We start from the raw sequence: 56403 nt of genomic DNA, 5'->3' as shown, positions 1-56403 counted from the left end.
GGCCAAGGTCCATGCCCGCGGCGGAACCCGCCGAGGTCAGGATCTGGCCTTCGTCGATATAGAGCACCTCGGGGCGCAGATCGACATTCGGGTAGCGGCGGGTGAAAGCCTCGGCGTAGCGCCAATGGGTGGTGGCGGCGCGGCGGTCCAGTAGCCCCGTGGCGGCCAGAACGAAGGCGCCTGAGCATATCGAAGCGAGGCGGGCGCCGCGGGTATGGGCGGCGCGCAGGGCCTGGATGAGTTCGGGCGGGACGGGCGCATCAGCGCCTTTCCAGCCGGGGACGACGATCAGCCCTGCCTCGGCCAGCAGTTCCATTCCGCCGCTGGAGGTGACGCTGAGACCTCCTTGGGCGCGCAGAGGCCCCGGCTCAATCGCGGCCGTGGCGAAGCGATACCAGTTCGGCCCCATCTCAGGGCGCGAAAGCCCGAAGATTTCCGCGACGATGCCAAATTCGAAGGTGCAAAGCCCGTCATAGGCCAGCGCCACGACCCGATTGTTGGGAATAGGTGGCAGGTCGAGGAATGGCAGAATGTATTCGTTCGTTGTCATTCTGCCAGCTTACGCGGTTTGCGGCCCTGCGGCAAGATGGGGTCATCGAAGCAATGGAGATGCCGATGAACGCCGTCCTGAAACGCCCTGCGCCCGCCGCCGAAGCGATTGTCGCGCCGCTTGAGGTGCAATGCGCGCTGCATACCGATTGCTCGGATGTCCATGCTGTATTCGCGGCGGGGGGCGATCCGGGGTTCGTGTTGCTGCACACGATGGGCACGCCCGAGACCTATGCTCGCCGCCACGTGCCCCGGTCGGTCTTCCTGCCGCATCGCTTTATCACCGAAGAGCGGATGGCCGAGTGGCCCGCCGAGACGCTGTTCGTCGTCTATTGCTCGGGGCCGCATTGCAACGCGGCCGAGCAGGCGGCGCTGGCGCTGGCCAAGTTGGGGCGGCCGGTGAAGATCATGCTGGGCGGCATCTTGGGCTGGGAATTCGAGGGCTACGGCTTCGACCACGGCGCCTGAAGCGCGAGACGCAAAAGAAAAACGCCGGGCCAAGGCCCGGCGTTTCGCATTCCGAGGAGTAACGAATTACTCTTCCGCAGCGGCTTCTTCGTTGTCCGACGAACGCAGGCCCGAGGGTGCAGCGATGTTGGCGATGACGAAGTTGCGGTCGATGGTCGGCTTGCAGCCTTCCGGCAGGGCGATGTCGTTGATGTGGATGACGTCGCCGATCTGCTTGCCGGTCAGGTCCACGGTGATGTGGTCCGGAATGTCACCGGCCTGAACTTCCAGTTCGACTTCCGGACGAACCACGGTCAGGGTGCCGCCGCGTTTGAGGCCGGGCGCCGCTTCGTGGTTCTCGAAGGTCACGTGGATGAACAGGTTGATGCGCGAGGCGCGGTGGGTACGCATGAAGTCGATATGCGTCGGCAGATCCTTGACCACGTCTTTCTGCACACCGCGGCAGATCACGCGCACGTCGTCCTGACCGGCAACCTGAAGGTTGAACAGGGTCGACATGAAGCGGCCCTTGCGCAGGCGGGTCAGCAGCTTGTTGTAGTCGAGGTTGATGGCGAGCGGGTCTTTACCGTCACCATAGACGATGCCGGGCACATAGCCCTCACGACGTGCTGCGCGAGCGGCCCCCTTGCCCGTCCCCGTGCGCACGACGGCTTCGATCGTTTCGATCTCTTTAGCCATTTTGCAATTCTCCAATTGGCGTTTCGGGCCCCCTCCAAGGGTGTGGGCCCATGAGCGTGCGCGCATACGCGCAAATGGCCTGAATGGCAAGAGGGCGCGGCGCATTTGTTGCGCGGGGCCAGGTTTCATCACGCTTTGGTAACAGCTTGCGCGGGGCTTTGCCAATCGGGCTGGGGGCGGGGCTTTCGGGGGCGTTGCGCGCGTGGTAGCGCAATCGCGAGTGAGAAGGGGAAGCGGATGAGCTTTGCGGCCGAAATACGCGCGAGCCGGGCGACCGGAGCGGCGCTGGCGATGCTGGGGGCGTATTGGGGCGGGTTCGTGCCTTGGCTGCCGGAGTACAAGGCGCGCATGGGCGTCAGTGACGCCGTTCTGGGGCAGATCCTGCTGGCCTCGGCGGCGGGCGGGATGCTGGCGATGGCGCTTGCGCCGCGTGTGGGGCGCTGGCTCGAGGCGCGACTTGGCGGGCGGGCGATGCTGCCGCTGGGGCTTCTTTTGGCACTGGCGTATCTGCTGCCGCTGACGGTTGGCGGGCCTTGGGGGATGGTCGTGGCGCTCTTGGGGATGGGGGCGGCGATGTCCTCGCTCGACATCGCGGCGAATGTGCATATCTCCGAGGCGGAGGAGCGCGAGGGGCTGCACCTGATGAACCTCAACCATGCGCTGTTCTCGCTGGCCTTCGCGGTTTCGGCGGTGGCCAACGGGCTCGCGCGCCGCGCCGGAGTGCCGCCCGAGCAGGCGCTGCCGGTCGTTGCACTTGTGCTGGCGGCGATGGCGCTCATTTTCCTCGGCCCGCGCGACGCGGTGCATCAGGCGTCTGTGGGAGAGGAGGCGCGGCCGCGCGGCGGGGCCGTGCCGCTGGCGCTGGTCATCGCGGGCGGCTCGGTGCTGTTTGCGGCCTTCGTGGCCGAGAACTCGGTCGAGACCTGGGCGACGTTTCATTTCGAGCGCAATCTGGGCGCGGCACCGGGCGAGGGCGCCTTTGGCCCGGCGATGTTTGCCTTCATGATGGGGGTGGGGCGGCTGTTCGGACAGGCGCTGGCAAGGGTGCTCGGCTCGGTGCGGCTTCTGGTTCTGTCGGCGGGTCTGGGGGTCTTCGGCGCGCTGGTCGTGGCGCTGAGCGGGATCTTATGGCTCTCGATCCTTGGGGTCGCGCTGATCGGGCTGGGGGCGGCGGTGGTCGTGCCCTCGGCCTCGTCACTGATCGGGCACGCGGCGCCGGTACAGGCACGGGCGCGCGCGATCTCGCTGACCTGGATGGTCGGCTTCACCGGTTTCTTCATCGGCCCGGTGGTCATGGGGCTGATTGCCCAGACCGTGGGGCTGTTCTGGGGCTTTGGCCTGATCGCGGTGCTGATGGGTAGCATCGTGCTGGCGCTCGGGCCGCTGCGGCAGCCCGAGGCCCGCGCCGCTCAGCTATAGGCGTTCAGGAACCCTTGCGGGATCAGCAGGTTCTCGCGCTTGAGGTCATGCACGTTGCGCTCGCCACACAGCGCCATCGAGATGTCGAGTTCCTTCTGGATCACCTCGAGCGCCTTGGTCACGCCGGGCTCCCCCATGGCGCCAAGACCATAGACGAAGGCGCGGCCGATCATCGTGCCCTTCGCGCCAAGTGCCAGCGCCTTGAGCACGTCCTGACCCGAGCGGATGCCGCTGTCGAGCCAGACCTCGGTCTTGTTGCCGACCGCCGAGACGATCTCGGGTAGCACCCGGATCGAGGACAGCGCGCCATCCAGCTGCCGCCCGCCGTGGTTCGACACCACGATCGCATCGGCGCCAACAGAGGCCGCCATCTCGGCATCCTCGACGTCAAGGATACCCTTCAGGATCACCTTGCCGCCCCACATATCCATCAGTTTCTTGATCTTGTCCCAGTTCAGGGTCGGATCGAATTTCTCGGCCGTCCAGGTGGACAGAGAGGAAGGGTCCGATACGCCCTCGACATGACCCACGATATTGCCGAAAAAGCGCCGCTTGGTGCCCAGCATCTCAAGGCCCCATTGCCACTTGGTGGCTAGGTCCATCAGCACCGGCAGGGTGAATTTCGGCGGCGCGGTCAGGCCGTTCTTGAGGTCTTTGTGGCGCTGCCCGAGGATTTGCAGATCGACCGTGATCACCAGCGCCGAGCAGCCCGCCGCCCGGGCGCGGTTGAGCACGTCGCGGTTAAACTTGTCGTCGTTGAGCGTGTAGATCTGGAACCAGAAGGGAGCCTGCGTCGCCTCGGCCACGTCTTCGATCGAGCAGATCGACATGGTCGAGAGCGTGAACGGAACCCCGAACTTGGCTGCGGCGCGCGCGGCCTTGATCTCGCCATCGGCGCGCTGCATCCCCGTCAGCCCGACCGGCGCCAGCGCCACCGGCATCGCTACCTTCTGCCCCACCATCGTGCTTTCGGTCGAGCGCCCCGACATATCCACGGCCACTTTCTGGCGCAGGCGGATCTGTGCAAAATCGGACGTATTCTCGCGGAAGGTCTGTTCGGAATACGAGCCGCTCTCGGCGTAATCGTAGAACATCTTGGGGGTGCGGCGCTTGTGCAGGCGCTTCAGATCGTCGATGCAGGTGATGACGGGCATGGTCCCTCCGCTGATTGGTTAGTTGACTTTACCAATTTTGCACGTTTTAGGCAATCCTGAACTTTAGCATCTTGCACTTTGTCAGCGGCTCGGGTGCATTGCGGCCGAAGGGAGCGCGTGATGGACAGTGTTCTTTACGGGTTGATGGGCGGCCTTGTTGCGGCTGCGGCAACCACGGCAGGGGCAATTCCGGCGCTGATCGGTAAGTCGATGTCGCAGCGCACAGCGGACACGATGCTGGGTTTCGCGGCGGGAGTGATGCTGTCGGCCTCCTATTTCTCGCTGATCCTGCCCGGAATCGCGGTGGCCGAAGAGATGTTCGGCGTGGTCTGGATCGCGGCCGGTGTCGCGGCGGTGGGGATCGCGCTTGGCGCGGGGTTCGTGGCCTGGCTCAACCGTATTCTGCCGCATGAGCATTTCACCTCGGGGCGCGAGGGGGCGGATGCGGCGCGACTGGCACGGATCTGGCTCTTCGTGCTGGCGATCACCATCCATAACTTCCCCGAGGGCCTGTCGATCGGCGTGGCCTTCGGTGCAGATCGCGCCAAGGGCCTTTCGGTGATGACCGGGATCTCGCTACAAGATATCCCCGAGGGGCTGGCTGTCGCGGTTGCGCTGGTGGGGCAGGGCTACACCCGCACGCGCGCCTTCTTCGTCACCATGCTGACAGGGTTGGTCGAACCGGTCGGCTCGGTGATCGGGGCGACAGCGGTGTCGATCTCGGGGACGTTGCTGCCTTGGGGGCTGACCTTCGCGGCAGGTGCGATGCTCTACATCATCAGTCACGAGATCCTGCCAGAAACGCACCGCAACGGCCATCAGAACCGCGCGACGGCGGGGTTGCTGTTCGGCCTGATCCTGATGATGTTCCTGGATGTGACACTGGGCTGAGGCCCGGCGGCAATGAAAAAGGGCGCCGCGCGGCGCCCTTTCCTTTGGCTCAGAGGCCGAGTTTCTTTGCGACGATCTCGTTCACCGCCGCCGGGTTGGCCTTGCCACCCGAGGCCTTGATGACCTGCCCGGTGAACCAGCCCGCAAGCTTCGGGTTCTGCTTGGCCTTCTCGACCTGCGCCGGGTTGGCGGCGATGATCTCGTCCACCGCGGTCTCGATCGCGCCGAGGTCGGTGACCTGCTTCATGCCGCGCGCCTCGACGATCTGGGCCGGGTCGCCGCCTTCGGTGTAGACGATCTCGAACACATCCTTGGCGATCTTGCCCGAGATGTCGCCCGCCTTGATCAGCTTGATGATGCCGCCAAGCTGCACTGGGTTGACCGGGCTGTCGGTGATCTCATGGCCTTCCTTCTTGAGGCGACCGAAAAGCTCGTTGATGACCCAGTTGGCCGCGAGCTTGCCGTCGCCGGCCTCGGCCACCACGGCCTCGAAGTAATCCGCGTTCTCGACCTCGGCGGTCAGCACCGAGGCGTCGTATTCCGACAGGCCCAGATCGGTGACGAAGCGCGCCTTCTTCTCGTCGGGCAATTCCGGCATGGTTGCGGCGATGTCGTCTACCCAGCCCTGCTCGATTTCCAGCGGCAGCAGGTCGGGGCAGGGGAAGTAGCGATAGTCATGCGCCTCTTCCTTCGAGCGCATCGAGCGCGTCTCGCCCTTGTCCGGGTCATACAGGCGGGTTTCCTGCACGATCTTGCCGCCATCCTCGATGATCGCGATCTGGCGGCGCGCCTCGAATTCGATGGCCTGCTGAATGAAGCGCATCGAGTTCATGTTCTTGATCTCGCAGCGGGTGCCGAGATGCGAGAAATCGCCGCTTTCCTGGAATTTCTCATAGGCGCCCGGCTTGCAGACCGAGACGTTCACGTCGCAGCGCAGGTTGCCGTTTTGCATGTTGCCGTCGCAGGTGCCCAGGTAGCGCAGGATCTGGCGCAGCTTGCCGACATAAGCGGCAGCCTCCTCGGGGCCGCGAATGTCGGGGCGCGAGACGATCTCCATCAGCGCGACGCCGGTGCGGTTGAGATCGACGAAGGACATGTTCGGATCCATGTCGTGGATCGACTTGCCCGCGTCCTGCTCAAGGTGAATACGCTCGATGCGTACACGGCGGGCGACGCCCGGCCCCATGTCGACGATGATCTCGCCCTCGCCCACGATCGGGTGGTAAAGCTGGCTGATCTGGTAGCCTTGCGGCAGGTCCGGGTAGAAGTAGTTCTTGCGGTCGAAGGCCGAGCGCAGGTTGATCTCTGCCTTCAGGCCAAGCCCGGTGCGCACGGCCTGAGCCACGCAGAACTCGTTGATCACCGGAAGCATCCCCGGCATGGCCGCGTCCACGAAGGCCACGTTCGAGTTGGGCTCCGCCCCGAAGGTGGTCGAGGCGCCCGAGAAGAGCTTGGCGTTCGAGCTGACCTGGGCGTGAACCTCAAGGCCGATCACCAGCTCCCAGTCAGATTTCGCGCCGGCAATGACTTTGGGTTCGGGGGCTTTAAAGGAAAGGTGGTCGAGCATGGTCCGCTTCCGTCATCCGTAGGTTACCTGCCTTCTAGGACAGGGGCGCGCGAGGGGCAAGCCTTGCTGCGCTGGCGAGAGGTGTAGAAGGGGGCGCTGCCCCCTCTTTCGGGCGAGCGCCCGAAATTCACCCCCGAGGTACTTGGGCCAAGAAGAATACCCATTTCTCCTTGTGCAAATACCTCAGGGGTGAGGCCCGGAGGGCCGAGGGGGCTGCGCCCCCTTCTTGTCCCTTATCCCAACAGACGTGCGGTCATTTCGGACAGGTCTCGGCTGAGGCCGTCGGTCGCGGCGATGCGTTCGAGCTCGGTGCGGACCAGGGCTTGGCGCGTCTTGTCATAGCGCGGCCAGGTTTCGAAGGCCGTCGACATGCGCGCCGCCGTTTGCGGGTTGAGCGGATCGAGGCGGATCAACCAGTCGGCATAGAACCGGTAGCCCGCGCCGTCTGCCCGATGGAAGCCCGCGTGGTTGGCGGAGAAGCCGCCGAGCAGGCTGCGGAAGCGGTTGGGGTTTTTCCACTCGAAGGCCGGATCGGTGGCGAGGGTGGTCACCCGTTCGGCCGCGGTTTGGGGGGGGCAGAGCGAGGCTTGGACTAGGAACCATTTGTCCATCACCAAGCGCACGTCTTTCCAGCGGCTGCGGAACTGCGCGAGCGCGCCTTCGGCCTTGCCTGCGGTAATCAGGTTGGACAGGGCACCCAGGCTTTCGGTCATGTTGTCGGCCGAGGCAAAGAGGGCCTCTGCCCGTCTGGCGCCGTCGATTTGTGACAGGAGCGCGAGAGCCGCGAGGCGCAGGGAGCGGCAACCTGCGGGGGCGGCGTCGGGCGTATAGGCGCCGGGGACGGCCATGGACTCATAGGTTGCACTCAGCGCGACCTCATGGCGTTGGGCGAGGGTCGTCATCAACGCGCCTCGGGCGGTGTGGATCGCCTCGGGGTCGGGGGTGGTGCCGCTGGCGTGGAGGGCCTGAGCGATCTCATCCTCGCCGGGTAGGCGCAGGATCAACGCGCGGAAGGCCGGATCGGCGGTGTCGTCGGCGAGCAGGCGGCCGATGGCGTCGAGATATTCGGCAGCGGGCGGGGCGCCCTTGGTCATATCCATAAGGGTCTGGCGGGCAAGACTACGGGCAGCCTCCCACCGATTGAACGGATCGGTGTCATGCGCGAGAAGGAAGGCTTGTTCGGCGGCGCTTGTGGCGCGCTCGAGCACGGCGGGGGCCGAGAAGTTGCGCAGGATCGAGGGCACCGGGCGCGTGGAAAGACCCGTAAATGTGAAGCTCTGCCGCGCCTCGGTCATCTCGAGGACGGTCGTCGGCACCACCTCGTTACCGTTGGGCGACAGCAGCCCCACGGCGATCGGCATGTGGCGGGGCGTTTTGTGCGGCTGGCCGGGGGTTGGGGGCGTCTGCTGCTCGAAGGTCAGCGTGTAGGTATCATCGGCGTAATCGTCGGTCACGCGCAGGCGCGGAGTGCCCGCATCGGTGTACCAGCGCTTGAACTGGCCCAGATCGCGGCCCGAGCTATCCTCGAATACCTTGATCCAGTCTTCTATGGTGCAGGCCTGCCCGTCGTGGCGTTCGAAATAGAGGTCGAGCGCCTTGCGGTAGCCTTCATCGCCCACAAGCGTGCGCAGCATTCCTACAACCTCTGCGCCCTTTTCGTAGACGGTGGCGGTGTAGAAGTTGTTGATCTCTCGGTAATGATCGGGGCGCGGGGGATGGGCGAGGGGGCCCTGATCCTCGCGGAACTGGCGGGCGCGCAGGGCGATTACATCCTCGATCCGCTTGACCGGGCCAAGGCGCATGTCGGCGGTGAAGGACTGGTCGCGGAACACGGTCAGCCCCTCTTTCAGGCAGAGCTGGAACCAGTCGCGGCAGGTGATGCGGTTGCCGGTCCAGTTGTGGAAATACTCATGCGCGATGACCGCCTCGATGCGCTCGTAATCGGTGTCGGTCGCGGTCTCGGGCGAGGCGAGCACGAGCTTGGAGTTGAAGATGTTCAGCCCCTTGTTCTCCATCGCGCCCATGTTGAAGTCATCGACAGCGACGATGTTGAAGATGTCGAGGTCGTATTCGCGCCCGTAGGCCTCTTCGTCCCATTTCATAGAGCGTTGCAGCGCGCCAAGGGCGAAGGCGCAGTGGTCCTCGTCCCCCGGACGGACATAGATGTTCAGCGCGACCTCGCGGCCCGAGGCGGTGGTGAAGCTGCCAGAATGTGCCACCAGATCGCCCGCGACGAGCGCGAAGAGATAGGTGGGCTTGGGCCAGGGGTCGTCCCATTCGGCCCAACCGGGACCGGATGCGACCGGGTTGCCGTTCGACAGAAGGACGGGCAGATCGCCTTCGATCCGCACGCGGAAGGGGGCCATTACGTCGGGGCGGTCGGGGTAGTAGGTGATCTTGCGGAAGCCCTCGGCCTCGCATTGGGTGCAATACATGCCGTTGGACATGTAGAGGCCCTCGAGTGCGGTGTTACCCTCGGGGGCGATCTCGACTTCGGTTTCCAGGGTAAAGGGCGCCTCGGGCAGGGCCGCGGGGTGGACCGTCATGCCGCTGGGGGTGATCAGGTAGTCCGAGGGTGTCAGCGCCACGCCGTCGATCGCTGCCGAGATCAGGCGCAGTTGCTCGCCATCAAGGCGCAGCGCGGCGCCGGGCGAGAGCGGAGTCATGGCAATGTGCGCCTGAACGCGGGTCGCATGGGGCGCCAGCCGAAAACGCAGCGAGACCTTGTCGATGTTGAACGGGTAGGGGGTGTAATCGGCCAGATAGGTCGTGCCGTCCATGACTGCTCCTGCGAAACTGTTTTCGGGCGGAGCCTAGGGCGCGGCTCTGCGGGGTTCAAGCCAATGGCGGATCACAGCTTGCGGCGTGCGCGGGAAGGCAAGCGCGTGCCAGTTCCTCGGGACGTGTTGGGCCGAAAATCGCTCAAATCGCCTGAATTGGTTAGGGCAGTTCACCAAAATGGGGTCTAGATAATGGAAATCTCTGGACAGCGCCCGGTCGCTGCACAAGATTAGGTCCGCATGTCAGGGGAGGCAGAAGATGGAACGAGTGGAGCGCGAAGGTCTTGAGGTTGCAGCCGAACTGGCGGCCTTCATCGAAGAGCGGGCGCTGCCGGGCACCGGTGTCGATCCCGCGAAGTTCTGGAGAGGGCTCTCGGGCCTGCTGCACGATCTGGGGCCGAAGAACCGGGCGCTGCTGGACAAGCGCGAGGCTATTCAGGCGCGGATCGACGACTGGCATCTGCATAACCGTGGCAAGGGCCATGACCCGGTCGCCTACAAGGAATTCCTGGTCGAAATCGGCTATCTGCTGCCCGAGGGGCCGGATTTCGACATCGAGACCCCCGCCACTGACCCCGAATTCGCCGAGGTCTGCGGGCCGCAGCTGGTCGTGCCGATCACCAATGCGCGCTATGCGCTGAACGCTGCCAATGCCCGTTGGGGCAGCCTCTATGATGCGCTTTACGGAACCGATGCACTGGGTGACCGCGCTGAGGGGGCGGGGTTCGACGCGGCGCGCGGGGCGCGGGTGATCGCGCGGGCGAAGGCGTTTCTGGACGAGGCCGCGCCGCTGGTGGGTGGTAGCTGGGCCTCGGTCACGCGGCTTTGGGTGCAGGATGGCGGGCTGTTCGCGGATGGCGACGAGGAAACCGGGCTGCGCGATCCCGCGCAATTCGTGGGCTATGCGGGCGCGGCGGGCGCGCCGACCTCTGTCGTGCTGACAAACAACGGGCTGCATGTGATCGTCGATATTGACCCCGAGCACCCGATTGGCTGCGGCGATCCGGCGGGGATCAGCGATGTGCGGCTCGAATCCGCGCTCTCGTCGATCATGGATTGCGAGGATTCTGTCGCCTGCGTCGATGCGGCTGACAAGGTGCAGGCCTATTCAAACTGGCTTGGTCTGATGCGTGGCGATCTGACCGAGGTGGTCAGCAAGGGCGAGCGCAGCTTTGTCCGCGCGCTGAACCCGGACCTGAACTTCACCGCGCCCGAGGGCGGCGAGGTCACGCTCAAGGGCCGCGCGCTGATGCTGGTGCGCAATGTGGGCCATCTGATGACCAACCCCGCGATCCTGACGCGCGACGGCGACGAGGTCTTCGAGGGGCTGATGGATGCGATGATCACCACGCTCTGCGCGCTGCACGATCTGCAAAAGGACGCCGGCGCACGGAACTCGGTCACCGGCTCGGTCTATGTTGTGAAGCCCAAGATGCATGGTCCCGAAGAGGTCGCCTTTGCCTGCGAGATCTTCGACCGGGTCGAGCACTGCCTCGGTCTGCCGCGCCATACCGTGAAGCTGGGCATCATGGATGAAGAGCGCCGGACCTCGGTCAACCTCAAGGAATGCATCCGCGCGGCCAAGCACCGCGTGGCCTTCATCAACACGGGCTTCCTCGACCGGACGGGCGACGAGATCCACAGCTCGATGGAGGCCGGGCCGATGCTGCGCAAGGGCGAGATGAAATCTCAGCCCTGGATCCAGGCCTATGAGGATCGCAACGTCGATATCGGCCTGAAATGCGGGCTGGCGGGCAAGGCGCAGATCGGCAAGGGGATGTGGGCGATGCCTGATCGCATGGCCGACATGCTGGAGCAGAAGCTTACGCATCCGATGGCCGGGGCGAACTGCGCCTGGGTGCCTTCGCCCACGGCGGCCACGCTTCACGCCACGCATTACCATCAGGTCGACGTCAAGGCCCGCCAACGCGAGATCGCAGCGATGAAGCGCCCCTCGCGCCTCGATGATCTGCTGACGATCCCGCTGGCTTCGGGGCGCAACTATTCGGATGCCGACATCACCGCCGAGATCGAGAACAACGCGCAGGGCATTCTTGGGTATGTTGTGCGGTGGGTCGATCAGGGTGTCGGGTGCTCGACCGTGCCCGATATTCATGACGTGGGCCTCATGGAGGACCGCGCGACCTGCCGTATCAGCTCGCAGGCGCTGGCGAACTGGCTGCATCACGGCGTGGTCAGCGAAGGCCGCGTGATGGAGGCGCTGCGCAAGATGGCCAAGGTGGTGGATCGCCAGAACGCGGGCGATCCAAATTACACACCGATGGCGCCGGGCTATGACGGGCTTGCCTTCCAGGCCGCCTGCGATCTGGTGTTTTTGGGCCGGGTGCAACCCTCGGGTTACACCGAGCCGGTTCTGCATCAGCGGCGGGCACAGGTGAAGGCGCTGGCTCGCTAAGCGCCCAACGCGCGGGAAGGCGCAGCCCTGCACAGGGGCTGCGCATTCTTCGAGCTTTTCAACACGATGGCAGAGGGTTAGCTTGATCCGAAAGGAGCGCGCAATGACCAGACCCGTCGTAGGTATCATCGGCAACCGCGGATTGGTGAACGACCGCTATCCCGTCCATGAGGGCGGGCAGATGAACTCCTGCGCGGTCAGCCATGTCGCGGGCTGCATTCCCCTGCTGATCCCCGCCGACCCGGACTTTCTGTCGATCGAGGAGTTGATGGAGGTTTGCGACGGTTTCCTGCTGACCGGCGGGCGCCCGAACGTGCATCCCGAGGAATACGGTGAGATCGAGACCGACAAGCACGGCACCTTTGATCGGGCGCGCGACGCGATCACCCTGCCGCTGGTGCGGGCCTGCGTCGAGCGTGGCCAGCCCTTCTTCGGGATCTGCCGCGGCTTTCAGGAGGTCAACGTCGCCATGGGCGGTACGCTGCACCCCGAGATCCGCGAATTGCCCGGTCGCATGAATCACCGCATGCCCCCCGAAGGCACGCTGGAAGAGGCCTTCGCCCTGCGTCACAAGGTGCTCTTGCAGCCCGGCGGGCGGTTCGCCGCGCTTTTCGGCGCCGAAGAGGTGGTGACCAACACGCTGCACGGGCAGGGGATCGCCACGCCGGGCGAGCGTATCGTGATCGAGGGCCGCGCCGAGGACGGCACGCCCGAGGCGATCTACGTCAAGGACGCGCCTGGCTTTACGCTGTCGGTGCAGTGGCATCCCGAATGGAATGCTGAAGATGACCCGGTCTCGCGCCCGCTGTTCCGCGCCTTCGGCGATGCGGTCCGGCAATGGGCAGCGGCGAAGGTGGCTTGAGATGAAACGCTCGCGCGTCAACACGATCATGGCTGAAGCCGAGGAGATGATCGCGCAGTTCGGCTTCCGCCTGCCGCCCTTCGCATGGTGGAGCGTGGATGAGTTCCGCGCGGCCATGCCTGAGGCGCGGCGTGTCGTCTCGGCGCGCATGGGGTGGGACATCACCGATTACGGGCAGGGAGACTTCGACCGGCTGGGGCTGTTCCTGTTCACGCTGCGCAATGGCGAACTGACGGATCTGCGAACGGGCGGAGGCATGGCCTATGCCGAGAAATTGCTGATCTCGCGCCGCGATCAGATCAGCCCGATGCACCGCCATATCGTCAAGGCCGAGGACATCATCAACCGCGGTGGCGCAGGCCTGGCGGTGCAGCTTTATGGCTCGGATCCGAGCGGGGCATTCGATGAAAGCGCAGGCGGGATCGTGTTTTGCGACGGTATCCCGCGCGTCTTCACCCCGGGCGAGATCATCGTGTTACCCCCCGGCGAAAGCATCACCCTGCGCCCCGGCGATTGGCACGCCTTTTGGGGCGAGGGCGGCGATGTGCTGATCGGCGAGGTTTCGACCGTCAACGACGATCTGAGCGACAATATCTTCCGCGACCCGATCGGGCGCTTTGCCGAAATCGAGGAGGACGAGGCCCCGCGCCACCTTCTGGTCAGCGATTACGACGCCTGGCTCGGCTGAAGGAATTTTGCGGCTTCCTTCCGCGCGAAGGGTTTGAGCGCGCCGCCATGCGCCTCCAGCCAGTCGCGCACGGCTTGGGCGTCGTGCTTGGAAAGCTCGCGCAGCCACCATGCGATGGCCTTCTGGATGAACCAGTCGCGGTCTTCGGAAAGGCGCACGCACCAGCCCAACACACGTGCGCGGATCGCGGTCTCTTCGGTGGTGGGGTGGTTTTGCTTTGTCCAGGGCAGGGTGATCACCAGCGCGGCGCGGCGGGTCCACATATTGTCGGCCTCAAGCCAGGTTTCGACCTGATCGACGCGGGTCGGGTCGGCCACCAGGCGCCGGCTGCCCGCGTTGCAGGCGTGATCGGCAACCGCCCAGGCATTGAGCCCCGGCACCCAGGAGACGATCAGATCCCAGGCCGCGTCATCCGGGCGCATCCTTGCCTGCGTCAGTAGCTTGGTCGCGGCGATCATCGCCTCGTGGATGTCGCTGTCCCACAGGCCCGCGGCCAGCGCGATGCGTTCTTCAAGCGAACACTGCGCCCGCCACAGCCGGGCCATATCCTCGATCAGCGGCACGGCCACACCCAGGTAGCGGCGCGGGACTTTGTGATAGGCCTCGGCCCCGGCGGCCTTCTCTGCGTCTCCGCAGATCTCCAGCGCGGCGATGCCATCGGCAACCGAGGGCGCTGCGCCCAGATCGTCGTCTTCCTCGCCCTCGTGATACTGCTCATAGGCTGCGTCCGAGGCCGCATAGGCCCGCGCCTCGGCGTCCAACTGCGCCTCTTCCTCGGTCAGCGGGCGGTCCTCGGCGGCTATGGTGCGGGATTTGCGCGTGCGGCCCATTACTCGACCGTCACAGACTTGGCGAGGTTGCGCGGCTGGTCCACATCAGTGCCCTTGGCAACGGCGGTGTAATAGGCCAGCAGCTGCGCGGGCACGGCATAAAGGATCGGCGCCCAGGGCTCGGCCACGGCAGGCATCTTGAGCGTGGCCCAAGTGCCGTCGGAGGCCGCCGCCAGCCCCTTGCCGTCCGAGATCAGAAGCACCTCGCCATGGCGCGCCATGACCTCTTGCATATTCGACACGGTCTTGTCGAAAAGCCGGTCATGCGGCGCCAGCACGATCACTGGAACCGAGCGGTCAATCAGCGCGATCGGCCCGTGCTTGAGTTCACCTGACGCATAACCTTCGGCGTGGATATAGCTGATTTCCTTGAGTTTCAGCGCGCCTTCCAGTGCCAGCGGGAACATCGGGCCCCTGCCAAGGAAAAGGATGTCCTGCGCCTCGGCCAGACGTTCGGCCAGCTTCTCGATCTGTTCCGAACAGCCAAGCGCGGTGTTCATCAGCCCCGGCAGCGCGCGCAGCGTGGTCAGGTGCTCGTCCAGATCCGCAGGCGCGATATGGCCCCGGTCCACCCCGGCCTTGAGCGCCATCGCCGCCAGCACCAGAAGCTGGCAGGTGAAGGCCTTGGTCGAGGCGACACCCACCTCGACCCCGGCCAGGATCGGCAGGGCAATGTCGCATTCGCGCGCGATGGAAGAGGTGGGCACGTTCACTACGGCCACGGTCTTGGCAACCAACTCGTGGCAGTAGCGCAGCGCGGCCAGCGTGTCAGCGGTCTCGCCCGACTGACTGACGAAGATCGCAAAGCTGCGCTTGGGCATCGGCGGCTCGCGATAGCGGAACTCCGAGGCCACGTCGATCTCGCAGGGCAGGCCCGCGAGCTGCTCGAACCAGTATTTCGCAACCGAGCAGGCGTAGAAGGCAGTGCCGCAGGCGACCAGCGTCAGTCGGTCGAGATCGGTGAAATCAAGGCCCTCAGGCAGGTTCAACTGGCCGTTCGGCAGGTAGTGGCGCAGGGCGTCGCCCAAGACCACCGGCTGCTCGGCGATTTCCTTGGCCATGAAGTGCTTGTAGCCCGCCTTCTCGACGCGCGCCGCGCCCAGGTCAATGCGCTGCTCGTCGCGGTTTGCGCGGCGACCCTCGGCGTCGAAAATCTCGGCGCCCGCACGGGTGACGAAGGCATAGTCGCCCTCGGCGAGGTAGGTGATCCGGTCGGTCATCGGCGCCAGCGCGATCGCGTCGGAGCCCACGAACATCTCGCCCTCGCCATGGCCGATGGCCAGCGGCGAGCCCTTGCGGGCGGCGATCATCAGGTCATCCTCGCCGTCAAACAGCCACAGAAGCGCGAAGGCCCCGTCGAGTTTCTTCAGCGTCGCCAGAGCGGCCTCGCGCGGGGACATGCCGCGATCCATGAACGCGCGGGTCAGCAGGGCGACGGTCTCGGTATCGGTCTGGGTCTGCGGGGCGATCCCGGCCTCGGCCAGTTCGGCGCGCAGCTCACGGAAGTTCTCGATGATGCCGTTATGGACCACGGCGACCTTGCCCGACATATGCGGGTGGGCGTTGACGGTCGTCGCGGCGCCATGGGTGGCCCAACGGGTGTGACCGATGCCTGACTTGCCCGCCAGCGGCTCATGCACCAAGAGGTCGGACAGGTTCACCAGCTTGCCGACAGCGCGGCGGCGATCCAGCTGGCCGTTGTTGATCGTCGCGATCCCGGCCGAGTCATAGCCGCGATATTCCAGCCGCTTGAGGCTTTCCACAAGCAGGGGCGCGACTTCATGGTTTCCAAGAACCCCAATAATTCCGCACATTTACGAACCCTTTTTCATGTTTGCCTTCTTGGCCCGCAGCATCTCAAAAAGCTTCGTCGCAAGACCCGGTCGGTTCATCTGCTTGGCGCGGCCCAGGGCGATGGCGCCCGCTGGAACATTCTCGGTGATGACCGAGCCTGAACCGGTCAGCGCGCCGTCGCCCACCGTGACCGGCGCCACCAGCATCGTGTCCGAGCCGATGAACGCGTTCGCACCCACGGTGGTGCGGTGCTTGAAAACGCCATCATAGTTGCAGGTCACCGTGCCCGCGCCGATGTTGGTGCCCTCGCCAATGTCGGCGTCGCCCAGATAGGTCAGGTGGCCGACCTTGACGCCCTCGGCCAGGATCGAATTCTTCACCTCGACGAAATTGCCGATATGCACATCCTCGGCCAGTTCGGCGCCGGGGCGCAGGCGTGCAAACGGCCCGACGGTCGCCCCACGCGAGATATGGCAGCCCTCAAGATGGCAAAACGCCTCGATTTGCGCGCCGCTTTCGATGGTGACATCGGGGCCAAAGACCACGTTCGGCCCGATCACCACGTCGCGCCCGATATAAGTGTCCAGCGCGAACCAGACGGTGTCCGGGTCCACCATGGTCACGCCGTTCTCCATCGCCTCGGCGCGCATTCGGGCCTGAAAGAGGGCCTCGGCGCGGGCCAGCTCGGCGCGGGTATTGATGCCGAGGGTTTCTTCCTCGGGGCAGGTCACGACCTCGGCGCTGAGGCCCTTGGCGCGGGCGGCGGCGACGATGTCGGTCAGGTAGTACTCACCCGACGCGTTGTCATTGTTCAGGCCCGCGATCAGCTCGGTCAGCAGCACGGCATCGCAAGAGATAACACCAGAGTTACAAAGTGTTATGGCGCGTTCTTCGTCCGAAGAATCCTTGAACTCGACGATCCGGTCAAGAGCGATGCCCTTCGCGATCAGCCGTCCGTAGCGGCCCGGATCGGCGGCCTCAAAGCCCAGAACGGTGACCGCGGCGGTGCTTTCGGCCAGCCGCTCCAGCGTCTCGGGGCGGATGAAGGGCGTGTCGCCGTAAAGCATGATCACACGGCCGTCGAACCCCTCCAGCGCGGGCAGCGCCTGCGCTACGGCATGGCCGGTGCCAAGCTGTTCGGCTTGCAGGACCACCTTGGCCTCGGGGTCGATCTTGCCGACGGCCTTGGTAACGGCCTCGGCGCCATGGCCCGCGACGACGATCACCTTGTTGGGCTCCAGCGCGCGCCCTGCGGCCAAAGCATGGGCCACAAGCGGTGCAGCGCCGATGCGGTGCAGCACCTTGGGGAGGTCCGAATTCATGCGGGTGCCTTGGCCAGCGGCCAGAACAATCAACGCGATCGTCATGGGAATGCCTTTTCTTCTGCTCGGACCCGTTTTACCCATACCATATCTGGCCGCAAGGGGCGCGCATTCACGCTATCTTTCGGGTTCGTAACAGGGGAATTCCATGCGCACGGTGGTGTTTGATCTCGACGGCACGTTGGCCGATACCTCGGCCGACCTGATCGCCGCAGCGAACGCCTGCTTCGAGGCGCGTGGTCTGGGGCGCCCTCTGGACCCGGTCGGCGATGCGCTGATCGCCTTTCACGGCGGGCGCGCGATGCTGCGCGCGGGCTACGCGCGGCTCAACGAGGCGCGGGCAGAGGACCTGATCGAGGCCGATTACCGCCCGCTGCTTGACCATTACGCCGCGCATATCTGCGTTGAAACGCGGCTTTACCCCGGTGCCGCCGAGGCGGTCGAGGCGCTGCGCGGGCAGGGCTACGCGACCGCCATCTGCACCAATAAGCCCGAGTATTTGGCGCGTGATCTGGTCGCCCAACTGGGCGTGGCCGGGCTGTTCGGCGCGCTGATCGGGGCCGACACGCTTCCGGTGCGCAAGCCCGACCCCGCGCCCTACCGGGCCGCCGTGGCGGGGGTAGGGGGCGATGCCGCGCGCTCGATCCTGATTGGCGACACGGTGACCGACCGAGAGACGGCGCGCGCCGCCGGTGTGCCCTGTGCGCTGGTAACCTTCGGCCCCGAGGGGCGGGGGATCGAGCGCCTTGCGCCCGAGGCCCTGTTGGAGCATTACGGTGATCTTCCCGCGTTGGCGGGACGTTTTCTGCCCGACTGATTTAACCCCGCGGTTTTCCCGATGACCAAAGCCCCCGGCCGCCACGCGGTGAGCTTCGTCCTGCTTCTCGTCTTTCTCGACATGGTCGGACTCGGGCTGATCCTGCCCGTGCTGCCCAAGCTGATCGAGACCGTAGGCGATATGGATCTGGCCGAGGCCTCGCGCATCGGGGGCGGCATGTTCGCGGCCTTCAGCCTCGCGCAGTTCGTCTTTTCGCCGCTGGCCGGAGCGCTGTCGGACCGGTTCGGGCGGCGGCCCTTGCTGCTTCTGGCGATTGCGGGGCTTGGGGTGGATTACATCTTTCACGCGCTCGCGCCCTCGGTGCTGTGGCTTTTCGTGGGGCGGATCGTGGCGGGGGCCTGCGGGTCGTCTTACGTCATCGCCAACGCCTTCCTGGCCGATGTGACTGCGCCCGAGGCGCGCGCCAAGGCCTTCGGGATGCTCGGAGCCGCCTTCGGCATGGGCTTCGTTCTTGGGCCTGCCATCGGCGGGCTGTTGGGAGAGCTTGGCCCGCGCGTGCCCTTCTGGGTGGCGGCGGCGATTTCGTTCGCGAACCTCGTCTATGGCTATTTCGTCCTGCCCGAGACCCTGCCGCCCGAAAAACGCCGCGCCTTCCGCTGGCGCGAGGCGAACCCGCTAGGCGTGCTGGCGGTGTTTGCCCGTCACAAGGGCGTTCTGCCGCTTGGCGCGGTGTTGGCGGTCTACTTCTTCGGCTCGGCTGTCTATCCGGCGATCTGGTCGTTCTGGGGGATCGCCAAGTTCGGCTGGTCCGAGGCGATGGTGGGTATCTCGCTGGCGGCCTTCGGTATCGTCTGGGCAGTGTTCCAGGGCGTGCTGACCGGCCCTGCCGTGCGGCTCTGGGGTGAGTGGCGGGTGGCGATGGTCGGTCTGATCATCGCGGTTCTGGCCTGCGCGGGCTATGGCTTTGCCAATGGTATCATCGCGGTGGTGGCGCTTTTGGTCTTCCACGGGCCTGAGGGTTTCGTGAACCCGATGCTGGCCGCGCTGATGTCGCGCGCCGTGCCCGAGGACGAGCAGGGCGCGCTGCAAGGTGGGATCTCGGCGGCGATGAACCTTGCGATGCTTCTGGGGACGCTATTTTTCACCCAAGTCTTCGGCTACTTCCTGTCGGATGCGGCGCCCTTCCGCAGCCCCGACATGGCCTATTTTGTCGCCGCCGTGACGCTGCTGGTGGCGCTGGCGATGTTCTGGCCGCAGTTTCGGCGCGCACGCGGCTAGGGGCGGGGGAAACGTGCGCGGGCGGCTTCGGCCTCGGGGCGCAGCGCGCAGCCCTCGGCATGGTCGTTGATCAGCCCCATCGCCTGCATGAAGGCATAGACCGTGGTCGGCCCCACGAATTTCCAGCCGCGTTTCTTCAACTCCTTCGACAGCGCGACCGAGGCGGCCGAAGTCGAGGCGCTTTGCGGCGTTGCCAGATCCTCGGGGCGGGGTTCATAGCGCCATATGAAGGCGGCCAGCGAGCCCTCGGCCGCGACCATCTCGCAGGCGCGGGCGGCGTTGTTGATCACGGCCTCGATCTTGCCGCGATGGCGCACGATGGAGGCATCAGCGAGCAGGCGCTCGACATCCTCGGGGCCGAAGGCCGCGACCTTGTGAAAGTCGAACCCCGCGAAGGCCGCGCGAAATCCCTCGCGCTTGGCCAGGATGGTGCGCCAACTCAGCCCCGACTGGAAACTTTCCAGGCAAAGCTTCTCGAACAGGCGGATGTCGTCGCCCACCGGAAAGCCCCATTCCCGGTCGTGATAGTCGAAAAACTCCGGTGCGGCTGCGCACCAGGCGCAGCGCGGGCGCCCGTCCGGGCCCTCGATGGTCTTGCTCATGTGCACCTCCCTTTGGCCCATGATGCACGGGGAAGGGCGGGCGGTCAGCCCCCGATCTTACTCGGAACCATATAGCGGCACGGTCGAGATCGACATTTTGGCCGAGCCCTCGGTGAGTTCGGTCGCATGGGTCAGATAGATCAGGGTCTGGTGCGCCTCGTCGAAGATCCGGGTGACCTTGAGCGACTTGAAGATCAGCGAGCGGCTTTCGGAAAAGACCTTCTCGCCACTTGGGCCACGGTCGATATCGCCGATCTTGATCGGTCCCGTCTGGCGGCAGGCGATGGAGGCGTTCGAGGGGTCTTCGAACCAGTTACCCTGCGTGATCCGATCAAAGAACGAGCGGTCGAAATAAGCAATATGGCAGGTAACGCCCTGCACCTTGGGGTCTTCGATCGCCTCGATGAGGATGTCGTTTCCGACCCAATCGACGCCGACCTCCCCAACCTGCTCGGCGCCAGCGGCGGCTGACAGAAGCGGTGCGGCGATCAGGGCTGCGGTCAAAATCTTGCGCATGAATGCCTCCTGTAATCTGTCGATCAACATGGGTATCGCCGCCGTTCATGCAAGAGTTTTGCGAACAGGGCTTGACGCGAATCGGACATCGGCGCAATAAATGAACGAGCGTTCAATAACGGGGAGGAAAGTTATGTTCGCGGGTTCTATGACGTTCGATCTGGGCGAGGATGTGAATGCGCTGCGCGATATGGTGCACGCCTGGGCGCAGGAGCGGGTCAAGCCGATCGCGGCGCAGGTGGATCGCGACAACATCTTTCCGCATGAGCTGTGGGCGGAGATGGGCGAGCTGGGTCTGCTTGGCGTCACCGTTGCCGAAGAATACGGCGGCTCGGGCATGGGCTACCTGGCGCATGTGATCGCCACCGAAGAGATTGCGCGGGCTTCGGCCTCGATCTCGCTCAGCTACGGGGCGCATTCCAACCTCTGCGTCAACCAGCTCAAGCTAAACGGCAGCGCGGCGCAGAAAGCCAAGTATCTGCCCGATCTCGTGTCGGGGGCAAAGGTCGGTGCGCTGGCCATGTCGGAATCCGGTGCGGGTTCGGACGTGGTGGGCATGAAGCTGCGCGCCGAGAAGAAGGACGGCTACTACGTCCTGAACGGCCATAAATACTGGATCACCAACGGCCCCGACGCCGATACGCTGGTCGTCTATGCCAAGACCGACCCGGAGGCGGGCTCGCGGGGTATCACGGCCTTCATCATCGAGAAATCGTTCAAGGGCTTCTCGACCAGCCAGCATTTCGACAAGCTCGGTATGCGCGGCTCGAACACGGCGCAGCTGTTCTTCGACAATTGCGAAGTGCCCGAGGAGAACGTGCTGGGTGCCGAAGGCAAGGGCGTGCGCGTCCTGATGTCGGGTCTGGACTACGAGCGCGTGGTGCTCTCGGGGATCGGCACCGGTATTATGGCGGCCTGCCTCGACGAGGTCGTGCCCTACTCGCAGGAGCGTCAGCAGTTCGGCCAGCCGATCGGGAATTTCCAGCTGATGCAGGCCAAGATCGCCGACATGTATGTCGCGATGAACACGGCCCGCGCCTATACCTATGAGGTCGCCAAGGCCTGCGATCGCGGCGCGGTGACGCGTCAGGATGCGGCAGCAACGGTGCTCTATGCCTCGGAACAGGCGATGGTGCAGGCGCATCAGGCGGTTCAGGCGCTTGGCGGTGCGGGCTTCCTGCAAGACAGCGTGGTCTCGCGCCTCTTCCGAGACGCCAAGCTGATGGAGATCGGCGCGGGCACCTCGGAGATCCGCCGGATGCTGATCGGTCGCGAACTGCTGGCGGGCGCGTGATGCGCGCGCTGGCCCTCGCGCTGTTGCTACCTGCGCCGGTTCTGGCGCAGGGCGCACTGCCGGTGGACTATGACGCTTCGGTGATCGAGGCCTGCTTGGGCGCGAAATCGACCGAGGCGCGCAATGAGTGCATCAGTGTCGGCGCGGCTCATTGCATGCTCACCAGCGATGGGGGCAGCACGAACGCGGGCATGGGCTTCTGCTTTGGCGCCGAGCGCGCCGACTGGGATGCCCGGCTGAACGCCGCCTATAAGGAGCTGATGGCGGCCGAGACGGCGGCGGATGCCGAGATGGCGGAAATCGGAAGTGCCGCGGCGCCGATGGCACCCGCGCTTCAGCAGATGCAGCGCGCCTGGATCGCCTTCCGCGACGCGGCTTGCGAATATGAGATGACGCAATGGGGCGGGGGCTCTGGGGCGGGGCCGGCAGGATCGGCCTGCACCATGCGCATGACTGCCCTTCAGGCGCTGGAACTGATGGCGCGACTTGAAGACAAGGCTCGGTAAGGGACGGAGATCACACATGAAACTCGTATCATCCTTTGTCTCCGGCTCGGATGCGGCACGGCAGAATCGCGAGGCGCATCTGGCTATGCTGGCGACCGTGCGCGAGGCAGCCGATCGCGCCGTCGCCGGTGGCGGCCCCGAGGCGACCGCGCGCCACGTGGCCCGTGGCAAGATGGCCCCGCGCGAGCGCGTGGCAGGTCTGCTCGACCCCGGATCGCCCTTCCTCGAGGTCGGCGCGACGGCAGCGCATGGCATGTATGACGGCGCGGCACCCTGTGCGGGCGTGATCGCCGGGATCGGCCGTGTGCACGGGCAAGAGGTGATGGTCGTCGCCAACGACGCCACGGTGAAGGGCGGCACCTATTACCCGATGACGGTGAAAAAGCACCTGCGCGCCCAGGAGATCGCCGAGGAATGCGCGCTTCCCTGCATCTATCTGGTGGACTCGGGCGGTGCGAACCTGCCCAACCAGGACGAGGTCTTCCCCGACCGCGATCACTTCGGCCGCATCTTCTTCAACCAGGCGCGGATGAGCGCCAAGGGCATTCCCCAGATCGCCGTTGTGATGGGATCATGTACCGCTGGCGGCGCCTATGTGCCCGCGATGTCGGATGTGACGATCATCGTGAAAGAGCAGGGGACGATCTTCCTTGCCGGTCCGCCGCTGGTGAAGGCCGCCACGGGTGAGGTCGTCACCGCAGAGGATCTTGGCGGTGGCGATGTGCACACCCGCCTCTCCGGCGTCGCCGATTACCTGGCCGAGGATGACGCGCATGCGCTCGCGCTTGCCCGCCGTGCGGTCAGCCATCTTAACCGCGCGAAGCCCGCGTCGGTGCAGTGGCAATCGCCCGAAGACCCGGCCTATGACCCCGAGGAAATCCTCGGCGTCGTTCCCGCCGATCTTCGCACCCCTTATGATATCCGCGAGGTGATCGCCCGCCTCGTCGATGGCTCGCGCTTCGATGAGTTCAAACCGCGCTTCGGTGAGACGATCGTGACAGGCTTCGCCCATGTCATGGGTTGCCCCGTCGGGATCGTCGCCAACAACGGTGTGCTCTTCTCCGAGGCTGCGCAAAAGGCCGCGCATTTCATCGAGCTTTGCTCTCAGCGCTCTATCCCGTTGGTGTTCCTGCAAAACATCACCGGTTTCATGGTGGGCCGGAAATACGAAAACGAAGGTATCGCACGCCACGGCGCCAAGATGGTGACTGCAGTCGCGACAACCTCGGTGCCCAAGATCACCATGCTGGTCGGCGGCTCGTTTGGGGCTGGCAACTACGGCATGGCGGGTCGCGCCTATTCGCCGCGCTTCCTCTGGACCTGGCCCAACTCGCGCATCTCTGTGATGGGCGGCGAGCAGGCAGCGGGCGTTCTGGCGACCGTGCGCCGCGAGGGGATCGAGCGCAAGGGTGGCAACTGGTCCGCTGCGGAAGAGGCGGAGTTCAAGCGCCCGACAATCGAGATGTTCGAGCGCCAGAGCCATCCGCTCTACGCATCAGCGCGGCTTTGGGATGATGGCGTGATCGACCCGCGCCACTCGCGGCAGGTGCTAGCGCTTTCGCTGTCGGCAAGCCTCTGCGCGCCGATCGAACCGACACGCTTCGGCGTGTTCCGTATGTAAACTTCTTGCCTCCGGCGGAGGTATTTGGACCAAGAAGAACGCATAGTTTCTTCTTGGCGAAAATACCTCGGGGGGCTCCGCAGGAGCGGGGGCAGCGCCCCCTCTGACATTGGACACAGGGAGGAGCCCATGTTCCGCAAGATCCTGATCGCCAACCGTGGCGAAATCGCCTGCCGTGTGATCGACTCCGCACGCCGCATGGGAGTGGCGACAGTGGCGGTCTATTCTGACGCCGATCTGGGCGCGCGCCATGTCGCCATGGCCGATGAGGCGGTCCTGATCGGTGGCCCGGCGCCGAAGGACAGCTATCTCCGCGGCGACGCGATTATCGCCGCGGCGCTTGCGACGGGAGCCGAGGCCATTCACCCAGGCTACGGCTTCCTGTCCGAGAACCCGGAGTTCGTGGATGCCGTTGAGGCCGCGGGCCTTGTGTTCATCGGTCCTTCGGGTCGCGCGATCCGCGCGATGGGTCTGAAGGATGCGGCGAAGGCGCTGATGACGGAGGCTGGCGTTCCCGTTGTGCCCGGCTATCACGGCGAGAATCAGGACCCCGAGCATCTGGCCGGTGCGGCCGAGGCTGTGGGCTATCCTGTGCTGATCAAGGCCGTTGCCGGTGGCGGCGGCAAGGGGATGCGCAAGGTAGACCGGGCGCAGGACTTCGCGGCTGCGCTTGCCTCGGCGCAGGGTGAGGCCCAAACCGCTTTTGGCAACCCCGCCGTGCTGATCGAGAAATACGTCGAAAAGCCTCGCCATATCGAAGTGCAGGTCTTTGGCGATGGCACCCATGCGGTGCACCTGTTCGAGCGCGACTGCTCGCTCCAACGACGCCACCAGAAAGTGATCGAGGAAGCCCCGGCCCCCGGCATGACCGCGGAAATGCGGCAGGCGATGGGGCAGGCGGCCGTCCGCGCCGCCGAGGCGATCAATTACAAGGGCGCGGGCACGATCGAATTCATCGTGGATGCCTCGGAAGGGCTGCGCCCTGACCGCTTCTGGTTTATGGAAATGAACACCCGCCTTCAGGTCGAGCATCCGGTGACCGAGGCGATCACCGGCGTCGATCTGGTCGAGTGGCAATTGCGTGTGGCAGCGGGCGAGGCTTTGCCTGCGCGGCAGGAGGATCTGGCGATCCGCGGTCATGCCTTCGAGGCGCGGCTTTATGCCGAGGACGTTCCGGCAGGCTTCCTGCCGGCGACAGGCACTCTGGCCCATCTGCGCTTCGCGACCGGTGCACGGATCGAAACTGGGGTGCGACCGGGCGACACCATCAGCCCTTGGTATGACCCGATGATCGCCAAGGTCGTGGTGCATGGCCCGACGCGCGCCGTGGCGCTGGCAAGCCTTGCCCGCGCGCTTGAGCAGACCGAGGTTGCGGGAACCACGACGAACCTCGCCTTCCTGGGTGCGCTTGCGCGGCATCGCGGCTTTGCAGCGGGCGATGTCGATACCGGCCTGATCGGGCGCGATCTCGATGCGCTGGTGCATGAGGCCGAGGCGCCTCTGGCGGCGCGGGCGTTGGCGGCGCTGGCGGCGGCGGGGCTCGAATCGGGGCAGGGGACCGGTTTTGCGCTTTGGGGGGCGTTGCGGCGGTCGATCGCCTTTGATCCCCCGGCCTATCTGCGGGTCGAAGGCTCGGGCCGTGTGGCGGTCGAGATCGAAGGCGCCGAGCATATCTGCGAGTTGCGCACCGATGGCTGGTGGGTCGATGGGGCGAAGACGGGCGCGCGGTTCCATCTGGGCGGGGACGAAATCACGGTCTTCCTGCACGGTGCGCATCGCTTTGCGCGCCCCGATCCGCTGGCCCGCGCCTCGCAGGGGCCGGCCTCGGATCTGACACTGGCGCCGATGCCGGGGTTGGTGAAGGCGGTTTTCGTGCAGCCCGGCCAGCAGGTGGCGGAAGGCGACAGACTGGCCATCCTTGAGGCGATGAAGATGGAGCACACCATGCTGGCCGCACGCGCGGGCACCGTGGCTGAGGTGCTCGTATCGGAAGGTTCGCAGGTCGAGGCCGGGGCGGCATTGATCCGTCTGGCCGAGGAAGAGGAGGCCGCATGATCCGGCTGCACCACGTTCCCGGCTCGCGCTCGTTCCGGGTGCTCTGGCTGCTTGAGGAACTTGGCGAAGCGGCCGAGCTGCGGCTCTGGTCGCTGACCGACGGCAGCCTGCGCAGCCCCGAGTTTCGGGCTCTGAGCCCGGCCGGGCGCATCCCCGCGCTTGAGGTGGACGGGCAGGTGGTCTTCGAGTCGGGTGCAATCGTGCAATACCTGACCGAGACACGTGGGCGGCTTGCACCCAAGCCGGGAGAGGCCGAGCGCGCACAGTTCCTCGAATGGGTCAGTTTTGCGGAAACACAGGCCAGCATCCTGCAGAACCTCAATATTCATCATATCTACCTGCGGCCCGAAAGCGCCCGGTCGGCCGCGCTGACCAAGCTTGACACCAAGCGGCTTGAGGTTACCGTTCGTGCGCTGGAAGGCTATTTGCAGGGGCGCGAGTGGTTGCTGAGCGATTTCTCGGCCGCGGACTGCATGATGGGTTTCAACGTCGAGGCGATGTTCCGCTTCGTGCGGCCCGATGCCTACCCGGCGCTTGCCGCCTATTGCGCGCGCGCCATGGCGCGTCCAGCCTATCAGCGCGCCGCCGCGAAGAGCGGCTCCAGTGCGATCTACACCCAGGACTTCTACGAGTTGCCCAATGCCTGAGACCGTTGAAATCTTTGAGATGGCGCCCCGCGACGGGCTGCAGAACGAAAAGCGGATGATCCCCACGGCGCAGAAGATCGCGCTGGTGGACTGGCTCAGCAAGGCCGGGTTCCGGCGGATCGAGGTTGCCTCCTTCGTCAGCCCGAAATGGGTGCCGCAGATGGCCGACAGCGGCGATGTGCTGGCCGGGATCAGTCGCGCGCCGGGCGTGCGCTATGCCGCGCTCACACCGAACCTGAAGGGTTACGAGGCCGCCCGCGCGGCCCGCGCCGATGAGGTGGCGATCTTCGCATCGGCCTCGGAAGGGTTTTCGCGCGCCAATCTCAATTGTTCGATAAGTGAAAGTCTTGAACGCTTCGCGCCCGTGATCGAGGCTGCAAAGGTCGATAATATGCCGGTGCGCGGCTATGTCTCGGTGGTGACGGACTGCCCTTATGACGGGGCGATCGCGCCGGAGGCCGTTGCGCGGGTGGTGGCCGCGCTGCGCGATCTAGGCTGCTATGAAGTCAGCCTGGGCGACACGATCGGGCAGGGGCGCCCCGAGACGATCAGCGCCATGCTGGAGTCGGTGCTGAACGAGTTGCCGCCTGAACGTCTGGCCGGCCACTACCATGACACCGCAGGGCGCGCACTCGAGAATATCGAGGCGAGCCTGGCGCTTGGCTTGCGAGTCTTTGACGCCGCCGTGGGCGGCCTTGGCGGTTGCCCCTATGCGCCGGGTGCCGCCGGCAATGTGGCGACCGAAAAGGTCGCCGCGCGGCTGGCCGAATTGGGCTATGACACCGGGCTGAATATGGCGGTGCTGCAAGAGGCCGCCACGCTGGCGCGGTCGATGAAGGGAGGCCAGGATGGCTGAGACGATCCGGATCGAGACCGACTCGCGCGGTGTGGCCCACCTGTGGCTGGCCCGCGCCGACAAGCACAACGCGCTGAGCGCGCAGATGATGGATGAGATCACCGCCGCGATCACCGATCTGGGCAATGACCCTTCGGTGCGCGTGGTCGTGCTGGCTGCCGAAGGTGCAAGCTTCTGCGCCGGGGGCGATCTGAAGTGGATGCAGGCCCAGATCGCGGCCACCCCCGAGGAGCGCGCCGCCGGGGCGCGCAAGCTGGCGGGGATGCTTTCGGCGCTGGATCGCTGCCCGAAGCCGCTGATTGGCCGGGTGCATGGCAATGCCTTTGGCGGCGGCATCGGCATGATGTCGGTCTGCGACGTCGCCGTTGGGGTCGAGGGCGCGCGCTTCGGCCTGACCGAGACACGGCTGGGGCTGACGCCCGCGACCATCTCGCCCTATGTCGTGGCGCGCATGGGCGCGGCCAAGGCGCGGCGGGTCTTCATGTCGGCGCGCCTCTTTGAGGCCGCCGAGGCGCGGGAGTTGAACCTGCTGGCCAAGGTTGTGGCACCGGACGCCCTCGATGCCGCGATCGAGGCCGAGGTCGTCCCCTATCTGAGCTGCGCGCCCGGCGCCGTGGCTGACGCCAAGGCGCTGATACGGATGCTCGGCCCCGACACCGGCCCCGAGGTTCAGGACGCCACCATCGCGGCGCTTGTGGCGCGGTGGGAAAGCCCCGAGGCGATGGAGGGAATCACCGCCTTCTTCGACAAGCGCAAGCCGGGCTGGATTGCCTGAGGCGGTAAAGTAATTTCCCCGGTCTGGCGGATTTTGTTGACTTTGATCAAGGACGTCGGGGCGCAGACTTGAATCGAGCGCCACCGTTAGCGCGAAACATGACAGTGGGCGGGGCCTTGTCCCCGCCCATTTGTGTGCATCGGTATACAAATTGAACTTTTCGCTCCGCATTTAGGCACCTCTCGGTTGACCCGGAGCGGGCGCAGGGCTAAAGGTCGGCCTAGCCGGAACCTGCGCGACATTGCGTCGCGTCACGAGGGAGCCAACCAGTGCACGATATGCTGCGTGAATATCTTCCCATTCTCATTTTTCTTGCGATGGCCACCGGACTCGGTCTGGTGCTGATCCTCGCTGCTGCCGTGCTTGCGGTGCGCAACCCCGACCCGGAAAAAGTGTCGGCCTATGAATGTGGCTTTAACGCCTTCGACGATGCGCGGATGAAGTTCGACGTCCGCTTCTACCTCGTCTCGATCCTGTTCATCATCTTCGACCTCGAAGTGGCGTTCTTGTTCCCCTGGGCAGTCGCCTTCGGTGGGCTGAGCATGGTCGCCTTCTGGTCGATGATGGTGTTCCTGGCGGTGCTGACCGTGGGCTTTGCCTATGAATGGAAGAAAGGGGCGCTGGAATGGGCGTGATGACCGGAGCGAATACCGCTGCCGCCGATATGGAAGGCGCGGCACAGGCGCTCAACCGCGACCTGCAGGACAAGGGCTTCATCCTCACGACCGCCGAGGATCTGATCAACTGGGCGCGCATCGGTTCGCTGCACTGGATGACCTTCGGACTGGCTTGCTGCGCCGTCGAGATGATGCACACCGCAATGCCGCGCTACGACGTGGAGCGCTACGGCTTCGCCCCGCGCGCAAGCCCGCGTCAGTCGGACGTGATGATCGTCGCGGGCACGCTGACCAACAAGATGGCCCCCGCTCTGCGCAAGGTCTATGACCAGATGCCCGAGCCGCGCTACGTGATCTCGATGGGGTCCTGCGCCAACGGTGGCGGTTATTACCACTACAGCTATTCGGTGGTGCGTGGCTGTGACCGGATCGTTCCGGTCGACATCTACGTTCCGGGCTGCCCGCCTTCGGCCGAGGCGCTGATGTATGGCATCCTCCAGTTGCAGCGGAAGATCCGCCGCACCGGGACGCTGGTGCGCTGAGGAGGGGACGATGAGCGAAGCACTGCAAGAACTGGCCGCCCATATCGAACTCAAGCGCGCGGACGACGTGGTCTCGACCGAGATCGCCTTCGGCGAACTGACCGTGACGGTCACCGCCGGCAATATCGTCTCGTTCCTCGAGTTCCTGCGCGACGATCCGAACTGCCGTTTCACCACGCTGGTGGACATCACTGCCGTTGACTGGCCCTCGCGCCCCGCGCGTTTCGATGTGGTCTGGCACTTCCTGTCGATGTGGCGCAACCAGCGCATCCGCGTGAAGGCCGCCCTGCGCGAAGACGAGATGTGCCCCTCGATCACCGATGCTTTCCCGGTTGCCAACTGGTTCGAGCGCGAGATCTTCGACATGTTCGGCATCCTGTTCTCGGGCCACCCGGACCTGCGCCGCATCCTGACCGACTACGGCTTCCGCGGGCATCCGCTGCGCAAGGACTTCCCGACCACGGGCTATGTCGAACTGCGCTACGATGAAGTGCAGAAGCGCGTGGTCTATGAGCCGGTCAAGCTGACCCAGGAATACCGTCAGTTCGACTTCCTCAGCCCCTGGGAGGGCGCCAACTACATTCTGCCCGGCGACGAAAAGCAGGGCTGAGCCTCGCCGGGGGCTCTCGGGCCCCAGGCCATCGGCAAGCAAAGGTAAAGACTATGGACGGCGACATCCGGCAAAATACCTACGATGACGGCTCGACGGATTTCCTGACGGGCGAACAGCGCATCCGCAACTTCAACATCAACTTCGGGCCGCAGCACCCGGCGGCACACGGCGTGCTGCGCATGGTGCTAGAGCTTGACGGCGAGATCGTCGAGCGTGCCGACCCGCATATCGGGCTGCTGCACCGCGGTACCGAGAAGCTTATGGAAAGCCGCACCTACCTGCAGAACCTTCCGTATTTCGACCGTCTCGACTACGTGGCGCCGATGAACCAGGAACATGCCTGGTGTCTGGCGATCGAGAAGCTGACGGGCACCGAGGTTCCCAGACGCGCGCAGCTGATCCGCGTGCTCTATTCGGAAATCGGCCGTATTCTGAACCACCTGCTGAACGTCACCACGCAGGCTATGGACGTGGGCGCGCTGACCCCGCCGCTGTGGGGTTTCGAAGAGCGTGAGAAGCTGATGGTGTTCTACGAGCGCGCCTGCGGTGCGCGCCTGCACGCCAACTACTTCCGTCCCGGTGGTGTTCACCAGGATCTGCCGCCCGAGCTGATCGACGATATCGAGATCTGGGCCAATGAATTCCCGCGCGTTCTCGATGATATCGAGGGCCTGCTGACCGAGAACCGGATCTTCAAGCAGCGCAACGCCGACATCTGCATCATCACCGAGGAAGAGATCCAGAAATGGGGCTACTCGGGCGTCATGGTGCGCGGTTCGGGCCTTGCCTGGGACCTGCGTCGCGCGCAGCCCTACGAGTGCTACGACGAATTCGACTTCAAGGTCTGCATCGGCAAGAACGGCGACTGCTACGACCGTTACCTCGTCCGCATGGCCGAGATGCGTGAATCGACCAAGATCATCCATCAGGCGATCGCCAAGCTGCGCGCGCCCGAAGGGCAGGGCGACGTTCTGGCGCGTGGCAAGATGACCCCGCCCAAGCGTGGCGAGATGAAGCGTTCGATGGAAGCGCTGATCCACCACTTCAAGCTCTACACCGAGGGCTTTAAGGTTCCCGCCGGCGAGGTTTACGCCGCCGTCGAGGCCCCCAAGGGCGAATTCGGCGTCTACCTCGTGTCGGACGGCACCAACAAACCTTACCGCGCGAAGATCCGCGCCCCGGGCTACCCGCATCTGCATTCGATGGATGCGGTCTGCAAGGGACACCAACTGGCCGACGTTTCGGCCATCATCGGCACGATGGATATCGTGTTCGGGGAGATTGACCGCTAATGCTGCGCCGCCTTCATCACGCACAACCCGAAAGCTTCGAGTTCACCCCGGCGAACCTCGCCTGGGCCCAGGCCCAGATGACCAAGTTCCCGGTCGGCCGTCAGGCGTCGGCGATCATTCCGCTGCTGTTCCGCGCGCAGGAACAGGAAGGCTGGCTGTCGCGCCCGGCGATCGAATATGTCGCCGACATGCTCGGGATGCCCTATATCCGCGCGCTGGAAGTGGCGACCTTCTACTTCATGTTCCAGCTGGCTCCGGTCGGCTCGGTGGCCCACATCCAGATCTGTGGCACCACCTCGTGCATGATCTGCGGGTCGGAAGACCTGATCAAGGTCTGCAAGGAGAAGATCTCTCCGCAGCCTTTCGGCCTGTCGGCTGACGGCAAGTTCTCGTGGGAAGAGGTCGAGTGCCTCGGCGCCTGCGCCAACGCGCCGATGGCGCAGATCGGCAAGGACTACTACGAGGATCTCTCGGAAGAGAGCCTTGCGAAGCTGATCGACGACATGGCCGCTGGCGGCCAGCCGCGTCCGGGTTCGCAAACCGGCCGCTTCTCGTCCGAACCGGCGACCGGTCTGACCTCGCTGAGCGCTTCGGCGGGCGAGATGGAGAAATATAACGGCTCGGTCGATCCCGCGGTTACCGTGGGCGACGTGGTCAAGAAGATCGACGGCTCCGAGGTTGCGCTGCGCGCGCCGTGGCAGATGTCGGGCCAGTATCCGGCCATCGGCATCATGGGTGCGGGCCAGCGCCCGATGTCGGCTGTGCAACAGGCCGCTGCCAAGGCCGCTCCGGCCCCCAAGGCCGCCAGCAACACTGCCGAGGCACCGCAGGCCGCCGAGCCGGTTGCCGCTGAGGCCGAGGGCAAGAAGCCCGAGGGTCTGGCCGCTCCGCGCGACGGCAAGGCCGACGATTTGAAGAAGATCGAAGGCATCGGCCCGGTGCTGGAAGAGCGTCTGAACGAATGGGGCATCTTCCATTACGACCAGATCGCCGCCTGGGGCGCCGACGAGGTCGCCTATGCCGACAACAACGTGCCGCGCTTCAAGGGCCGTTGCTCGCGCGACAAATGGGTGGCGCAGGCCAAGATCATCGTGAGCGAGGGGCTTGAAGCCTTCCTCGAGCGCGCAAAGACCAACGATTACTGAGGCGGGAATGGCGCAGGCAACCAACAGGGCGCTCGACACGACCGAGGGACGGCTCGCCGCCCTCGTGATCGCTGTTGCGACTGTCCTGTGGCTGGCTGTCCAGTGGTTTGGCAAGGCGGCAGGGCTGCCGCCGCGCTTTGCCTTCCTTGCCGATTTCGCGGCGATCGCCGCCTATCTATTCGCGCTGGCACAGGTCTGGCGTATCTGGCGCCGGCGCTCCGGCAGCCCGCGTAACTGAGGGACAGAACATGCTGAAAGATCAGGACCGGATCTTTACCAACCTCTACGGGATGCACGACCGCTCCCTCAAGGGCGCGATGATGCGCGGCCACTGGGATGGCACGGCGAACATTCTGGCCAATGGCCGTGACTGGATCGTCGACCAGATGAAGGCCTCGGGTCTGCGTGGCCGTGGTGGCGCGGGCTTCCCGACCGGTCTGAAATGGTCGTTCATGCCCAAGCAATCGGATGGCCGTCCGGCCTATCTGGTGATCAACGCCGACGAATCCGAGCCCGCGACCTGTAAGGACCGCGAGATCATGCGCCACGATCCGCACACGCTGATCGAAGGCGCGCTGATCGCCGGTTTCGCCATGGGTGCGCGCGCGGCCTATATCTACATCCGCGGCGAATATGTGCGCGAGAAGGAGGCCCTCCAGGCCGCCATCGACGAATGCTACGAAGCGGGTCTGATTGGTCTCAATGCCTGCAAGTCGGGCTATGATTTCGACGTTTACCTGTCGCACGGCGCTGGCGCCTATATCTGCGGTGAGGAAACCGCGCTGATCGAGAGCCTTGAGGGCAAGAAGGGGATGCCGCGGATGAAGCCGCCGTTCCCGGCCGGCTCGGGCCTCTATGGCTGCCCGACCACGGTGAACAACGTGGAATCGATCGCCGTCGTCCCCACCATCCTGCGCCGCGGGGCCGAGTGGTTCGCGGGCTTTGGCCGCCCGAACAACGCGGGCGTCAAGCTCTTCGCGATGTCGGGCCATGTGAACACCCCCTGCGTCATCGAGGAATCGATGTCGATCTCGATGAAGGAACTGATCGAAAAACATGGCGGCGGCGTTCGCGGCGGCTGGAAGAACCTCAAGGCGGTCATTCCGGGCGGCGCCTCGTGCCCCGTCATTCCGGCGCATCTGTGTGAAGACGCGATCATGGACTACGACGGGATGCGCTCGCTCCAGTCGTCCTTCGGCACCGCCTGCATGATCGTGATGGATCAGAACACCGACATCATCAAGGCGATCTGGCGCCTGTCGAAGTTCTTCAAGCACGAGAGCTGCGGCCAGTGCACGCCCTGCCGTGAAGGCACCGGCTGGATGATGCGCGTGATGGACCGTCTGGTGCGCGGCGAGGCCGAGGTCGAGGAAATCGACATGCTTCTGTCGGTGACCAAACAGGTCGAGGGCCACACGATCTGCGCGCTCGGCGATGCGGCGGCCTGGCCGATCCAGGGCCTCATCCGCCATTACCGCGAAGAGATCGAAGATCGCATCAAGGCCAAGAAGACCGGCCGCATGGGCGCGATGGCGGCGGAGTGAAACGGATGCGGCGTGCACTCTCCTTGACCCTCGGCACGCTGGCGCTCGCCGCCTGTGCCTCGGGGACTGAATCGGTGGGGTTCGGGCCTGCGCCCACGACCTACCGGTTCACGGAGATCGAAGGCACGCTGGTGGTGACGCGGGTTCCGAACGCTTTCGGCTATGCCGACGGTGCCGAGGCCAAGCGGGCCGCAAACGATTACTGCCGGGGCGCGGGCGTCGCCTCGGGGCCGGATGACAATTTCCAGGGTGGCGCCTGGGTTTTCCTGAGAGGTTGCGCATGAGCCTCCAACTGCAACACCGCGTGGGCCTTACCCCCGCCCGAGCCAACTGACGGATCAGAGCATGTCGAATCTTCGCAACATCATCATCGACGGCCACGAGGTCGAGGTTGATCCGAACCTGACGATCATCCAGGCCTGTGAGCAGGCCGGGATCGAAGTGCCGCGCTTTTGCTATCACGAGCGTCTCTCGATCGCTGGCAACTGCCGGATGTGTCTGGTCGAAGTGGTTGGCGGCCCGCCCAAGCCGGCGGCCTCATGCGCGATGCAGGTCAAGGACCTGCGTCCCGGCCCGAACGGCGAGCCCTCGGTGATCAAGACCAACTCGCCCATGGTCAAGAAGGCCCGCGAAGGGGTGATGGAGTTCCTGCTCATCAACCACCCGCTCGACTGCCCGATCTGCGACCAGGGCGGCGAATGCGACCTTCAGGACCAGGCCGTGGCCTACGGCGTCGATTTCTCGCGCTACCGCGAGACCAAGCGCGCGTCCGAAGACCTGAACCTCGGGCCGCTGGTTTCGACCTGCATGACTCGCTGCATCAGCTGCACCCGCTGCGTGCGCTTCACCTCGGAAGTGGCGGGCATCACCCAGATGGGTCAGACCGGTCGCGGCGAGGACAGCGAGATCACCTCGTATCTGAACATGACGCTCGACAGCAACCTGCAGGGCAACATCATCGACCTGTGCCCGGTCGGCGCGCTGACCTCGAAACCCTACGCTTTCACCGCCCGTCCGTGGGAACTGACCAAGACCGAGTCGATCGACGTGATGGACGCGCTTGGCTCGAACATCCGCGTCGACACCAAGGGCCGCGAAGTGAAGCGCATCGTGCCGCGCAACCATGACGGCGTGAACGAAGAGTGGATCTCGGACAAGACCCGTTTCATCTGGGACGGCCTGCGCCGCCAGCGCCTCGACACGCCCTATGTGCGTGAATTCGGCAAGCTGCGCAAAGCGACTTGGGCCGAGGCGCTGCACAAGGCCGCCGAGGCGATGAAGGGCAAGAAGGTTCTGGGTCTGGTCGGCGATCTGGCCTCGACCGAAGCCGCCTTCGCGCTCAAGCAACTGGTCGAAGGTCTGGGTGGCAACGTGGAATGCCGCACCGATGGCGCACGTCTTCCGGCGGGCAACCGCTCGGGCTACGTCGGCAATGCCGCGATCGCGGATATCGACACCGCCAAGCAGATCGTGCTGATCGGCACCAACCCGCGCGTCGAGGCTCCGGTGCTGAACGCGCGCATCCGCAAGGCCTGGCTGAACGGCGCCCGCGTGTCGCTGATAGGTCTGGATGCGGATCTGACCTACGAATACGACAAGCTCGGTGAAGACCGCGCGGCGCTGGCGGCACTGGTTGCCGATGCCGCTCCGGTCGAGGGCGCGCTGGTCATCGTGGGGCAGGGCGCGGTGAACGAGGCCGATGGCGAAGCCGTTATCGCACATGCTCAGGCGCTGGCCGGGAAGATGGGCGGCAAGATGCTGGTGCTGCACACCGCCGCGGGCCGTGTGGGCGCGATGGACGTGGGTGCCGTGACCGAGGGCGGTTTGCTCGCCGCGGTCGAGGGCGTTCAGGTCGTCTACAACATGGGTTCGGACGAGGTCGAAGTGGCTCCGGGTCCGTTCGTGATTTACCAGGGCAGCCACGGTGACCGCGGTGCCTCGCGCGCCGACGTGATCCTTCCGGCCGCCGCCTACACCGAGGAAAACGGTCTCTTCGTGAACACCGAGGGCCGTCCGCAGCTGGCGTTCCGCGCGGGCTTTGCCCCCGGCGAGGCCAAGGAAAACTGGGCGATCCTGCGCGCGCTGTCGGCCGAGCTTGGCGCGACCCAGCCGTGGGACAGCCTTGCGAGCCTGCGCCGCGAGATGGTCAAGGCTGTGCCGCATCTGGCTCAGGTCGATCAGGTGGTCGCGAACGAGTGGACGCCGGTTGCCCTGCGCGACATGGGCCGCGCGAGCTTCCGTCACGCGATCCGTGATTTCTACCTGACCAACCCGATCGCGCGCGCCTCGGTGCTGATGGCCGAGCTGTCGGCTGCCGCCAAGGCGCGGGTTACGGGCAAAGCGCCCGTCGCGGCGGAGTAAGTGAATAACTACCCTTGCCCGCTCGGGTGGGGGACAAGAATACCGACGAAATGAAATAAGGCGGTCTGAGGGACAAAATGGCTGAGTTTCTGGCAACACCACTGGGCACGGCGCTCCTGATCGCAGTGCAGGGTCTGGGGATCATCGCATTCGTGATGCTCTCCCTGCTGTTCCTGGTCTATGGCGACCGTAAGATCTGGGCGGCTGTCCAGATGCGGAAAGGTCCGAACGTCGTGGGCGCATTCGGCCTGCTGCAATCGGTGGCCGACGCGCTGAAATACGTGGTGAAGGAAATCGTCGTCCCCGCGGGCGCCGACAAGTTCGTCTTCTTCCTCGCGCCGATGCTGAGCCTCGTGCTTGCGATCGTCGCCTGGGCGGTGGTGCCGTTCAACGAGGGCTGGGTGCTGGCCGACATCAACGTCGCCATCCTCTTCGTCTTCGCGGTCTCCTCGCTTGAGGTTTACGGCGTGATCATGGGCGGTTGGGCGTCGAACTCGAAATACCCGTTCCTCGGCTCGCTGCGTTCGGCCGCGCAGATGATCTCCTATGAGGTCAGCCTCGGCCTGATCATCATCGGTGTGATCATCTCGACCGGCTCGATGAACCTCTCCGCCATCGTCGAGGCGCAGCGCGGCTCGGTCGGCCTGTTCAACTGGTACTGGCTGCCGCACCTGCCGATGGTGGCGCTGTTCTTCATCTCGGCGCTGGCCGAAACGAACCGTCCGCCCTTCGACCTTCCGGAAGCGGAATCGGAACTCGTCGCGGGTTTCATGGTCGAATATTCCTCGACCCCCTACCTGCTGTTCATGGCCGGCGAATACATCGCGATCTTCCTGATGTGCGCGCTGATGTCGATCCTGTTCTTCGGCGGCTGGCTGAGCCCGATTCCCGGCATTCCGGACGGCGTGCTGTGGATGGTCGGCAAGATGTGGGTCATGTTCTTCATGTTCGCCATGGTGAAGGCGATCGTGCCGCGCTACCGCTATGACCAGCTCATGCGGATTGGCTGGAAAGTGTTCCTGCCGCTGTCGCTGGCCTGGGTCGTGATCGTGGCGTTCCTTGCGAAATTCGAAGTGCTCGGCGGCTTTTGGGCCCGCTGGACGATGGGGGGCTGAGAATGGCTTTCGACTACGCACGCGCCGCCAAGTATTTCCTGCTGGTGGACTTCATCAAGGGCTTCGCCCTGGGGATGCGCTATTTCTTCGCGCCCAAGCCCACGCTGAACTACCCGCATGAAAAGGGTCCGCTGTCGCCCCGCTTCCGCGGTGAGCACGCCCTGCGCCGTTATCCCAACGGCGAAGAGCGCTGCATCGCCTGCAAACTGTGCGAGGCGATTTGCCCGGCTCAGGCGATCACCATCGACGCCGAACCGCGCGAGGACGGCTCGCGCCGGACCACGCGTTACGACATCGACATGACCAAGTGCATCTACTGCGGCTTCTGCCAGGAAGCCTGCCCGGTCGATGCCATCGTCGAGGGTCCGAACTTCGAATTCGCCACCGAGACCCGCGAAGAGCTGTTCTACACCAAGGAGAAACTCCTGGAGAACGGCGCGCGTTGGGAAGCGGAGATTGCCCGTAACCTCGAGCTGGATGCGCCCTACAGATGAACGAGGAATTTCAGAAGCTTTTCACCACGATGATGGAGCAGGGTGCCGAGATGGCGCGCCTGTTCAACCCGGGTTTGGAGAGCTTCAACCCGACCGCGTTTGAAAAACTCTTCCCCACCATGTCGAAGGACATGATGGAGATGTGGTTCGGAAAAACCTTCAATCGTGATGGGCTTGATGCGCGTACGCGGCTTCTGGTGACAGTTGCGGCGCTGACCGTTCTGGGCGCGCAGGCCGAGCCGCAGCTGCGCCTGACGATCCGTCACGCGCTTGAGGCTGGCGCGACGCAACGGGAGATCGCCGAGGTGATCTTCCAGATGAGCATGTTCGGCGGCGTGCCCGCCATGACCAAGGCGCTGGAGATTGCGCGCTCGGTCTTTGACGAAAAATCGGGGGAAAACACATGACGGTGTTTGCATTCGCCTTCTACCTCTTCGCCGTCGTGGCGGTGGTCGCGGGCTTCATGGTGGTCGTGTCGAAGAACCCGGTCCACTCGGTGCTCTGGCTGATCCTGACCTTCCTGTCGGCGGCGGGGCTGTTCGTCCTGCTGGGGGCCGAGTTCGTGGCCATGCTGCTGATCATCGTCTATGTCGGCGCGGTCGCGGTGCTCTTCCTCTTCGTTGTCATGATGCTCGATGTCGATTTCGCCGAGCTGAAGGGCGAGCTTGCGCGCACCATGCCGCTTGGCCTGCTGATCGGCGTGGTCATGCTGCTGCAACTGGGCGCGGGTTTCAGCGCCTGGCACGCCTCGGACAAGGCGGAGACGCTGCGTATGGTCCCGATTGAAGAGGGCGTCCAGAACTCGGTCGCGCTCGGTATGGTCATGTATGACAAGTATCTCTACCTCTTCCAGGCGGCGGGTCTGGTGCTGCTGGTCGCGATGATCGGCGCCATCCTGCTGACGCTGCGCCACCGCAAGGACGTCAAACGCCAGAACGTGATCGCCCAGATGCACCGCGACCCGGCCAAGGCGCTGGAGTTGGTGGACGTGAAACCGGGGCAGGGGCTGTGATGAACGCTAGAAAGAATGAAACGGGCGCAAACCCGGAGGGACAGCGATGATCGGACTTGAACATTACCTAGGGGTGGCGGCGGCTTTGTTCGTCACCGGCATCTTCGGCATCTTCGTGAACCGCAAGAACGTCATCGTCATCCTGATGTCGATCGAACTGATCCTGCTGTCGGTCAATATCAACATGGTGGCCTTCTCGGCGCATCTGAACGACCTGGCGGGCCAGGTGTTCACGATGTTCATCCTGACCGTGGCAGCCGCCGAAGCGGCGATCGGCCTTGCGATCCTTGTCGTGTTCTTCCGGAACCGCGGCACGATCGAAGTCGAAGACGTCAACGTGATGAGGGGGTAAGGGACAATGGAAACGATCATCCTCTTTGCTCCCCTTCTCGGGGCGATCATCGGCGGCTTCGGCTGGCGCGTGATCTCCGAAAAGGGCGCCATGGCGGTTACGACCGGCCTGCTGTTCCTGTCGTGCCTGCTCAGCTGGGTCGTGTTCCTCGGCCATGACGGGCAGACGCATCACATCCACATCCTCGACTGGATCCAGTCGGGCGCCGAGCTGAACACCTCCTGGGGGATCCGCGTCGACCGGATGACCGCGATCATGCTGATCGTGGTGACCACGGTCTCGGCGCTGGTGCACCTGTATTCGTGGGGCTACATGGCCCATGACGAGAACTGGACCCATCACGAGCATTACAAGGCGCGCTTCTTCGCCTATCTGTCGCTGTTCACCTTCGCGATGCTGATGCTGGTGACCTCGGACAACCTGGTGCAGATGTTCTTCGGTTGGGAAGGCGTGGGTCTGGCCTCGTATCTGCTGATCGGCTTCTACTACAAAAAGCCCTCGGCGAACGCGGCGGCCATGAAGGCCTTCATCGTCAACCGTGTCGGCGACTTCGGCTTTGCGCTTGGCATCTTCGGCCTGTTCTACCTGGTCGGCTCGATCTCGATGGACGATATCTTCGCCGCCGCGCCGACCCTGGCTGAGACCAACCTTCATTTCCTCTGGACCGAGTGGAATGCCGCCAACCTGCTGGCCTTCCTGCTCTTCGTGGGTGCCATGGGTAAGTCGGCGCAGCTTCTGCTGCACACCTGGCTGCCGGACGCGATGGAAGGCCCGACGCCGGTTTCGGCCCTTATCCACGCCGCAACCATGGTGACCGCGGGTGTGTTCCTGGTGTCGCGCATGTCGCCGCTCTTCGAATACGCGCCGCAGGCCAAGATGTTCATCGTCTTCATCGGCGCCACCACCGCCTTCTTCGCGGCGACCGTGGGCCTTGTGCAGAACGACATCAAGCGCGTCATCGCCTATTCGACCTGTTCGCAGCTTGGCTACATGTTCGTGGCCGCCGGTGCGGGCGTTTACTCGGCAGCGATGTTCCACCTGCTGACGCACGCCTTCTTCAAGGCCATGCTGTTCCTCGGCGCCGGCTCGGTCATCCATGCGATGCACCACGAGCAGGACATGCGGAACTATGGCAACCTGCGCAAGAAGATCCCGTTCACCTTCTGGATCATGATGATCGGCACCTTCGCCATCACCGGCGTCGGCATCCCGCTCACCTCGATCGGCTTCGCTGGCTTCCTGTCGAAAGACGCCATCATCGAGAGCGCCTATGCCTCGGGTTCGGGCTACGCCTTCTGGCTCCTCGTGTTCGCCGCCGCGATGACCTCGTTCTACTCGTGGCGCCTGATCTTCATGACCTTCTTCGGCAAGGCGCGCGGCGATCATCATGCGCATGACCACGCGCATGAAAGCCCGGTGGTGATGCTGGTTCCGCTCGGCGTTCTGGCAATCGGCGCGATCTTCTCGGGGATGGTGTGGTACAACAGCTTCTTCGGCGACCACAACAAGGTGCTGGCGTTCTTCGGCATGCCGCAGCACGAAGTGGCGGTCGAAGGCGATCATGCGGCCGAGGCCGCTGCCGTGAACCATGAAACCGCGATGTCGGATGTGGCCCCGGTTAGCGAGCACGCCGCCCCGGCGGATGAGCATGCGGCGCCTGCCGCGACCGAGCATGCCGCGGCCGATGGCCACGCTGTTGCCGGTGCTGCTCCGCAAGGCGCGATCTTCATGGCACCCGACAACACCGTGATGGACGACGCGCACCACGCACCCGTCTGGGTCAAGGTGTCGCCCTTCATCGCGATGCTGATCGGTCTGTCGCTGTCCTACCTGTTCTACATCGTCAACCCGGCTCTGCCCGAGCGTCTCGCCAAGGCGCAGCCCGCGCTGTACCAGTTCCTGCTGAACAAGTGGTATTTCGACGAGCTCTATGAAGCGATCTTCATCCGCCCGGCCAAATGGCTTGGCAACTTCCTGTGGAAGAAGGGTGACGGCGCGACGATCGACGGGGCCATCAACGGAGTTGCGCTCGGTATCGTGCCGCGCCTGACGCGTCTCGCTGGCCGGGTGCAGTCCGGCTACCTGTTCCACTACGCTTTCGCCATGGTCGTCGGCATCGTGGTGCTCATGTTCTGGGTCGTCCTGACCGGGGGGTCGAACTAATGGAAAACCTGCTTTCCATCATCACTTTCATTCCCCTGGTGGCGGCGGCTATCCTGGCGCTGGTGCAGCGCGGGGGCGGCGAGGCTGCGGATCGCAACGCGAAATGGTTCGCGCTGACCGCGACCTCGGTTACCTTCCTTGTCTCGCTCTTCCTGCTTTCGGGTTTCGATCCGTCGAACACTGGCTTCCAGTTCGTCGAGGACCGTGAGTGGATCATGGGCCTGCGCTACAAGCTCGGCATCGACGGGATCTCGATCCTCTTCGTTCTGCTGACCACGTTCCTCATGCCGCTGACGATTGCCTCGGCCTGGGGCGTCGAGAAGCGCGTGAAGGAATACATGATTGCCTTCCTCGTGCTCGAAGGGCTGATGATTGGCGTGTTCGTCGCGCTGGATCTGGTGCTGTTCTACCTGTTCTTCGAAGCTGGCCTGATCCCGATGTTCCTGATCATCGGTATCTGGGGTGGCAAAGAGCGCATCTACGCCTCGTTCAAGTTCTTCCTCTACACCTTCCTCGGCTCGGTGCTGATGCTGGTGGCGATGATCGCCATGTATATGGACGCGGGCACCACCGATATGGTTGCGCTGCTCAAGCATGAGTTCGCCTCGGAAACCCTGCACGTCGCGGGCTTCACGGTGATCGGCGGTATGCAGACGCTGCTGTTCCTGGCCTTCTTCGCCTCCTTCGCGGTGAAGATGCCGATGTGGCCGGTGCACACCTGGTTGCCCGACGCGCACGTTCAGGCGCCGACGGCAGGCTCGGTCGTGCTGGCCGCGATCCTGCTGAAGATGGGTGGCTACGGCTTCCTGCGCTTCTCGCTGCCGATGTTCCCGGTGGGCTCGGATGTGATGGGGCCGCTGGTGCTGTGGATGTCGGCGATCGCGATCGTCTACACCTCGCTTGTGGCGCTGGCACAGTCGGACATGAAGAAGCTGATCGCTTATTCATCGGTCGCGCACATGGGCTATGTGACCATGGGGATCTTCGCGGTGAACCAGCAGGGCATCGACGGCGCCATCTTCCAGATGCTGTCGCACGGCTTCATCTCGGGCGCGCTGTTCCTGTGCGTCGGCGTGATCTACGACCGGATGCACACCCGCGAGATCGACGCCTATGGTGGTCTCGTGAACCGGATGCCGGCCTATGCGCTGATCTTCATGTTCTTCACCATGGCCAACGTCGGGCTTCCCGGCACCTCGGGCTTCATCGGTGAATTCCTGACGCTCATGGGGATCTTCAAGGTCAACACCTGGGTGACGGCGGTTGCCGCCTCGGGCGTGATCCTGTCGGCCGGCTATGCGCTGTGGCTCTATCGTCGTGTGGTTCTGGGTGACCTGATCAAGGAAAGCCTCAAGACCATCACCGACATGACCGCGCGCGAGAAGTGGATCTTTGCGCCGCTCGTCGCGATGACGCTCCTTCTGGGGGTCTATCCGCGTCTGGTGACTGATATCATCGGGCCGTCCGTCGGCCAGCTTGTCCAAGACTACAACGCCAGCCTGCCTGCCGACCAAATGGCAGCGGCCGGGCACTGAGGGAGAAACAAATGACTTCTGCGGATTTCTCCACGATCCTGCCGGAATTCCTGCTCGCCGTTTTCGCAATGGTCGGGCTCATGGCAGGCGCCTATGGCGGCAAGGACAAGATCGCTTCCGGCCTTCTGTGGGTTACGGTGGCGGTGCTGGTGCTGGTCGGCGTCTGGATCGGCCTGCGGGGCAACGGCGCGACCGAAGCCTTCGGCGGCCTCTTCATTGACGACGCCTTCGCGCGCTTCGCCAAGGTCGCGATCCTGCTCTCGGCGGCAGCCGTGCTGGCAATGAGCGCGGATTACATGGCCCGTCGCGGCCTGCTGCGCTTCGAATATCCGATCCTGGTCGTTCTGGCCGTGATCGGCATGATGATGATGGTTTCGGCGGGCGATCTGATGTCGCTCTACATGGGCCTCGAGCTGCAATCGCTCGCGCTCTACGTCGTCGCCGCCATGCGTCGTGACTCGGCGCGCTCGTCGGAAGCGGGTCTGAAGTACTTCGTGCTCGGCTCGCTCTCCTCGGGTCTGCTGCTCTACGGCGCCTCGCTGACCTATGGTTTCGCGGGCACCACCTCGTTCGCGGGCATCATCACCGTGGTCGAGCATGGGCATCTGCCGATTGGCGTGCTGTTCGGCATGGTCTTCATGGTGACCGGTCTTGCCTTCAAGGTCTCGGCGGTTCCGTTCCACATGTGGACGCCCGACGTTTACGAAGGCTCGCCCACCCCGGTGACCGCCTTCTTCGCCACCGCACCGAAAATGGCCGCGATGGCGCTGATGGCGCGCTTGGTGATGGACGCCTTCGGTCACGTGACGAACGAATGGGGCCAGGTGATCGGTCTGATCGCCGTCGCCTCGATGTTCCTTGGCTCGATCGCCGGTATTGGCCAGAAGAACATCAAACGCCTGATGGCCTATTCCTCGATCGCGCATATGGGCTTTGCGCTGCTCGGCCTCACCGCCGGGACCGAGGAAGGCGTGCAGTCGATGCTGCTCTACATGACCATCTATGTGGCCATGAACGTGGGCACCTTCGCCTTCATCCTGTCGATGGAGCGTGATGGCGCCCCGGTGACCGACATCGCCTCGCTCAACATGTTCGCCAAGGCCGAGCCGCTGAAGGCGCTGGCGCTGCTGGTGCTGTTCTTCTCGCTGGCCGGTGTGCCGCCGATGCTGGGCTTCTTCGCCAAGTTCGGCGTGCTCGCGGCGGCGGTGTCGGCGGGCTACATCTGGCTTGCGGTCTTCGGTGTGATCGCGTCGGTGATCGGTGCCTTCTACTACCTGCGCATCGTTTACTACATGTACTTCGGCACCGAGACCGAGGCGCTTGAATCGCGGATGCCGGCCGTCCAGTGGGGGCTGCTGATGCTGGCCGCCTTCGTGATGGTGGCGGGTGCGTTCAACCTCTTCGGGATCGAGGGGGCTGCTCAGGCAGCAGCCGCGGCGCTTGTCCACTGACCTGACAGACTGGCCCGAGGGCGTGGCGCGCCACGTCCTCGCGCGGGTCGACTCGACCATGGCTGAGGCTGCCCGTCTGGCCCCGCGGATCGCGGGGCCTGCGTGGATTCAGGCCCGCGTGCAAACCGCCGCGCGCGGTCGCCGCGGGCGCGACTGGAAAATGCCCGAGGGCAATTTCGCCGCCACGCTGCTGTTTCATCCGAAATGCGAACTGACCCAGGCCGCGCTTTATTCTTTCGTCGCCGCTTTGGCGCTGGACGAGGCGCTGTCGCGTTTCATCGGCCCGGCGGGGCGGCTGTCGATCAAATGGCCTAACGACGTGCTGCTCAACGGCGGCAAGGTCGCGGGGATCTTGCTCGAGTCGATCGGCGCCGGTGGGCCGCTGAGCCATCTGGCGATCGGCATTGGCGTTAACCTCGCGGAGGCGCCGCCCGCCGCGCAGCTTGAGGCCAGCGCGATGGCGCCGGTCAGCGTGGCCGGCGAGACCGGGCTGACAATCACCCCCGACGAATTCCTGCCGCCGCTGGCCATGGCCTTCGATCGGCTCGCGCGGCAGTTCGAGACCTACGGTTTCGCGCCGATCCGCACAGCCTGGCTGGCCCGCGCGGCGCGCCTTGGCGAGACCGTCGTCGCGCGTACGACGACCCAGACAACCGAAGGCGTCTTCGAGACGATCGACGACACCGGGGCGATGATTTTGCGCACCGCGCATGGCCCGCGGGCAATTGCGGCTGCGGATGTGTTTTTCTGACAAAGGAGCCGCGAATGCTTCTGTGCATCGACTGCGGGAACACCAACACGGTCTTTTCAATCTGGGACGGCGCCGAGTTCGTCTCGACCTGGCGGATCGCCACCGACCATCGCCGCACGGCGGATGAGTATTTCGTCTGGCTTTCGGGGTTGATGAACCTCAAGGGGATCAAGGCGCAGATATCCGAGGCGATCATTTCCACGACGGTGCCGCGCGTGGTCTTCAACCTGCGCGTTCTGTGCAATCGCTATTACGATTGCCGCCCGCTCGTGGTGGGCAAGCCCGATTGCCACTTGCCGGTCGCGCCGCGCGTGGATTTCGGCACGACGGTCGGCCCCGACCGACTGGTGAACACCGTTGCGGGTTTCGACCGGCACGGAGGCGATATCGTCGTGGTGGATTTCGGCACGGCGACGACATTCGACGTGGTCGCTGCGGATGGCGCCTATATCGGCGGTGTGATCGCGCCGGGCGTGAACCTCAGTCTTGAGGCGCTGCACATGGCCGCCGCCGCGCTGCCGCACGTCGATGTGACCCATCCGACGCAGGTGATCGGCACGAATACGGTGGCCTGTATTCAATCGGGGGTCTATTGGGGCTATATCGGTCTTGTCGAAGGCATCGTGCGCCAGATCCGCTCTGAGCGCGACCGCCCGATGAAGGTGATCGCCACGGGCGGTCTTGCAGGGCTGTTCGATCAGGGCTTCGATCTGTTCGACGCGGTCGAAGACGACCTGACCATCCACGGGCTGCGGCTCATCAACGATTATAATAAGGGGCTGAGTGCGTGAGCGAGCGGCTGATCTATCTACCTTTGGGCGGCGCCGGCGAGATCGGTATGAATGCCTATGTCTATGGCTATGGCCCCGCCGGGAAGGAGCGGCTGATCGTTGTTGATCTGGGCGTGACCTTCCCGGACATGGACAGCTCGCCCGGTGTCGATCTGATCATGGCCGACGTGGCCTGGCTTGAGGAAAACAAGCACCGCATCGACGCGATCTTTATCACGCATGCCCATGAGGACCATATCGGAGCGCTGCCGCATCTGTGGCCGCGTTTGCGCAAGCCCGTCTATGCCCGACGTTTCACCGCGCGGATTGGTGCGCTGAAGCTGGAAGAGGCCGGGATCGGCACCGAGGATCTGCACGTCGTCGAACCGCGCCCGCAAGTGATCGAGGCGGGTCCGTTCAAGGTTCAGTTCGTGCCGGTGTCGCATTCGATCCCGGAAAGCTCGGCGCTGGTCATCGACACGCCTGCGGGGCGTATCGTGCATACGGGCGATTTCAAGCTCGATGGCAGTCCGATTGTGGGCGAGCCTTTTGACCCGGTCATGTGGCACGAGATTGCCGGTGAGGGCGATGGCGTCAAGCTGCTGGTCTGCGACTCGACCAACGTCTTCTCGCCGCAGCCCGGGCGTTCGGAGGCCACCTTGGCCGGGCCTCTAACGCAGCTGATTGCCGAGCAGGAAGGAATGGTTGTCGCGACCACCTTTGCCTCGAACGTGGCGCGCCTGAAAACGCTGGCCGAGGCGGGCAGGGCGGCGGGCCGCTCGATCTGCCTTCTGGGTCGCGCGATGAAGCGCATGGTCTCCGTGGCCGAGGAAACCGCCGTATTGACCGGCTTCCCCGGTCATATTCCGGCCGAGGATGCTGCGGATGTGCCGCGCCACAACCTGATGCTGATCGTCACCGGCAGCCAGGGCGAGCGCCGCGCGGCCTCGGCGCAGCTGTCGCGGGGCAAATACCTCGGGATCGAGATGAAGGACGGCGACACCTTCCTGTTCTCCTCCAAGGTCATTCCGGGCAATGAGCGTGGCGTGATCCGCATCATGAACGCCTTCTCCGAGAAGGGTGTCGAGGTGATCGACGACCGCGGCGGGCTTTACCACGTCTCGGGTCACGCCAACCGCCCGGATCTTGAGGCGGTGCATGATCTGCTCAAGCCGCAGATGCTGATCCCGATGCATGGCGAACACCGCCATATGCGCGAGCATTCAAAGATCGCCACGTCCAAGGGGATTGCCTCGCTCGTGGCGACAAACGGTATGATGATCGACATCACGGGACAGGCGCCGAAAGTGGCCGAGTACATCGAGGCCGGCCGCACCTATCTGGATGGCTCGGTGCTGATCGGCGCACTCGATGGCGTTGTGCGCGACCGTATCCGCATGGCTCTGAACGGTCATGTGCTGATCACCGTCATCATCGACGAGGATGATGTGCCGCTTGGCGATGCCTGGGTTGAACTGATGGGCCTGCCCGAGGTTGGCCGCTCTGGTACGCCGATCGCCGATCAGATCGAGGATGAACTGGCCGAGTTCCTTGAACGCGCGCCCGACAAGATCATCTCGAACGACGACAAGATGGACGAGGCGCTGCGCCGCATCGCGCGTCAGGTGACGATGGAAGAGATCGGCAAGAAGCCCGAGGTTACCGTTGTCGTTTCGCGCCTGATGGCGGACTGATCCGAGACACAGAGCAAAGAAAAACCCCGGCAGCCAGAGGCGCCGGGGTTTTTTCGTGTCTCGGTCGCGGGATCAGCTTTCGCTGCTGTCCTCGGCCGGGGCGTCGCTTTCGCTGTCGTTGTCGGTTGCGGCCGCCGTGCTCGGGCGCGTCGTACGGAACGAACGCAGCAGGAAGTCCGGCACATGATCGCCCATGCCGACCACGGTCGGGCCACCGCCATCGCGGCCGCGTCCACCACGCTCGCGCCGGTCATCGCGGCGCTCTTCGCGACGTTCCTCACGGCGCTCGTCCCGACGCTCTTCTCGGCGTTCCTCGCGCTTGGGGGCTTCGGCCACGGCCTCGGCCACGACTTCAAGCGCCTTTTCCTCAACGACCGGAGCCTCGCGCCGCTCGCCACGGCCACGCCCGCCACGGGGGCTGCGCGACTTGGCGCGCCCGCCCTTGGCATCGTCATACTGGCGGGGCTCGCGATGCGCGGCCTCGGACAGCGAGAAGCCCTCGGGCGTCTCGGCGCGCGGGATTTCCATTTTCACCAGCGCCTCGATGGCGTTGAGGTATTTGTCATCGGACGGCGTCGCGATCGAGAAGGCCGCGCCCTTGCGCCCGGCACGACCCGTGCGCCCGATGCGGTGGACGTAATCCTCGGCATGGCTCGGCAGGTCGTAGTTGAAGACATGGCTGACGGCCGGAATGTCGAGGCCGCGTGCGGCCACGTCGGACGCCACGAGCAGTTGCAGCCCGCCCTCGCGGAACGCGTCGAGCGTTTTCATGCGCTGGCTCTGCTCCAGGTCGCCATGGATCGGCGCGGCGTTGAAGCCATGCGTTTTCAGCGATTTGGCCACGATGTCCACATCCGACTTGCGGTTGCAGAAGATGATGGCGTTGGTGCAGCTTTCGCCCTCGGCCTGGATCAGGGCGCGCAGCAGTTCGCGCTTGGCCTTGGCGGTCTGGTCGCGGCGCGGCGGGGAGATCTGCACCAGCTTTTGCGTGATGGTTTCCGAGGCCGTCGCCTGGCGGGCAACCTCGATGCGCGCGGGGGCGTGCAGGAAGGTGTTGGTGATGCGCTCGATCTCGGGCGCCATGGTGGCCGAAAAGAACAGCGTCTGCCGGGTGAAGGGGGTCAGCTGGAAAATACGCTCGATATCCGGGATGAAACCCATGTCGAGCATCCGGTCGGCCTCGTCCACCACCATGATCTGCACGCCGGTCAGCAAAAGCTTGCCGCGCTCGAAATGGTCCAGAAGGCGGCCCGGCGTCGCGATCAGCACGTCAACGCCACGGTCGATCAGCTTGTCTTGTTCCGAGAAGCTGACGCCGCCGATCAGCAGCGCCTTGGTCAGCTTGGTATTCTTGGCATAGGTGTCGAAATTCTCGGCCACCTGCGCGGCAAGTTCGCGCGTCGGGCACAGCACCAACGAACGCGGCATACGCGCCCGGGCACGGCCCTTGGAGAGCAGCGTGATCATCGGCAGCGTGAACGAGGCGGTCTTGCCGGTGCCGGTCTGGGCGATGCCCAGAACGTCCTTGCCGTCGAGCGCGTGCGGAATAGCGCCCGCCTGGATCGGGGTCGGGGTTTCGTAGCCCGCGTCTGCAATGGCGGAAAGGACCTTAGGGTCCAGCTTCAGGTCAGAAAATTTGGTCATCAGCGTCCTTGGATGCGGTATCGGACCGCAGGGTGATGGGACGCAAGGTTCGGGCGCCCCGGGGTTTTGCCCGCCGGATGCGGGTGGGCAGTAGCTACTCGAAATGCGACAAAACGTCAATCTGCGCGGATGCGGGATGAAAATGCCCTGTGGTCAGCGGGTTCAATGCCTTGCGCGGGGCTTTGAGGGCAGGGCACAAAGGGGGGAAGCACGGGGCAGGCAAGGCGCAGGCGAATGGCGATGACGGAAATCGAACCGGTCATGGGATTGGCCTTGATCGGCGTGATCGGGGTCGGGGCCCAGTGGTGTGCTTGGCGGCTCCGGCTGCCCGCCATCGTGATCATGCTGGTCGCGGGGATCATCGCCGGGCCGGTGACCGGGTTGCTTGATCCAAGGGCTGTGCTCGGCGATCTGATGGGGCCGCTTGTATCGCTTGCCGTTGCGGTGATCCTGTTCGAGGGCGGGCTGTCGCTTGACCTCCACCGATTGGGCGATGCGCGCGCGGGGGTGCGGCGGCTGGTGCTGATCGGTGCGCCGCTTGGCTGGCTGATGTCGGCGCTGGTGCTGGTCTTCGCCGCCGGGCTGAGCTGGGAAACGGCGGCTGTCTTTGGCGGTATCATGATCGTGACCGGTCCAACCGTGATCGCGCCACTGCTGCGGCAGGCGCGGTTAGCGCGCCGCCCCGCGCAGCTTCTGCAATGGGAGGCGATCGTCAACGACCCGATCGGCGCGCTGGCGGCGGTACTCGCTTTCGAGGTGGTCCTGGTGCTGCGCGCGGGCCATGACGCGGCGGGCGCGGCGGGGCTTGTGGTGATCGGCATTATTGCCGCGACGGTTCTGGGCTATCTGGGCGGGCGAATGATCGCCTACAGCTTCCGGCGCGGGCTCGTGCCCGAATACATGAAGGTGCCCGTCCTCTTCGTCAGCCTTCTGGCCGTTTTCGCGCTGTCCGACCATCTGCTGCATGAGGCGGGGCTGCTGGCCGTCACCGTGATGGGCCTAGTGATCGGGAATGCGGACCTGCCCTCTTACACCGAGCTGCGCCGCTTCAAGGAGCAGGCGACAGTCATGCTTGTCTCGGGGGTCTTCATCCTGTTGGCGGCCGGGCTTGATATGGAGCAGGTGCGCGCGCTCGATTGGCGCGCGGCGGCCTTCGTGGCTGCGACGGTGCTGATCGCGCGGCCACTAACGGTGTTGATCTCGCTGCTGCGCTCCGACCTGCCGATGCGAGAGCGGCTGTTCATCGCGCTGACCGGCCCGCGTGGGGTGGTTCTGGTGGCCGTGGCGGGGCTGTTCGGCCAGCGTTTGGCCGAGGCAGGCGTGACCGATGGCGCGCGGATCGGTCCGCTGGCCTTCGTGCTTGTGCTTTCGACGGTGGTGCTGCACGGCTTCACGCTTGCGCCGCTGGCGCGCGCCATGGGGCTGGCGGGGAAAGAGGCGCCGGGGATTTTGATCGTGGGCGGCTCGCGCTTTACCACGGGGCTGGCCGAGGCGCTGCAAAAGGCCGAGGTGTCGGTGCTGATCACCGACCCGAACCACGCCCGGTTGATCCGACCGCGTGCGGCTGGCATCCCCACCTTCTACGGTGACATCCTCAGCGAGGCGGCCGAGGACCGGGTCGAGTTGATGGCGTTTGGCTCGCTGCTGGCCGCCACCTCGAACGACGCTTACAACACGCTGGTGGCGACCGACCTCGCCCCCGAGATCGGGCGCGATGCTGTCTGGCAGGTGGCGCGCCATAAAGATGACCGCCCGCGCCACAGCCTGCCGACCCAGTTGGGCGGGCGGCCCTTTGGGGCGGGGCGGACGCTCGACGCCTTCGAGGCACTGGTCGAAGACGGCTGGCGTTTCCGACTGACCCGCCTGACCGAGGAATACCCGCTGTCGGCCTGGCGCGAAAAGCGCCCCGACGCGATCCCCGTCCTGCGCATCGGCCCGAAGGGAGAGCTGCGCTTCGTCCGCGATGCCGAGAAGCTGCGCGCCGAACCCGGTGACCGGCTGATCGCGCTGTTGCCGCCCGGTGCGCTTGATGAAGCCGCCGCCGCGCGGGCCGAGCCGGATCAGCCCCAACCCGCGGCACCGCTGCCCTGAGGCCCCCTGCCTGACCATTGACGCGGCGCGCCCGCTCTGGCAGGGGAGAGGCAACCGAAGGAAAGCCGAAAATGAACCTTTTTGCCAATATTCGTATTGCGGTCATCGCCGCGCTGGATGCTCTGGTCGCCGAGGGGCAGCTGCCCGCCGGGCTCGATTTTGCCAACGTCGCAGTCGAACCCCCGCGAGACGCATTGCACGGCGACATGGCGACCAATGCCGCGATGGTGCTGGCAAAGCCCGCAGGCGCCAAGCCGCGCGATATCGCCGAGGCGCTGGCGGCGAAACTGGCTGCAGACCCGCGTATCACCTCGGCCGAGGTTGCCGGGCCGGGCTTTCTGAACCTGCGTCTTGACCCGGCGGTCTGGGCCGAGGTGACCCGCGCTGCGCTGATCCAGGGCGCGGATTTCGGTCGCTCGGATCTGGGTAAGGGGATCAAGGTCAACGTCGAATATGTCTCGGCCAACCCCACCGGGCCGATGCATGTCGGCCATACGCGCGGCGCGGTTTTCGGCGATGCGCTGGCCTCGCTTCTGGATTTCGCGGGTTATGACGTCACGCGCGAATATTACATCAACGACGGCGGTGCGCAGGTCGATGTGCTGGCGCGCTCGGCCTATGAGCGCTACCGCGAGGCCAACGGCCTTGAGCCCGAGATCCGCGAGGGGCTCTACCCCGGCGATTACCTGATCCCGGTGGGTGAGGCGCTCAAGGCGAAATATGGCGAGAGCCTGCTGAACAAGCCCGAAGGCGACTGGCTGGTCGAGGTGCGCGGTTTCGCGACCGAGGCGATGATGGGAATGATCCGCGAGGATCTTCAGCTGCTCAACGTCAAGATGGATGTCTATTCGTCCGAAAAGGCGCTTTATGGCACCGGCAAGATCGAGGCCGCGTTGCAGCGGCTTCAGGATCTGGGCCTGATCTATGAGGGCGTGCTGGAACCGCCGAAGGGCAAGCTGCCCGAAGACTGGGAAGAGCGCGAGCAAACGCTGTTCAAATCCACTGCCTATGGCGATGACGTGGACCGCCCGGTGAAGAAGTCGGACGGGGCGTGGACCTATTTCGCGCCCGATATCGCCTATCACTACGACAAGGTGCTGCGCGGCTTCGACATGCTGATCGACGTCTTTGGCGCGGACCATGGCGGTTACGTCAAGCGCATGAAGGCCGCCGTCGCGGCGCTGTCGGAAAACCGCGTGCCGCTGGATATCAAGCTGATCCAGCTGGTGAAGCTGTTCAAGAACGGCGAACCCTTCAAGATGTCGAAGCGGGCAGGGACCTTTGTCACCCTGCGCGACGTTGTCGAGCAGGCCGGCGCCGATGTGACGCGCTTCCACATGCTGACGCGCAAGAACGACGCGCCGCTGGACTTCGACTTCGACAAGGTGCTGGAGCAGTCCAAGGACAACCCGGTGTTCTACGTACAATACGCCCATGCCCGTGTGGCCTCGGTTGCGCGCAAGGCGGCCGAGCTGGGTATAGACGTCTCGAACGCGGCGCTGGCCAAGGCGGATCTGTCGGGCAATACACATGAGGCTGAACTGGCGCTGGCCAAGAAGGTTGCCGAATGGCCCCGCCATGTCGAGATCGCCGCCCGCGCGAATGAGCCGCACCGGATCGCTTTCTTCCTCTACGAGATCGCCTCGGATCTTCACGCGCTGTGGAACCGCGGCAATGACGAACCGGCGCTGCGCTTCGTGCAAGAGGGGGATACGGGCATCACTTCGGCGAAAATCGCCCTCGCTCGGGCCTGCGCAGTTGTCATTTCGGCCGGTCTTGGTATTCTTGGCGTAACTCCGGCGGAAGAGATGCGCTAAAGCGTGCCGCCGCCGGAAGAGGCAGTAAAGCCGGATAACCGGCGGCGAGGCAGGCATGGCGAGCATTCACTACCGCGACGGCGGAGCCTATGGCTATGGCAACTCGGGGGGCTATGACTCCCATCGGGGCAATTCGGCTGCAGCTCCTTCTGGCTCTGGTTGGGTTCAGTATGCGGGTGCCATCACCTCGGTCGCGTTGATCCTTGGGGTCGTGGTCTGGGGCTACCGGCTCGCGGTGCGCGATGTGACCGGCGTTCCGGTGATCCGCGCGATGCAGGGCCCGGCGCGGATTGCACCTGAAGATCCCGGTGGCGATCTGGCACGCCATGTTGGCCTGTCGGTCAACGCGGTCGCCGGAACGGGCGTTGCAGCGCCCGCGCCCGAGCGTGTTGCCCTTGCCCCGGAAGTGACTGGCCTGACCGACGAAGACACGCCGATGGCCGATGTCAAACTGCTGGCCGAAGCGCCGAAAGCGCCTGCGATCCAGGAACTTACGCCGACCCCGGCCGCCTTCCCCGTACCGGACATGACGCCCGCTGCCAAACCCGTGGCCGAGGCGCCGGTCGAGGCGCCCGTTGATGCGGATGTTGCCGCGCTTGCGCCCGAAGCCGCTGAGCCCGAAGCTCCCGCCGAAGTGGTCTCGGTGCTCGCCGATGCGCCGGGCCTCAAGACGTCGCCGCGGCCTGTTCGTCGCCCCGAGGTCGAGATGTCGAACGATGCGCTGGCCGCCGCGTTGACTGCCGAGATCAGCGGCAAGGCCTCTGTCATGCCGACGGTTGAGCTTGAACCCGACAGCCTGCCCACTGGCACGCGCCTTGTTCAGCTTGGAGCTTTCGACAGCCCGCAGCAGGCACGGCTCGAATGGGATCGCGTGTCGAACCGTTTCGGCGCCCTGATGGAGGGCAAGAAGCGCGTCGTGCAGGAGGCAAGCTCGGGCGGACGCACCTTCTACCGGCTGCGCGTGCAGGGCTTTGATGATGTGGATGACGCGCGCCGCTTCTGCGCCGCGCTGGTCGCCGAAAGCACCAACTGCATTCCCGCGCTGGTGCGCTGATGCCCGCAGGCGCAACGATTTTCGGCTGCGAAGGGTTGGCTCTTTCGCCGTCCGAGGCTTCGTTCTTTCGCGCATCGGACCCCTGGGGCTTCATCCTGTTTTCGCGGAATATCGAAACACCGGAACAGGTTGCGCGGCTCTGTTCATCACTGCGCGAGGCGGTGGGTCGCGATGCGCCGATCCTGATCGACCAAGAGGGCGGCCGTGTCCAGCGCCTTCGTGCACCGCATTGGCGCGAGTGGCTGCCGCCGCTCGATCAGGCCCGCGCCGCGAGCGATGCACCGCGCAGCTTCTGGCTCCGCGCACGTATTCAGGCACATGAGTTGCGCGCGATTGGCATTGATGCCAACTGCGCGCCCACCTGCGATATCGCGGGGCCGCGCACCCATCCCTTCTTGCAGAACCGGTGCCTTGGCACCGATTCCGCAACGGTGATCGCGAATGCCCGTGCCACGGCCGAGGGCTTCCTCGCGGGGGGCGTGCTGCCGATCCTCAAGCATATGCCGGGGCATGGCCGCGCCGAGGCGGACAGCCATCTGGACCTGCCGGTGGTCGGGGCCGATCCCGCCGATCTGGCGCAGGCCGACTTCGCGCCGTTCCGGGCGCTGCGCGATCTGCCGCTCGGGATGACCGCGCATATCCGCTTCACTGCCTTCGATCAGGCGCCCGCCACGCAAAGCCGCAAGATGATCGCCCTGATCCGCGAGCAGATCGGTTTTGACGGTCTTCTGATGACCGACGATATCGGGATGGAGGCGCTTTCGGGCAGCAAGGGCGCGCGCGCCGCGGCCTCGATCGCGGCGGGATGCGATGTGGTGCTCTATTGCAAGGGCGACATGGAGCCGATGGAAGAGGTCTCCGAGGCCGCAGGCCAGCTGACGCCCGAGGCTGCCGCCCGTGCAGATGCGGCACTTGCCCGCCGCCATGCGCCTGACCCCGTTGACATCGCCGCGCTCGAAGCCGAACTTGTGGCTTTGTTGGGCGATGGGGCGGATGTCTGAGGAAAGCCACCTTTTCGAAGCGATGAGCGTCAGCGAGCGGCTTCAGGCCGAGGCGCTGATCGTCGATGTGGATGGCTTCGAAGGGCCGCTCGATCTGCTTCTGTCGCTGTCGCGTACGCAGAAGGTGGACCTGCGCAAGATCTCGGTGCTCCAGCTCGCCGAGCAGTATCTGACCTTTGTCGAGCGTGCCAAAGCGCTGCGGATCGAACTGGCAGCCGATTATCTGGTGATGGCCGCCTGGCTCGCCTTTCTGAAATCCAAGCTTCTCTTGCCGCCCGAGCCGGGGGCGGATGGCCCCTCGGCCGAGGATCTTGCCGCCCACCTGGCCTTCCAGCTTGAACGCCTAGCCGCTATGCGCGACGCCGCCGCCAAGCTGATGGCACGCGACCGTCTGGGGCGCGATTTCTTTGCACGCGGAGTTTCGGAAGAGGTCGAGCGCGTGCGCAAGGTCCAGTACTCGGCCTCGCTTCTTGATCTGATGCAGGCCTATGCCCGGATCCGCACCCGCGACGAATTCCGCCCCTATGCATTTGATCGCAAAGACGTCTTCACCTTGGAGCAGGCGCTCGAACGGATGCGCGGGCTTGTCGGCTTCGCGATGGAATGGACCGATCTGGTCAGCTACCTGCCCGAGGGCTGGGGCTTGGACCCCAAGCGTCGCCGCACCGCCACCGCCGCCACATTCGCCGCCTCGCTCGAACTGGCCAAGCAGGGCCAGATTGAGATCCGCCAGTCCGAGACCTTCGCGCCGATTTCGATCCGCGCCGCGCAACCCCGGAACCGCAATGACTGATACCGAGAAATCCCTTTTCGAAGCCCCGCCGCTCGCCGAGCAGGAACGCATGGTCGAGGCGATCCTGTTCGCCTCGGTAGAGCCGGTGACGCTGCGCGAGATGGAAGAACGGATGCCGCATGGCTCTGACCCCGCCGAGGCGCTGGTCTATTTGCGCAAACGCTACGAGGGGCGCGGGGTGCGCGTCGTCAAGGTGGGCGACGCTT

The 56403-nt window shown here is 64.8% G+C and carries 52 protein-coding genes (2 of these 52 running past the window's edge); 41 read left to right on the top strand and 11 right to left on the bottom strand.

What is annotated here, in order from left to right; all coding sequences use genetic code 11:
- Positions 1 to 550 carry the 5' portion of a transcriptional regulator FtrA gene (gene ftrA, locus N3C64_RS12885; RefSeq protein WP_260014770.1) on the bottom strand. 458 nt of this gene lie to the left of the window's left edge, so 550 of the gene's 1008 nt are visible here — the first part of the coding sequence; its start codon is at positions 548 to 550; the stop codon falls past the left edge of the window.
- A gap of 65 nt (positions 551 to 615) precedes the next feature.
- Here ftrA and N3C64_RS12880 point away from each other — a divergent pair, with 65 nt between their 5' ends.
- Positions 616 to 1017: a rhodanese-like domain-containing protein gene (locus N3C64_RS12880; RefSeq protein ID WP_260014769.1), complete on the top strand. Its 402-nt coding sequence runs from the start codon at positions 616 to 618 to the stop codon at positions 1015 to 1017.
- A 66-nt stretch (positions 1018 to 1083) separates the two neighbouring features.
- On the opposite strand, the gene N3C64_RS12875 is transcribed toward N3C64_RS12880, so the two are convergent.
- Positions 1084 to 1695, bottom strand: coding sequence for a 50S ribosomal protein L25/general stress protein Ctc (locus tag N3C64_RS12875; protein ID WP_218629629.1), 612 nt, complete (start codon positions 1693 to 1695; stop codon positions 1084 to 1086).
- Between the two features lie 237 nt (positions 1696 to 1932).
- On the opposite strand from N3C64_RS12875, the gene N3C64_RS12870 reads away from it, so the two are divergent.
- Positions 1933 to 3114, top strand: coding sequence for an MFS transporter (locus N3C64_RS12870; RefSeq protein WP_260014768.1), 1182 nt, complete (start codon positions 1933 to 1935; stop codon positions 3112 to 3114).
- Here the strand turns inward: N3C64_RS12870 and N3C64_RS12865 are convergent.
- Positions 3105 to 4268 (bottom strand): alpha-hydroxy acid oxidase, encoded by a 1164-nt coding sequence (locus N3C64_RS12865; RefSeq protein ID WP_218629631.1) that lies wholly within the window; start codon positions 4266 to 4268, stop codon positions 3105 to 3107. The two genes, N3C64_RS12870 and N3C64_RS12865, sit on opposite strands and share 10 nt — an antisense overlap.
- Before the next feature lie 120 nt (positions 4269 to 4388).
- Between N3C64_RS12865 and N3C64_RS12860 the strand changes: the two genes are divergently transcribed.
- Positions 4389 to 5159: a ZIP family metal transporter gene (locus N3C64_RS12860; protein ID WP_260014767.1), complete on the top strand. Its 771-nt coding sequence runs from the start codon at positions 4389 to 4391 to the stop codon at positions 5157 to 5159.
- Positions 5160 to 5208: 49 nt separating this feature from the next.
- Here N3C64_RS12860 and gatB read toward each other — a convergent pair whose 3' ends face one another.
- Positions 5209 to 6726: an Asp-tRNA(Asn)/Glu-tRNA(Gln) amidotransferase subunit GatB gene (gatB, locus tag N3C64_RS12855; RefSeq protein WP_260014766.1), complete on the bottom strand. Its 1518-nt coding sequence runs from the start codon at positions 6724 to 6726 to the stop codon at positions 5209 to 5211.
- A 233-nt stretch (positions 6727 to 6959) separates the two neighbouring features.
- The gene (pepN, locus tag N3C64_RS12850) at positions 6960 to 9506 is read right to left on the bottom strand and encodes an aminopeptidase N (protein ID WP_260014765.1); all 2547 of its coding nucleotides are present in this window, start codon (positions 9504 to 9506) and stop codon (positions 6960 to 6962) included.
- Positions 9507 to 9765: 259 nt separating this feature from the next.
- Between pepN and N3C64_RS12845 the strand changes: the two genes are divergently transcribed.
- The 3 genes from N3C64_RS12845 to N3C64_RS12835 all read left to right on the top strand — a co-directional run bounded on the left by N3C64_RS12845 (position 9766) and on the right by N3C64_RS12835 (position 13472).
- Positions 9766 to 11922, top strand: coding sequence for a malate synthase G (locus N3C64_RS12845; protein WP_260014764.1), 2157 nt, complete (start codon positions 9766 to 9768; stop codon positions 11920 to 11922).
- Between the two features lie 103 nt (positions 11923 to 12025).
- The gene (locus N3C64_RS12840) at positions 12026 to 12784 is read left to right on the top strand and encodes a gamma-glutamyl-gamma-aminobutyrate hydrolase family protein (protein ID WP_218629636.1); all 759 of its coding nucleotides are present in this window, start codon (positions 12026 to 12028) and stop codon (positions 12782 to 12784) included.
- 1 nt (position 12785) lies between these two features.
- Entirely contained in the window at positions 12786 to 13472 is a 687-nt protein-coding gene (locus tag N3C64_RS12835) for a D-lyxose/D-mannose family sugar isomerase (RefSeq protein ID WP_260014763.1), read from the top strand.
- Here N3C64_RS12835 and N3C64_RS12830 read toward each other — a convergent pair.
- From N3C64_RS12830 to glmU, 3 genes are read right to left on the bottom strand one after another with little or no spacing between them, the layout of a single operon-like run.
- Positions 13451 to 14302: a DNA alkylation repair protein gene (locus N3C64_RS12830; protein WP_260014762.1), complete on the bottom strand. Its 852-nt coding sequence runs from the start codon at positions 14300 to 14302 to the stop codon at positions 13451 to 13453. The two genes, N3C64_RS12835 and N3C64_RS12830, sit on opposite strands and share 22 nt — an antisense overlap.
- Positions 14302 to 16116 carry a glutamine--fructose-6-phosphate transaminase (isomerizing) gene (glmS, locus tag N3C64_RS12825; RefSeq protein WP_260014761.1) on the bottom strand — a complete coding sequence of 605 codons (1815 nt, stop codon included), beginning with the start codon at positions 16114 to 16116 and terminating at the stop codon, positions 14302 to 14304. Before glmS ends, N3C64_RS12830 begins: the two co-directional genes overlap by 1 nt.
- The gene (gene glmU, locus N3C64_RS12820; RefSeq protein WP_260014760.1) at positions 16117 to 17463 is read right to left on the bottom strand and encodes a bifunctional UDP-N-acetylglucosamine diphosphorylase/glucosamine-1-phosphate N-acetyltransferase GlmU; all 1347 of its coding nucleotides are present in this window, start codon (positions 17461 to 17463) and stop codon (positions 16117 to 16119) included.
- 103 nt (positions 17464 to 17566) lie between these two features.
- On the opposite strand from glmU, the gene N3C64_RS12815 reads away from it, so the two are divergent.
- Positions 17567 to 18235, top strand: coding sequence for an HAD family hydrolase (locus N3C64_RS12815; protein WP_260014759.1), 669 nt, complete (start codon positions 17567 to 17569; stop codon positions 18233 to 18235).
- Between the two features lie 21 nt (positions 18236 to 18256).
- Positions 18257 to 19474, top strand: a complete 1218-nt coding sequence (locus tag N3C64_RS12810; protein ID WP_218629642.1) for a TCR/Tet family MFS transporter — start codon at positions 18257 to 18259, stop codon at positions 19472 to 19474.
- Here the strand turns inward: N3C64_RS12810 and N3C64_RS12805 are convergent.
- Together N3C64_RS12805 and N3C64_RS12800 are read right to left on the bottom strand one after the other, a co-directional pair.
- Positions 19471 to 20076 (bottom strand): DNA-3-methyladenine glycosylase I, encoded by a 606-nt coding sequence (locus tag N3C64_RS12805; protein WP_260014758.1) that lies wholly within the window; start codon positions 20074 to 20076, stop codon positions 19471 to 19473. The two genes, N3C64_RS12810 and N3C64_RS12805, sit on opposite strands and share 4 nt — an antisense overlap.
- Positions 20077 to 20133: 57 nt before the next feature.
- Entirely contained in the window at positions 20134 to 20592 is a 459-nt protein-coding gene (locus N3C64_RS12800; protein WP_260014757.1) for a CreA family protein, read from the bottom strand.
- A 133-nt stretch (positions 20593 to 20725) separates the two neighbouring features.
- On the opposite strand from N3C64_RS12800, the gene N3C64_RS12795 reads away from it, so the two are divergent.
- The 27 genes from N3C64_RS12795 (at position 20726) to N3C64_RS12665 (ending at position 47797) form a co-directional block, all read left to right on the top strand.
- Positions 20726 to 21886 carry an acyl-CoA dehydrogenase family protein gene (locus tag N3C64_RS12795; RefSeq protein ID WP_218629645.1) on the top strand — a complete coding sequence of 387 codons (1161 nt, stop codon included), beginning with the start codon at positions 20726 to 20728 and terminating at the stop codon, positions 21884 to 21886.
- A complete protein-coding gene (locus N3C64_RS12790) occupies positions 21886 to 22392 on the top strand; it encodes a lysozyme inhibitor LprI family protein (RefSeq protein ID WP_260014756.1) in 507 nt (168 codons plus the stop codon). The genes N3C64_RS12795 and N3C64_RS12790 overlap by 1 nt, the downstream gene beginning before the upstream one ends.
- 16 nt (positions 22393 to 22408) lie before the next feature.
- Positions 22409 to 24013 carry a carboxyl transferase domain-containing protein gene (locus tag N3C64_RS12785; protein WP_260014755.1) on the top strand — a complete coding sequence of 535 codons (1605 nt, stop codon included), beginning with the start codon at positions 22409 to 22411 and terminating at the stop codon, positions 24011 to 24013.
- Between the two features lie 129 nt (positions 24014 to 24142).
- A complete protein-coding gene (locus N3C64_RS12780; RefSeq protein ID WP_260014754.1) occupies positions 24143 to 26068 on the top strand; it encodes an acetyl/propionyl/methylcrotonyl-CoA carboxylase subunit alpha in 1926 nt (641 codons plus the stop codon).
- Positions 26065 to 26715 (top strand): glutathione S-transferase family protein, encoded by a 651-nt coding sequence (locus N3C64_RS12775; RefSeq protein WP_260014753.1) that lies wholly within the window; start codon positions 26065 to 26067, stop codon positions 26713 to 26715. The genes N3C64_RS12780 and N3C64_RS12775 overlap by 4 nt, the downstream gene beginning before the upstream one ends.
- Positions 26708 to 27571 (top strand): hydroxymethylglutaryl-CoA lyase, encoded by an 864-nt coding sequence (locus N3C64_RS12770; protein ID WP_260014752.1) that lies wholly within the window; start codon positions 26708 to 26710, stop codon positions 27569 to 27571. The genes N3C64_RS12775 and N3C64_RS12770 overlap by 8 nt, the downstream gene beginning before the upstream one ends.
- Positions 27564 to 28346, top strand: a complete 783-nt coding sequence (locus N3C64_RS12765; RefSeq protein ID WP_260014751.1) for a crotonase/enoyl-CoA hydratase family protein — start codon at positions 27564 to 27566, stop codon at positions 28344 to 28346. Before N3C64_RS12770 ends, N3C64_RS12765 begins: the two co-directional genes overlap by 8 nt.
- 269 nt (positions 28347 to 28615) lie before the next feature.
- Positions 28616 to 28981, top strand: coding sequence for an NADH-quinone oxidoreductase subunit A (locus N3C64_RS12760; protein ID WP_218629652.1), 366 nt, complete (start codon positions 28616 to 28618; stop codon positions 28979 to 28981).
- Positions 28972 to 29505, top strand: coding sequence for a NuoB/complex I 20 kDa subunit family protein (locus N3C64_RS12755; RefSeq protein ID WP_218629653.1), 534 nt, complete (start codon positions 28972 to 28974; stop codon positions 29503 to 29505). Before N3C64_RS12760 ends, N3C64_RS12755 begins: the two co-directional genes overlap by 10 nt.
- A gap of 10 nt (positions 29506 to 29515) precedes the next feature.
- The gene (locus N3C64_RS12750) at positions 29516 to 30115 is read left to right on the top strand and encodes an NADH-quinone oxidoreductase subunit C (protein ID WP_218629654.1); all 600 of its coding nucleotides are present in this window, start codon (positions 29516 to 29518) and stop codon (positions 30113 to 30115) included.
- A gap of 53 nt (positions 30116 to 30168) precedes the next feature.
- On the top strand, positions 30169 to 31410 hold the full coding sequence (locus tag N3C64_RS12745; protein WP_260014750.1) for an NADH-quinone oxidoreductase subunit D: 1242 nt from the start codon (positions 30169 to 30171) through the stop codon (positions 31408 to 31410).
- Entirely contained in the window at positions 31410 to 32555 is a 1146-nt protein-coding gene (locus tag N3C64_RS12740; RefSeq protein WP_218629656.1) for an NADH-quinone oxidoreductase subunit E, read from the top strand. Before N3C64_RS12745 ends, N3C64_RS12740 begins: the two co-directional genes overlap by 1 nt.
- A 7-nt stretch (positions 32556 to 32562) precedes the next feature.
- The gene (locus tag N3C64_RS12735) at positions 32563 to 32793 is read left to right on the top strand and encodes a DUF5337 domain-containing protein (protein WP_218629657.1); all 231 of its coding nucleotides are present in this window, start codon (positions 32563 to 32565) and stop codon (positions 32791 to 32793) included.
- Between the two features lie 10 nt (positions 32794 to 32803).
- Positions 32804 to 34099, top strand: a complete 1296-nt coding sequence (gene nuoF / locus N3C64_RS12730) for an NADH-quinone oxidoreductase subunit NuoF (protein ID WP_218629658.1) — start codon at positions 32804 to 32806, stop codon at positions 34097 to 34099.
- 5 nt (positions 34100 to 34104) lie between these two features.
- On the top strand, positions 34105 to 34383 hold the full coding sequence (locus tag N3C64_RS12725; protein ID WP_260014749.1) for a hypothetical protein: 279 nt from the start codon (positions 34105 to 34107) through the stop codon (positions 34381 to 34383).
- 61 nt (positions 34384 to 34444) lie between these two features.
- On the top strand, positions 34445 to 36460 hold the full coding sequence (gene nuoG, locus N3C64_RS12720) for an NADH-quinone oxidoreductase subunit NuoG (protein WP_260014748.1): 2016 nt from the start codon (positions 34445 to 34447) through the stop codon (positions 36458 to 36460).
- A 77-nt stretch (positions 36461 to 36537) separates the two neighbouring features.
- The gene (gene nuoH, locus N3C64_RS12715) at positions 36538 to 37575 is read left to right on the top strand and encodes an NADH-quinone oxidoreductase subunit NuoH (protein WP_218629661.1); all 1038 of its coding nucleotides are present in this window, start codon (positions 36538 to 36540) and stop codon (positions 37573 to 37575) included.
- A 2-nt stretch (positions 37576 to 37577) separates the two neighbouring features.
- The gene (nuoI, locus tag N3C64_RS12710; protein WP_218629662.1) at positions 37578 to 38069 is read left to right on the top strand and encodes an NADH-quinone oxidoreductase subunit NuoI; all 492 of its coding nucleotides are present in this window, start codon (positions 37578 to 37580) and stop codon (positions 38067 to 38069) included.
- On the top strand, positions 38066 to 38476 hold the full coding sequence (locus tag N3C64_RS12705; protein ID WP_218629663.1) for a carboxymuconolactone decarboxylase family protein: 411 nt from the start codon (positions 38066 to 38068) through the stop codon (positions 38474 to 38476). Before nuoI ends, N3C64_RS12705 begins: the two co-directional genes overlap by 4 nt.
- Positions 38473 to 39081 carry an NADH-quinone oxidoreductase subunit J gene (locus N3C64_RS12700; protein ID WP_218629664.1) on the top strand — a complete coding sequence of 203 codons (609 nt, stop codon included), beginning with the start codon at positions 38473 to 38475 and terminating at the stop codon, positions 39079 to 39081. The genes N3C64_RS12705 and N3C64_RS12700 overlap by 4 nt, the downstream gene beginning before the upstream one ends.
- Before the next feature lie 46 nt (positions 39082 to 39127).
- Positions 39128 to 39433, top strand: coding sequence for an NADH-quinone oxidoreductase subunit NuoK (gene nuoK, locus N3C64_RS12695; RefSeq protein ID WP_260014747.1), 306 nt, complete (start codon positions 39128 to 39130; stop codon positions 39431 to 39433).
- A gap of 6 nt (positions 39434 to 39439) precedes the next feature.
- Complete coding sequence (gene nuoL / locus N3C64_RS12690) at positions 39440 to 41596, top strand: NADH-quinone oxidoreductase subunit L (RefSeq protein WP_260014746.1); 2157 nt, start codon at positions 39440 to 39442, stop codon at positions 41594 to 41596.
- Positions 41596 to 43131, top strand: a complete 1536-nt coding sequence (locus tag N3C64_RS12685) for an NADH-quinone oxidoreductase subunit M (RefSeq protein ID WP_218629667.1) — start codon at positions 41596 to 41598, stop codon at positions 43129 to 43131. Before nuoL ends, N3C64_RS12685 begins: the two co-directional genes overlap by 1 nt.
- Before the next feature lie 11 nt (positions 43132 to 43142).
- Positions 43143 to 44582, top strand: a complete 1440-nt coding sequence (gene nuoN / locus N3C64_RS12680) for an NADH-quinone oxidoreductase subunit NuoN (protein ID WP_218629668.1) — start codon at positions 43143 to 43145, stop codon at positions 44580 to 44582.
- A 1-nt stretch (position 44583) separates the two neighbouring features.
- On the top strand, positions 44584 to 45333 hold the full coding sequence (locus N3C64_RS12675) for a biotin--[acetyl-CoA-carboxylase] ligase (RefSeq protein WP_260014814.1): 750 nt from the start codon (positions 44584 to 44586) through the stop codon (positions 45331 to 45333).
- A gap of 14 nt (positions 45334 to 45347) precedes the next feature.
- The gene (locus N3C64_RS12670) at positions 45348 to 46124 is read left to right on the top strand and encodes a type III pantothenate kinase (RefSeq protein WP_218629669.1); all 777 of its coding nucleotides are present in this window, start codon (positions 45348 to 45350) and stop codon (positions 46122 to 46124) included.
- A 47-nt stretch (positions 46125 to 46171) separates the two neighbouring features.
- Positions 46172 to 47797, top strand: a complete 1626-nt coding sequence (locus N3C64_RS12665) for a ribonuclease J (protein WP_260014813.1) — start codon at positions 46172 to 46174, stop codon at positions 47795 to 47797.
- Positions 47798 to 47869: 72 nt separating this feature from the next.
- Here N3C64_RS12665 and N3C64_RS12660 read toward each other — a convergent pair whose 3' ends face one another.
- Positions 47870 to 49441 (bottom strand): DEAD/DEAH box helicase, encoded by a 1572-nt coding sequence (locus N3C64_RS12660; protein WP_260014745.1) that lies wholly within the window; start codon positions 49439 to 49441, stop codon positions 47870 to 47872.
- A gap of 234 nt (positions 49442 to 49675) precedes the next feature.
- On the opposite strand from N3C64_RS12660, the gene N3C64_RS12655 reads away from it, so the two are divergent.
- The 6 genes from N3C64_RS12655 to scpB form a co-directional block, all read left to right on the top strand.
- Positions 49676 to 51532, top strand: a complete 1857-nt coding sequence (locus N3C64_RS12655; RefSeq protein ID WP_260014744.1) for a cation:proton antiporter — start codon at positions 49676 to 49678, stop codon at positions 51530 to 51532.
- Positions 51533 to 51603: 71 nt separating this feature from the next.
- On the top strand, positions 51604 to 53349 hold the full coding sequence (argS, locus tag N3C64_RS12650; protein ID WP_260014743.1) for an arginine--tRNA ligase: 1746 nt from the start codon (positions 51604 to 51606) through the stop codon (positions 53347 to 53349).
- A gap of 55 nt (positions 53350 to 53404) precedes the next feature.
- On the top strand, positions 53405 to 54403 hold the full coding sequence (locus N3C64_RS12645) for an SPOR domain-containing protein (protein ID WP_260014742.1): 999 nt from the start codon (positions 53405 to 53407) through the stop codon (positions 54401 to 54403).
- The gene (locus tag N3C64_RS12640) at positions 54400 to 55404 is read left to right on the top strand and encodes a glycoside hydrolase family 3 N-terminal domain-containing protein (protein ID WP_260014812.1); all 1005 of its coding nucleotides are present in this window, start codon (positions 54400 to 54402) and stop codon (positions 55402 to 55404) included. The genes N3C64_RS12645 and N3C64_RS12640 overlap by 4 nt, the downstream gene beginning before the upstream one ends.
- 22 nt (positions 55405 to 55426) lie before the next feature.
- Positions 55427 to 56197 (top strand): segregation and condensation protein A, encoded by a 771-nt coding sequence (locus N3C64_RS12635; RefSeq protein ID WP_375546117.1) that lies wholly within the window; start codon positions 55427 to 55429, stop codon positions 56195 to 56197.
- Positions 56190 to 56403: the 5' end (the start) of an SMC-Scp complex subunit ScpB gene (scpB, locus tag N3C64_RS12630; RefSeq protein ID WP_260014741.1), read on the top strand. Its footprint extends 416 nt past the window's final position; 214 of the gene's 630 nt are visible here — the first part of the coding sequence; it begins with the start codon at positions 56190 to 56192; its stop codon lies beyond the right edge, outside the window. The genes N3C64_RS12635 and scpB overlap by 8 nt, the downstream gene beginning before the upstream one ends.

The sequence above is a fragment of the Sedimentimonas flavescens genome (genome assembly GCF_025154035.1).
Classification (GTDB): domain Bacteria; phylum Pseudomonadota; class Alphaproteobacteria; order Rhodobacterales; family Rhodobacteraceae; genus Rhodobacter; species Rhodobacter flavescens.
This window is presented reverse-complemented; position numbering and strand designations above follow the sequence as displayed.

Bases quoted from the DNA above. Each gene is read 5' to 3' on its own strand.
- N3C64_RS12880 (WP_260014769.1), top strand. From the start codon at position 616: ATGAACGCCGTCCTGAAACGCCCTGCGCCCGCCGCCGAAGCGATTGTC.
- N3C64_RS12875 (WP_218629629.1), bottom strand. From the start codon at position 1,695: ATGGCTAAAGAGATCGAAACGATCGAAGCCGTCGTGCGCACGGGGACG.
- N3C64_RS12870 (WP_260014768.1), top strand. From the start codon at position 1,933: ATGAGCTTTGCGGCCGAAATACGCGCGAGCCGGGCGACCGGAGCGGCG.
- N3C64_RS12865 (WP_218629631.1), bottom strand. From the start codon at position 4,268: ATGCCCGTCATCACCTGCATCGACGATCTGAAGCGCCTGCACAAGCGC.
- N3C64_RS12860 (WP_260014767.1), top strand. From the start codon at position 4,389: ATGGACAGTGTTCTTTACGGGTTGATGGGCGGCCTTGTTGCGGCTGCG.
- gatB (WP_260014766.1), bottom strand. From the start codon at position 6,726: ATGCTCGACCACCTTTCCTTTAAAGCCCCCGAACCCAAAGTCATTGCC.
- pepN (WP_260014765.1), bottom strand. From the start codon at position 9,506: ATGGACGGCACGACCTATCTGGCCGATTACACCCCCTACCCGTTCAAC.
- N3C64_RS12845 (WP_260014764.1), top strand. From the start codon at position 9,766: ATGGAACGAGTGGAGCGCGAAGGTCTTGAGGTTGCAGCCGAACTGGCG.
- N3C64_RS12840 (WP_218629636.1), top strand. From the start codon at position 12,026: ATGACCAGACCCGTCGTAGGTATCATCGGCAACCGCGGATTGGTGAAC.
- N3C64_RS12835 (WP_260014763.1), top strand. From the start codon at position 12,786: ATGAAACGCTCGCGCGTCAACACGATCATGGCTGAAGCCGAGGAGATG.
- N3C64_RS12830 (WP_260014762.1), bottom strand. From the start codon at position 14,302: ATGGGCCGCACGCGCAAATCCCGCACCATAGCCGCCGAGGACCGCCCG.
- glmS (WP_260014761.1), bottom strand. From the start codon at position 16,116: ATGTGCGGAATTATTGGGGTTCTTGGAAACCATGAAGTCGCGCCCCTG.
- glmU (WP_260014760.1), bottom strand. From the start codon at position 17,463: ATGACGATCGCGTTGATTGTTCTGGCCGCTGGCCAAGGCACCCGCATG.
- N3C64_RS12815 (WP_260014759.1), top strand. From the start codon at position 17,567: ATGCGCACGGTGGTGTTTGATCTCGACGGCACGTTGGCCGATACCTCG.
- N3C64_RS12810 (WP_218629642.1), top strand. From the start codon at position 18,257: ATGACCAAAGCCCCCGGCCGCCACGCGGTGAGCTTCGTCCTGCTTCTC.
- N3C64_RS12805 (WP_260014758.1), bottom strand. From the start codon at position 20,076: ATGAGCAAGACCATCGAGGGCCCGGACGGGCGCCCGCGCTGCGCCTGG.
- N3C64_RS12800 (WP_260014757.1), bottom strand. From the start codon at position 20,592: ATGCGCAAGATTTTGACCGCAGCCCTGATCGCCGCACCGCTTCTGTCA.
- N3C64_RS12795 (WP_218629645.1), top strand. From the start codon at position 20,726: ATGTTCGCGGGTTCTATGACGTTCGATCTGGGCGAGGATGTGAATGCG.
- N3C64_RS12790 (WP_260014756.1), top strand. From the start codon at position 21,886: ATGCGCGCGCTGGCCCTCGCGCTGTTGCTACCTGCGCCGGTTCTGGCG.
- N3C64_RS12785 (WP_260014755.1), top strand. From the start codon at position 22,409: ATGAAACTCGTATCATCCTTTGTCTCCGGCTCGGATGCGGCACGGCAG.
- N3C64_RS12780 (WP_260014754.1), top strand. From the start codon at position 24,143: ATGTTCCGCAAGATCCTGATCGCCAACCGTGGCGAAATCGCCTGCCGT.
- N3C64_RS12775 (WP_260014753.1), top strand. From the start codon at position 26,065: ATGATCCGGCTGCACCACGTTCCCGGCTCGCGCTCGTTCCGGGTGCTC.
- N3C64_RS12770 (WP_260014752.1), top strand. From the start codon at position 26,708: ATGCCTGAGACCGTTGAAATCTTTGAGATGGCGCCCCGCGACGGGCTG.
- N3C64_RS12765 (WP_260014751.1), top strand. From the start codon at position 27,564: ATGGCTGAGACGATCCGGATCGAGACCGACTCGCGCGGTGTGGCCCAC.
- N3C64_RS12755 (WP_218629653.1), top strand. From the start codon at position 28,972: ATGGGCGTGATGACCGGAGCGAATACCGCTGCCGCCGATATGGAAGGC.
- N3C64_RS12750 (WP_218629654.1), top strand. From the start codon at position 29,516: ATGAGCGAAGCACTGCAAGAACTGGCCGCCCATATCGAACTCAAGCGC.
- N3C64_RS12745 (WP_260014750.1), top strand. From the start codon at position 30,169: ATGGACGGCGACATCCGGCAAAATACCTACGATGACGGCTCGACGGAT.
- N3C64_RS12740 (WP_218629656.1), top strand. From the start codon at position 31,410: ATGCTGCGCCGCCTTCATCACGCACAACCCGAAAGCTTCGAGTTCACC.
- N3C64_RS12735 (WP_218629657.1), top strand. From the start codon at position 32,563: ATGGCGCAGGCAACCAACAGGGCGCTCGACACGACCGAGGGACGGCTC.
- nuoF (WP_218629658.1), top strand. From the start codon at position 32,804: ATGCTGAAAGATCAGGACCGGATCTTTACCAACCTCTACGGGATGCAC.
- N3C64_RS12725 (WP_260014749.1), top strand. From the start codon at position 34,105: ATGCGGCGTGCACTCTCCTTGACCCTCGGCACGCTGGCGCTCGCCGCC.
- nuoG (WP_260014748.1), top strand. From the start codon at position 34,445: ATGTCGAATCTTCGCAACATCATCATCGACGGCCACGAGGTCGAGGTT.
- nuoH (WP_218629661.1), top strand. From the start codon at position 36,538: ATGGCTGAGTTTCTGGCAACACCACTGGGCACGGCGCTCCTGATCGCA.
- nuoI (WP_218629662.1), top strand. From the start codon at position 37,578: ATGGCTTTCGACTACGCACGCGCCGCCAAGTATTTCCTGCTGGTGGAC.
- N3C64_RS12705 (WP_218629663.1), top strand. From the start codon at position 38,066: ATGAACGAGGAATTTCAGAAGCTTTTCACCACGATGATGGAGCAGGGT.
- N3C64_RS12700 (WP_218629664.1), top strand. From the start codon at position 38,473: ATGACGGTGTTTGCATTCGCCTTCTACCTCTTCGCCGTCGTGGCGGTG.
- nuoK (WP_260014747.1), top strand. From the start codon at position 39,128: ATGATCGGACTTGAACATTACCTAGGGGTGGCGGCGGCTTTGTTCGTC.
- nuoL (WP_260014746.1), top strand. From the start codon at position 39,440: ATGGAAACGATCATCCTCTTTGCTCCCCTTCTCGGGGCGATCATCGGC.
- N3C64_RS12685 (WP_218629667.1), top strand. From the start codon at position 41,596: ATGGAAAACCTGCTTTCCATCATCACTTTCATTCCCCTGGTGGCGGCG.
- nuoN (WP_218629668.1), top strand. From the start codon at position 43,143: ATGACTTCTGCGGATTTCTCCACGATCCTGCCGGAATTCCTGCTCGCC.
- N3C64_RS12670 (WP_218629669.1), top strand. From the start codon at position 45,348: ATGCTTCTGTGCATCGACTGCGGGAACACCAACACGGTCTTTTCAATC.
- N3C64_RS12665 (WP_260014813.1), top strand. From the start codon at position 46,172: ATGAATGCCTATGTCTATGGCTATGGCCCCGCCGGGAAGGAGCGGCTG.
- N3C64_RS12660 (WP_260014745.1), bottom strand. From the start codon at position 49,441: ATGACCAAATTTTCTGACCTGAAGCTGGACCCTAAGGTCCTTTCCGCC.
- N3C64_RS12655 (WP_260014744.1), top strand. From the start codon at position 49,676: ATGGCGATGACGGAAATCGAACCGGTCATGGGATTGGCCTTGATCGGC.
- argS (WP_260014743.1), top strand. From the start codon at position 51,604: ATGAACCTTTTTGCCAATATTCGTATTGCGGTCATCGCCGCGCTGGAT.
- N3C64_RS12645 (WP_260014742.1), top strand. From the start codon at position 53,405: ATGGCGAGCATTCACTACCGCGACGGCGGAGCCTATGGCTATGGCAAC.
- N3C64_RS12635 (WP_375546117.1), top strand. From the start codon at position 55,427: ATGAGCGTCAGCGAGCGGCTTCAGGCCGAGGCGCTGATCGTCGATGTG.